We start from the raw sequence: 57,671 nt of genomic DNA, 5'->3' as shown, positions 1-57,671 counted from the left end.
ATGCTTTTTAGCACATGGGGAGTGTAGAAATAACCTCGATTGGCTATGGCGGCGGTCATGTTGGCCAGTTGTAGGGGCGTGGCCGCTACCTCTCCTTGCCCAATGGAATTGGAGATAATATACGAAGAGGACCATCTATTATCGCCATAGGCACGGTCATAATAGGCCTTATTGGGAATTCGACCAGGACTTCCGGTTGGTAGGTCCGTTCCCAAATAGTCTCCCAGGCCAAAGCTTCTCATATGTTTTTCCCAGACATCCATACCCTCGTCAGTGGTGGGGTATTTGCCATAGATCTTTCTAAAGGTTCCGGCAAAGTAGGCATTGCAGGAATGGTAGATTCCCGAGTTCATATTACGTACACCTCCTCCGCAATGACATCCTCTCAAAGTATTGCCCACATAAAAACCATTATAGCATCGGAATTTTGTATCGGTGTCTATGACCCCTTCTTGCAAGGCTACCAGGGCATTAAGAATCTTAAAAGGGGATCCGGGCGAGGGATGTGCCAAAATAGAACGGTCCCATGTGGGTTTGGAAATGGTATCGTAATGTAGTTTTGAATAATTCTTGGAGCGTTCCCTGCCGACCAAAAGGGAGGGGTCGTACGTAGGACCGGAGATCATGGCCAAAATTTCACCTGATTTAGGTTCAATGGCAACGATGCCACCCCGCTTGCCATGCATCAATTTTTCGCCGTACTCTTGCAAGGTCTTGTCCAGAGTAATCAGGATTTCCTTTCCCTGTTCTGGAAGGGTATCCAGCTTTCCACCTTTATAAGGGCCTATATCGCGATTAAAACGGTCCTTTTGAACAAATTGAACCCCTTTTCTACCTCTGAGGACTTCTTCGTATTGTTTTTCAATGCCCGTATGTCCCTTTAATTCACCGGCACGGTAGTAGGGATTTTTTTTCAGTTCCCATTCCCCTACTTCACTAATATAGCCCAGTACATTGGCAGCACTGTTGGTTGCATAATATCTTAACGACCTTTTTTGGATGTAAAAACCATCAAAATGCCTCATTTTTTCCTGAAGACGCGCATAATCTTCTTTGGACAACTGCGGCACCAAAACGGATGGAAGTCTGGGCGAATATCTTCGTGCCTTGGTCATTTTTTCAATAAATGCAATTTTGTCTATGCCCAAAAGCCCACAAAACTCCAAAGTATCCAAGGGATTTACTTCACGAGGAATGACCATGACATCGTATGCAGGTTGATTTCCCACCAAAAGTTTCCCATTCCGGTCATAAATATATCCTCTTTCAGGGTAATCATAAATAGCTTTGATGGCTGGGTCTTCCAAGGTTTGATCAGGAGAGAAGCGAAAAAGCTGCAAGTAGGATAACCTTCCAATGAAGGTGAATCCTATGATAACGATAATGGAGGATAAGAGCAGTTTTTTCATAATGCCTTCCAACTATATTTATTCCAACGAAATAACAACTTTTTTATTCGTTTTTGGGACTAAACAATGAACTAAAAAGTGCGCATAACATCAAAGTTACAATACCTGTGGTAAAAACCTTTTTTAAAATCAACACGAAGTGGGATATGCTTAAAACTTCCAAAGAGAAAAAAATAACTTGGTGTACTAGGATTAAAAGCGCCAAAAAAGTAAGCCTTTGGATTTTGGTGGTGTTTTTAAAACTAAAATTTTGAAATTCATAATTTACCCCAAAACAGAAACGCATCAGTACAGGTCTTACATAAGCAATAGTCAAAGATGCAATGGTATGGATGGCCAATGTATCGGAAAAAACATCAATAATAAAGCCCAATAAAAAGGATGCGATCAGAAACAAAGCTCTATTTCCTTTGATAGGGTACCAGTAGAAGAAGATAACATAAACCAAAGGATTGATGAAACCCAAAAAATTAAGGGTGTTGAAAATCAGCACTTGGGTTAGGACCAACAGCACAAATCGAAGACTATTTAAAAATAGAGCGCTATTCATTTAAGGTTGTTTCTTCCAGAGATTTGATTTCCTCTCTTTGCTTGTTGGTGATTAAATATATGTTTTTGATGTTGGTCATATCATTGAAAAGCTCAACATCAATATTGTAAAAACTCTTTGAAGTATTGAGGTCATATTTTTTGATGACCCCAATGGGAATGTTTTCAGGGAAAATACTTGACATGGCTCCAGTAACTATTGTGTCGCCCACAACCAGAGGAACAAGTCTTGGAATATCTACCAATTGAACCGTGGTGTAGTCCTCTGCATTCCAAACTAATGATCCAAAGAAATTGGTGTTCTTAATTTTGGCATTGATGTTGGATTTTGTGTTGAGCACACTTTGCACGGTGGCAAAATTGTTGGAAACATTTTCAACAATCCCAAGAATACCTTTGGTGGTAATGACTCCCATGTCTTGGGCAACACCATGTTTTTCCCCTTTATTGATGGTCAAGTAGTTTCTGGGGGATGCAAAACTATTTTTAATAAGCGTAGCGCTCATTATTTCGTAGTTTACAGATGAGGTATCAACAACTTGATCGGAAGGCTTTAGGTTAAAAAGCATTTTGCGCAGTTGTCTATTTTCCTTGACAAGCCTTTCATTTTCTTTGCGCAGTCCAAAATATGAGGAAATATTGGATCCTGTATTGTAAATATTTCCAGAAAGCCATTTGGATGAGTTAAAGAATTTGGATTGATGATAGGAATGTGACCTAACCGTCATCACCAAAGAAATAAGCGTAAGAAAGCCGTAAAGGAAAGCATTTCTGTAGCGGAGGATAAAATTGATGATGCGTTGCATGCCATCTGTATGGTTGAAAGTTTGAACGCCCTTAAACTGCTCAGGTACGGTTCACTATCTTATTTAATCAGAATACTCTTGTAGCGTTCTAAATTTTTAAGTGCTATTCCTGTACCGCGTACTACAGCCCTTAAAGGATCTTCTGCAATATAAACAGGTAAATCCGTTTTTTGCGATAATCTTCGATCCAATCCTCTTAGCATAGACCCTCCTCCGGCAAGGTAAATGCCCGTATTGTAAATATCTGCGGCAAGTTCGGGAGGGGTCTGCGATAGGGTCTCCATTACAGCATCTTCAACTCGTAGGATACTTTTGTCCAATGCCTTGGCAATCTCTCTATACGAAACCTGAACCTGTTTCGGTTTACCTGTCAATAAGTCTCTTCCTTGAATGGATTTGTCCTCTGGAGGAGATTTCAAATCCTCCGTGGCAGACCCAATTTCAATTTTTATGGCTTCAGCGGTACTTTCGCCAACGTAAAGGTTGTGTTGGGTACGCATGTAATAAATAATATCGTTGGTGAACACATCCCCTGCAATTTTCACGGACTTGTCGCAAACAATTCCACCCAATGCAATAACGGCAATCTCTGTGGTTCCCCCACCTATGTCAACGATCATGTTCCCTTTGGGCTGCATAATGTCCAGACCAATACCAATGGCAGCGGCCATAGGCTCATGAATAAGGTAGACTTCTTTGCCGTTTACTCTCTCCGCGGATTCTCTTACAGCTCGCATTTCCACTTCGGTAATCCCCGATGGAATACAAATAACCATTCTAAGAGCGGGAGGAAACCATTTTTTCTTTAGTGCCGGAATGTTCTTGATGAACATGTTGATCATTTTTTCCGACGCATCAAAATCCGCTATTACACCATCTTTAAGTGGTCTAATGGTCTTAATGTTCTCATGGGTTTTCCCTTGCATCATATTGGCTTCCCTACCAACAGCAATGATTTTGCCTGTAACACGGTCTCTTGCAACAATGGAAGGACTATCCACCACAACTTTGTCTAAATGAATGATCAAAGTGTTGGCGGTACCGAGGTCAATTGCAATTTCCTCCGTCATAAAATCAAAAAATCCCATAGAATGCTCTTAGTTTTTGGGTTACCGAAAAAATTATCGGCTAATGTACTAAAATTAATGCTTAAAATGCCTAGTGCCAGTCATTACCATGGCCAAACCATTTTCGTTACAATAATCAATGCTCAACTGATCTTTAATAGATCCGCCAGGTTGAATAACACTCTTAATTCCAGCTTTATGTGCTATTTCCACACAATCTGGGAAAGGGAAAAAAGCATCACTGGCCATTACGGCACCTTCCAAATCAAAATTGAAAGATTTGGCTTTGTGAATAGCTTGGTTCAATGCATCTACTCTAGAGGTTTGCCCGGTACCGCTAGCACATAATTGTTTGTTCTTGGCCAAAACAATGGTGTTGCTCTTGGTATGCTTACATAATTTGGATGCAAAGATCAGATCCTCAATTTCTTCAGCTGAAGGTTTATTATCCGTGGCTGGATTTAAGTCATCAGAAGTATCTGTTTTAAGGTCTTTATCTTGAACCAGAACACCATTCAAGCAGGTTCTAACCAATGTTTGTGGTAATTCCACTTCATTTTGTATCAAGATGATCCTGTTCTTTTTTCCTTTTAGGGTTTCTAGGGCATCATCAGTATAGCTTGGTGCAATGACCACTTCACAAAACAGTTTATGGATTTCTTCGGCAGTTTCTTGGTCAATCTCAACATTGGAAATCAAAATTCCCCCAAATGCGGAAACAGGGTCACCTGCCAAGGCATCCACATAAGCTTGCTTTATGGTGTTTCTGGTAGCTAGGCCACAAGCATTGTTATGTTTTAGGATGGCGAAGGTAGGCTCATCTTTTTTAAATTCTTCCATCAAGTTGACGGCCGCATCCACATCCAGCAAGTTGTTGTAGGATAGCTCTTTGCCATGCAGTTTCGTGAACATGGCATCAAAATCTCCAAAGAAAACCCCTTTTTGATGTGGATTTTCCCCATAGCGGAGTACTTGTCCTTTGGTCTCACTGATTTTGAGTGCGGTTTCCCCATTATTTTGGTTGAAATAATTGAAAATGGCCGTATCGTAATGTGATGAAACATTGAAGGCCTTACCGGCAAATCGTTTTCGGTCTTCTAGAGAAGTTGAGCCGTTTCCTTCGGAAATAACATTTAGAAAGTCCTCGTAATCCTCCATTGAGGAAACACAAAGCACATCCTTATAGTTTTTTGCAGCAGCACGGATCAAGGAAATGCCACCGATATCGATTTTTTCAATGATGTCCTGCTCTGAAGCACCACTGGCCACAGTTTTTTCAAAAGGGTAGAGATCTACGATGACAACATCCAACTGTGGAATATCAAATTCTTGCATTTGGGCTACATCACTCTCATTGTCTTGTCTGTTCAATATGCCGCCAAATACTTTGGGGTGTAATGTTTTTACACGTCCGCCCAAAATGGAGGGATAACTGGTAACATCTTCTACGGGAACCACGTTGATGCCGAGGTCACGGATAAACTTTTCGGTTCCCCCAGTGGAATAGAGGGTTACGCCGAGTTCATCCAATTTTTTTACGATGGGCTCCAAACCATCTTTGTGAAATACGGAAATAAGTGCTGCGGAGGCCTTTTTGACAGTGTTCATTTGGTGTCTTAAAATCAAATTCTTAAGCACACAAAAGTAAATTTTTTGTTACTAAAATGTAGGATGGGTTATCAACAAAATAGCATAAGTTTTACAGAATTTTGGCTACTTCAGCATTGATGAATTCCAAAAAGCGCTCGTCCTCTTCCGTAAATGGGTCTGGCGTATTGGAATCAATATCAATTTGGCCAATATTTTCCCCATTGACAAAAAGTGGCACCACAATTTCAGCTTTAACAGTTATGCTGCATGCAATATAGTTATCTTGGGCAGCAACATCGGGGACCACAAAATTTTCATTGCTTACCGCAACTTGTCCGCAAATTCCCTTGCCAAAAGGAATAATGGTGTGGTCGGTAGGTTCTCCGGCATAAGGGCCTAATTTTAATTCCTCTTTGTCACCATTTTTAAAATAGAATCCTACCCAATCGTAATAGGGAATGTTGTTTTGTAATAATTCGCAGATTTCACCAAGACGCGTATCGGTAGTTTTGTCTTCGTCTTGTAAAATGGCCAGTATTTTTGGTCTTAAAGATGCCAGCATAGAATCAATTTTTGCAAATGTATTTCATTTAAGAATAGGTCGGAAATGCCTATAAAACATTATCTCAGTGACCTTAAAGTTTAGTTAAGGAAAATACTTTAAAAACCTCAAAATTGAAATAAATCGTAATTTTGCGCTAGTGAAAAAGTTTTTTCATCATATAACTTCTGTTTTTCTGGCTGCCCTTGTGCTGCTTTCCACAATCTCTTGGACGGTGGACAAGCACCTTTGTATGGGCCGGGTAATGGATATTTCCTTTTTTACGCATGCTGATGATTGTGGAATGGAAGAGGTTGCTGAAGCCATGGGGGAATCGCTGGAAATCCCATGCTGTGACGATGAATCTTTCACAATTGTAGGTCAAGATGACCTGAAACTTTCTTGGGATGATTTGGATTTGAAGCATCAAGTCTTTTTGGTGTCATTCACTAAATCCTATTTGGAATTATATCTTCCTTTGGAAGAACTTCCAGTTCCCAACGAGCAATACCCACCTCCCAATTTAGTCAAGGACATACAGGTCTTGGATCAAGTCTTCTTGATTTGATGTATTGAATTTATACTGTTTACCCGTCTCATTTTTGATTCGGGCTAAGGATTATTAATTTAATACAATATAGTAATGAAACATTTTATAACATTATTTTTTTGGCTTCCAATGCTGATGACCGCCCAAGATAAAATTGATGGGATGGTTATGGAGGCCAATACCGAAAATAAACACATAGGCCTAGCCGGGGCCAACGTATACTGGCAAAATTCTCCCATTGGAACCATCACCAAAGATGACGGGACCTTTAGTATTCCCTATTCAAAGGAGTATGACAAACTTATCATAAGTTTTGTGGGATTTACGACGGATACCCTCACTATTGATGAACCCAAAATGGTACACCATTGGTTGGTGCCTTCAAACCAATTGGATGAAGTGGTGGTGGAACAAGAACGTGAAGCGGTTCAAAAAACTATTTTTTCCTCGCAAAATTTGGTCACTATCAATAGTGCCGAATTATTAAAGGCAGCTTGCTGTAATCTATCGGAAAGCTTTGAAACCAATCCGGCCATAGATGTCAATTTTAACGATGCGCTTACAGGTACAAAGCAAATACAGATGTTGGGACTTACCAGTCCATATTTATTGATTACCCAAGAAAATATTCCCATGGTAAGAGGTGCTTCCCAAGTATATGGACTCACATTTACACCTGGGACTTGGGTAGAAAGTATTCAAATTACCAAAGGTGCCGGAAGTGTTGTGAATGGTTATGAGAGTATTTCGGGGCAAATCAATACCGAATTGCAAAAACCATTGACCGATGTTCCTCTTTTTGTTAACGGTTATGCCAATCTTAATGGACGATTGGAACTGAATACCCATTGGAACACGAAGCTATCCGATAAATGGAGTACGGGACTATATCTACATGGCAATAGAAGGGATATTGAAGTGGATAATAATGATGATGGATTTTTGGATACGCCTTTGGCGAATCAAATTAATATTATGAACCGATGGCAGTACCAGAATCCACAGAAGGGTTGGGTGAGTTTTTTCAATCTAAGGTATTTGAATGATGAAAAACAGGTTGGTGAAGCAGATTTCAATCCAGATACGGACAGATTTACCACCAACGCTTGGGGAAGTGAAATAGATACGGAACGGTTTGATGGGTCTTTGAAATTGGGGTATGTGTTTCCTGAACTGCCCTTTCAAAGTTTTGGATTTCAAGCATCCTATAGTCATCATGGCCAAGATTCGTACTATGGCTTCAACACCTATAACATTGAACATGAAAGTATGTACTCCAACCTAATTTTCAATTCAATATTGGGGAACACCAAACATAAGTTCAAAACGGGTCTTTCATTTGCCTATGATGGTTATGATGAATTGGTCAATGGGGAATCTTTTAGTAGATCAGATAGATCGGCCGGGGTGTTCTTTGAATACAGTTATACCAATTTGGAGAAGTTGAGTTTAACTGCCGGAGCTCGTGTGGATACCCACAATCTCCTGGGGACATTTTTTACACCACGGTTGCATGTGCGGTATACACCGTGGGAAAAAGCAAGCATAAGAGGTTCTTTTGGATTGGGAAGAAGGGCTGCCAATATTTTTGCGGAAAACCAGCGAATGTTTGCTTCATCCAGAACTATTCAACTAGCGGGAAATGGTGGCAATATTTATGGGTTTGACCCCGAGAAAGCAGTAAACTATGGTTTTGGTTTTATTCAAAGATTTAATCTTTTTGAACGTCCTGGAGATTTCTCTGTTGACTTTTATAGAACGGATTTTGACAATCAAATAGTTGTGGATTGGGAAAACCCGCAAGAAGTGAGATTCTCAAATCTGGAAGGTAAGAGCTATGCAAATAGTCTTCAAATAGAATTGAACCATGAGGTGCTACCTGGTTTTGAATTGCGTACCGCATACAAATTTTATGATGTAAAAACGGATTACCAAACGGGGCTGTTGCAAAAACCTTTGCAGGCCCAACATCGGTTTTTTACTAATTTAGGATACAATACGGTCGCTAAGGAGAATGGTTCGCAATGGCGATTTGACTATACCCTAAATCGTATTGGGGAACAGCGATTGCCCGATACATCATCAAATCCTGTAGTGTACCAATTGGGGGACTTTGTCGATGGTTATAGTTTGATGAACGCCCAAGTGACCAAAGTGTTCTCCAAAAAATTTGAAGTATATCTCGGTGGGGAAAACCTGACCAATTTTAAACAGGACAATGCCGTGTTGGGAGCGGATGACCCCTTTGGAACAAATTTTGACACGACCATTGTGTATGCGCCAATTTTTGGTAGAATGCTCTATATGGGTTTTAGATTTAAATCATAACAAATAAATACATATCAATATGAAAATCCGAATAATAATTTTAGCCTGTATGTTGATTTCCTTGACCGGAATCGCTCAGGAGAAGAACAAGAAAATGAGCTTTGAGGTAGATGGTAGGTGCGAAATGTGCAAAATGCGCATAGAAAAGGCCGCACTCAATGTTACTGGAGTAAAGTACGCCCTTTGGGATGTACCCACGCATCAATTGTCCTTGATCGTTGATGAGCGCAAAACCGATGCCATGAAAATAAAGACCGCTATTGCACAGGTGGGACATGATACCAAAGAATTGAAGGCCACCCAGGAAGCTTACGACAACATTCATCCCTGCTGTAAATATCGGGAGGACAATACGGATGATAGCAATAAACACTAAATGAAGCATACATATACGGTAACGGGAATGACATGCCAGGGCTGTGTTGCTTCGGTGACTGAAAAATTATATTCAGTTGGCAATGTGAAAGAGGTTGAGGTTGATTTGGAGAAAAAAGAGGCCACAATTTCAATGGAAAAGCATGTTCCGCTTCAAAAACTCCAGTCGGCGTTATCAGAAAAGTACACGATTTCTGAAAAGGGAAATCATGTGATGGAGATGTCGCCTTCCGAAGAAAAATCGAAATGGGTTCAATTGCGCCCCTTGTTTTTGATTTTTGCCTATTTGTTCGTGGCCGCGTTTCTTTTAAATTTCAAAGACCGGAGTGTTTCAGGGGGCATGTTGGACTTTATGGGGCTTTTTTATATTGTCTTCAGCTTTTTTAAGCTTTTGGATTTAAGGGGTTTCCCTGCAAGTTTTGGAATGTACGATCCATTGGCCAGATTAGTTCCAGCTTATGGTTGGGTATATCCATTTATTGAATTGGGATTGGGACTGCTTTTTCTGATGCGGGTACAGATTCAATTTGCATTGATCGCAACCATAGTGATTTTGGGAATCACCACCTTTGGGGTCACCAAGACCCTCATGGATAAAAAATCGATTCGGTGTGCGTGTTTGGGCACGACCCTTAAATTGCCCATGACGGAAGCAACATTTATAGAAAATGCCATTATGTTGATAATGGCATTATGGATGTTGATGGTTTAAAAGAGATAAAAGCCCCTTCTTCTATTGAAACTGATGTAAAAGGGGCTTTTTGCAACCTATCTCAATTTAACTACAAATGCTTCGGTATTCAATAACTGTGCTTTTCTGCTCTCAGGAAGGGTTATGATAAGTTCATTCCCAACCTTTTTGGTTTTAAGAGTGCTGTTGGTCCCCAATAGTTTTGCTCGCATTTTTTTCTGACCTTCGGCCAATGGAAACTTGATTTCAGGTGGTAAGGTTTCTTGACCTTCTTTAACTAGATAAATTAGATAGATAGAACCGTCATCTTTTGAAGTAAGGCAGATGTTGTCGAACTTATAAGGGGCAATGGCCTTTGTGCCATAAATGGCTTCGCTGTTTACCTTCATCCAGTCTCCAATACTTTCCAATAATTGATAAGCACCTTCATCCCATTCCCCATCAGGGCTAGGAGCAATGTTCAAGAGCAGGTTTCCTCCTTTGGCCACAATGTCCACCAAAGTATGTATGGCCTCATGGCTAGACATATAGTTGGCATTGAAGGAGTAGGACCATCCACCCCCTGAAATAATGCACGATTCCCAAGGGTAGGGCAGTGGTTTTTCAGGAACCCGGTTCTCCGGGGTGAGATAGTTCTGGTTTTTTCCATGGACCGCCCTGTCCACAACAATCAGTCCAGGTTGCTTCTGTCTTGCCTTAACAACCAACTCATCCATTTTAATGTCTTGGTTGATAATTCGATGTTTCAGATACCCATTGTCATTGTCCTTAAGTTGATGGTCGTACCAACTTGTAATGGCAGATTTTGGCTTTTTGGACACCCAGCCACCATCTAACCATAGAATATCCACCTTCCCGTAGTCTGTGAGCAGTTCCAAAATCTGGTTATGGGTGAAATCCACATATTTCTGCCATTTTTTGGGATATGCCTCTGGTTCATAGTTCACGTTTCTGTCTCGTGGCGGGTAGTACGGGTCCCAATAGGAAGGCACGTGCCAGTCTGGTTTGGAAAAATAAGCACCGGCCCAAAAACCTTCATTTCTAAAAGAATCAAAGATTTCTTTGGTAACATTTGCCTTTGGATGTGTTGAGAAAGGTGTTTTGGAATCTGTTATTTTATAATCGGTGTATTTGGAATCGAACATGGAGAACCCATCATGGTGCTTTGTAGTGAAAACCACATATTTCATTCCGGCATATTTGGCGGCCTTTGCCCATTTATCTGGGTCAAACTTTGTTGGGTTGAAGGTTTTTTGTAAATCCTCATATTCCTTTTTATAGGCAAAATAATTATCAGGATTTTCTCCTTTTTTGCGCTCACACCAGCCATATTCCTCTGGACAGAGGGACCAAGATTCTACAATTCCCCATTGACTGTATGCTCCCCAGTGCATCAATAGTCCAAATTTTAAATCTTGCCATTGCTCCAATTTTTCTAATACCAACGGGTCTGTTTCTGGAACATATCGTTCATCTTCATAAATTGCTTGTGCATTCAATGCTCCATAACCTGCTGTCAGAAACAAGAGTAAGGTTATGCCATATTTTTTCGGGAATTTCTTCATTTTAATTTTCTTGTTAGTCTTCATTGTCATTTTCCTTGTGGTTCGGTTACAGTAAAACGTGTGGATAAGGAAGCATCAAAATTGCCGCCTACCCATATTTCAAATTTACCAGGTTCCACGGTTCTTTGCATTTGACGATCCCAAATGGCCAATTCTTCTGGGCCAAGTTCAAATGTAACGGTAGTTTTTTCATCTTTTTCAAGATGTATGCGTTTAAAACCCTTTAGGGTTTTTCGTGGAGTGGTCACGCTGCTGACTAAATCGTTTATATAAAGTTGAACTACTTCCTCTCCAGCTCTATTTCCTGTGTTTTCAACATCTACGGTAATCTTTACTTTTTCATTGGGTGCGATTTGCTCTTGATTTATTTTTAGGTTGGAATAGTTGAATGTGGTATAGCTAAGACCATATCCGAAGGAATAAAGGGGATCCTCGCTTTCTGTTACATACCTATGTATTGCTGAAGGTTTTTGATTGTAATATATGGGTAGCTGTCCAGCTGATTTTGGAAAGGTAATAGGAAGTCTTCCAGCTGGATTATAATCTCCAAAAAGGACCTCTGCAACCGCTTTCCCGCCAAGTTCCCCAGGAAACCAAGCCTCCAAAATTCCATCTACATTGTTATTGGTCCAATTGATGGACAAAGGTCTTCCGTTGAGAAGAACACAGATAACCGGGGTTCCGGTCTCCACGATAGCTTGAATCAGCTCTTTTTGTGCGCCATATAAATCTAAAGTGGCCACATCTCTATTTTCTTCTACCAACTGGGTGGATTCTCCTACCACCACAATGGCCACGTCCGAATTTTTGGCAAGCTCAATGGCCGGTGTCATGTCCAATTTTTTCAAATTCCAACGAAGGTGGGCCCGGGCTCCCCAGCCTCCTTCCCACATTTCAATACGGAGTTTATATTTTTTGTTGGCCTTTAAGTTAACTGGATAAGTAACAATGTTTGTTGATCCCTTGGTCCAATTATCGATTACCAATTGATCGTCCAGCCACATGCGGATACCGTCATCGGAACTTAGGCCCAACCAACCGTCAAAATCAACATCGGGCTGCAAGTAGCCTGTCCAGCGTATGGAAAAATGGTCGTCATTGACCCCGGGCCCCGGAAACCATGGCCAGTCAAATTCCAGCTCGGGATCGATTCGTTCCAAAACGGACTCCCCTTCCAAGTTTCTGTTGTTGAAATATTCCCCTTGCAATCCGTTTTGTTTTCCATCCGGAGTCAACAAATATTTAGATGGGATTATTTGACCAAAATTGATCAATGGAACGCCTTCTTCGTAGTTCACTTCGGATGTATCTCCCACCAAGTTTTGAATGCCTTCTAAAACGGTCATTGCCTTTTTATTTCTAACCGAATAACCTCCTAAACGACTGGCATTGGCATTTGGGCCAATTACTGCAATGCGACCTATATTTTTTTGAAGTGGAAGGACATCGTTATTGTTTTTTAAAAGGCAGATGGATTTTCTGGCGGCTTCCAATGCCCATTGCTGATGTTCTGGAGTGTTTTTACTGGAAGCAATGGAACCTTTTTCAATATAAGGATTTTCGAAAAGCCCTAAAAGGAACTTCAACCGTAGGACCCCTCCGGCGGCACGGTCAATTGCCCTCATGTCCAGTTTGCCCTCTTTGACCAATTTGATGATGGTTTCTTGCCAAAATTCATTTGAAAAATCATAAAACTGCATATCTACACCTGCAGCAACGGCTTGCCTGATGGCTTCTTTAGGGGAATCTGACACAAAATGCACGGTTTGGCCGTATTTAATGGCTCCCAAATCTGAAATGACAATTCCTTTGAATCCCCATTCTTTCCGTAGGACATCTGTGAGCAGCCAACTGTTGACGATGCAGGGAACACCGTCCAGCTCTGAATAAGCACACATGGCACCAAGAGCTCCGCCTTGGATGTATGCCTTTTCAAAAACCGGTAAAAAGTCTTCACGCGCGGTTCTTTCCCCAACAATTACAGGTGACGAATTGCCGCCAGCTTGCGGATAACTATGTACAGCAAAGTGTTTGGGTTCTGAAATAATTGCATCGGGAGCGGAGAGGGTATCTCCCTGCATTCCTTTGACCATTGCCAACCCCAACTCGCTGGCCAAATAAGTATCTTCCCCAAATGTCTCTGCCACTCTTCCCCAACGCGGTTCACGACCTATTCCAAGTACGGGGCCCAGTGCATAATGCACTCCGTGTCCCCGGGCTTCGGTGCCAATGGTTTTTCCAACTTTGTGCATAAGGTCGGTGTCCCAAGTGGCCCCCAAACCTATGTTCATGGGGAAGGCCGTGTTGCCATCGTCCACATAGCCGTGTAAGGCTTCGGCCATAATGAGCGCCGGAATGCCCCATCTGTTGTTTTTGATCACAAATTTTTGCAGATCATTGATCATTTTTTCAGACTTGGGGTAAATATCATGAATAGCACCAACCCCAAGTTCTTCTATAGTGCTTGAAGTTTTTTGTTTGTCGAATTTTTCATCAGTCTTAAAAAGATCACCCTTGTACATGTCCATTTGTCGAACTTTTTCTTCCAAGGACATTCTGGACAATAGGTCGGCAACTCTTTCTTCTACATCCAAAGTACTGTTTTGATAAGGGTAGGTTTGGCCTTGAGCTATTTTGAAAATAAATAATGAACTTAATAGTAAGCCAATTGAAAGAATCCTCTTCATTTTTCTTTTCATTCGTAGTATCAGTTTTTGGAAATTATCTAGTTGTATTATAAGGTGTTAGTCAATAATGATTTCATCAGCAAAAACCCATGAAGGTAATCCGGCATAGTGATGCCAATAGGGGGTTTCGGCAGCTTTCGCCAAAACTTTCACATAACGGACTTCTTTAGTGTCGAAGTTATGGTCAAAATAATGGATTTCATTGATTTTACTGGTTTTGGTCAATGGTTTTGGATTTTTCACCCTACCCAAAGGGAAAAAGTTTTTATTGTCGGCAGAGCCATAATAGGTCACCGAAGTAGGAAGAAAGACCACATGATTTGTAACTTGTAAAAAAGCCATGGAGATGGAACTGATGGTTTGTAGTTCTCCTAAATCCACAACAACATCCATGTCTGTTCCAACATATCCCAACCAATTGGCATAAAAGCTACTTCCTCCGAGTGCACCATCGGTTAGAACCATTGGGTTTTCATCTGCATATTTTGTTGGTTTGGTGAGCGAGGTCACCTTTTTTCCCTTGGCTTTATTCGGTTTTTTGGCCATTTCCAGAGCAGAGACATAGTTGGAACCATACTCATTTATGGTAAAACCCATTTCGTTCATTAGGGTGATATTGTTTTCTTTGGCCGTATTGCTAAAGTTGTCCAAAAGTTGGGCGACTTTAGGATTGATGGATTCCACCCCGTTTTCATCGGTCAAGGTTAAGCTGTAATTCCTGGACAGATTTTTTCTGCTGGCTTCCAATTGGGCATAATCAATCCCCATGCGGGCCGCTTTAACCCTTTTTAGTATTTCAGGGCTATCAGTAACCGCCAGTTCGGCTTGATCAAAAAGATTGGCATATTCATCAAGCAGTTCAATGCTTAAATAAGAATCAAATGCTTCTGAAGGATCTCCATACAAGAAGAGAAAAAACTCTTTGTCTTCTTTTAGTTTGGAGTGAATTAAATCAATATAACTCTTAATAAATGGTCCCGCTTCTTGATAATACCCATTAGTGAATTCTTCCAATAATGTGTCAAAGTCCAAATCAGGATTCCATAATAACTTTGCTGTGATGTAGGAACGTAGCTCAAAAAGTTCACTTGGGTTGTGACTATGCTGTTCAAAAACCCATTTGGCATTGTTGTCACGAAACAACTCAATATTGGGTTTTAACGTCTGGATGTTGGGAAAGGGGGCTAGAAAGTTTGTGAATTGAGTTGTGTAATCCCAAATTCGAATATTGTTTGTCAATTTTCCCCAACCTATAAGGTCATCTGCAAAATCGGCGCATTTTTCTGAAATTGGGCCACTTCTATCGCATTCAATGGAGCAGAGTGTAATCAGGACATTCTTTTCTGGTTTGATTTTTGGAGGCCTTCGGGTATGTTGGTAAGCCAATGTTGAAATGGTCTTTTCTGGAAAAGCTTTGGCGACTTCATTGACAAAGTGAATCATGGTGCCGGCTGGACTACCCTCTTCAGTATCAATCTTGCTACAATTGGGGCACTGGCAATATTGTTGATTGTCATCTTGGCTCACGGAAATAACCGAAGCTTCAGGGTGTTGTTCAAAAAGCGAGCTGACCGAATCTTTTACAATCTCTAAGACGTTTTCATTGGTCAAGCATAATTGTGTAGGTAACCGTTTGCCATCTCGCAAAGCATAATATGCTGGATGGGATTCGTAAAAAACTTCTTCGGGCACGAACTTATGAAATGTATGCACCGCTGCTGAGGGCACGTAAGTAGGAAACGCTTCATAGGTGACCTTAAGTTGGTCTGAAAAATCGGTATTTTCATAAAAAAGTCTGGAGTGTACCGTCCTAGTGGTTATTTCTGGAGTATAGCTAAAATCAATGGGGTCCAGTTTTATTGTTGTAAGCGACGGAATTTTCTCAGTATCGGGAGTATACCATTTACAGTTAAGGTATCTCTCTAAAAATTCAAATACTGCATTGTTGATGGCACTATCTGAACCACCAGTAATGAAAAGATTGCCGTTTTTGGTTTTGATTTTAATCTGATGTGGGTCTATGTTTTCCCCTTTTATGTTGCCGATATAAATTTTGCTTTTTTCAGGGGTGTGAGAGCTTTCGTCAACCAAGTCCAATTTTACGGCACTTATTTTTTCTAAAAAGGATTGTAGTTGTAAAGCAGATTTATATTGACTTTCAGAAGAGTTGTCAGAATAAACAATTTCATAATCGGTATTTCCATTTTTGACCAGTATGATTCGGTCGTTGGAACATGAGACTATTAAGAGTTCCATCAAGAGTAAAAATATAATATTCTTCCTCTTCATTAAAAGTAGTTTTTCTGCTGGGTTGTGGTTGAATTTTAGAAATTAATCAATTTGAGGTTTTTTACAGAAACTTTTAGACCAAGGACAGTTGAAAAAGTACGGACAACAGTATAAATAAAAAGCCCATGGATTTCCATGGGCTTTTTGCAGTTATTTCTTTTAGAAATTACATCATACCGGGCATTCCACCGCCACCCATTGGAGGCATTGGAGGAGTGTCTTCTTTGATGTCGGTCAATGCACATTCCGTGGTTAGAATCATACCTGCAACCGAGGCTGCATTTTCCAAAGCAACGCGGGTTACTTTTTTAGGGTCAATGATTCCAGCTTGAAGCATATCTACATATTTATCGCTTTTGGCATCGTATCCAAAATCCTTTTTGCCTTCAAGTACTTTAGCAATTACTACAGATCCTTCACCGCCAGCGTTTTCAACAATAGTGCGCAAAGGAGCTTCTATGGCTTTGGCTACAATTTGAACTCCTGTAGTTTCATCCAATGACTCTGTTTCCAATTTCTCAAGTACTTTTTTAGCTCTGACCAAGGCAACTCCACCACCGGCAACAATACCTTCTTCAACAGCGGCACGTGTTGCATGCAATGCATCGTCTACACGGTCTTTTTTCTCCTTCATTTCCACTTCGGATGCGGCACCTACGTAAAGAACTGCAACACCTCCGGCCAATTTGGCCAAACGCTCTTGAAGTTTTTCCTTGTCGTAGTCAGAAGTTGTGGTTTCAATTTGCGATTTGATTTGGTTTACTCTGGCTTTAATGTCAGCAGCTTTCCCAGAACCATTCACAATGGTAGTATTGTCTTTGTCGATGGTCACTGTCTCGGCAGTACCCAACATGTCCAAAGAAGCATTTTCCAAGGAGAAACCTCTTTCTTCAGAAATTACAGTACCCCCAGTAAGGATGGCAATATCTTCCAACATTGCTTTTCTTCTATCTCCAAAACCTGGTGCTTTTACAGCGGCAATTTTAAGTCCACCTCTAAGCTTGTTCACTACTAAAGTGGCAAGGGCTTGTCCTTCAACATCTTCGGCGATGATCAAAAGAGGTCTTCCGGATTGAGCAACTGGCTCAAGGATTGGAAGGATTTCCTGAAGATTAGAGATTTTTTTATCGAAAAGAAGAATGTAAGGATTCTCCAAATCGGCAATCATTTTGTCAGTATCAGTTACAAAGTAAGGAGAAAGATATCCTCTATCAAACTGCATTCCTTCAACAACATCCACATAAGTATCTGTTCCTTTTGCTTCCTCTACAGTGATGACCCCTTCTTTGCCAACTTTATCAAAAGCTGTGGCGATAAGGTCGCCAATGGTTTCATCATTGTTTGAAGAAATAGAGGCTACTTGTTTGATTTTGTCAGAATCGCTGCCAACTTTTTTGGCTTGTTTTTCCAAATCAGTCACAAGACCTTCTACTGCTTTGTCAATCCCACGTTTCAAATCCATTGGGTTGGCACCTGCAGCAACATTTTTAAGACCTTCTTTTACAATAGCCTGGGCTAAAACGGTAGCTGTTGTGGTACCGTCACCCGCTTGGTCGTTGGTTTTGGAAGCAACTTCCTTCACCATTTGTGCACCCATATCTTCAAGAGCGTCTTCCAATTCAATTTCTTTGGCTACGGAAACCCCATCTTTGGTCACTTGTGGAGCTCCAAAGGATTTACTGATGATTACGTTTCTACCTTTAGGGCCTAGCGTTACTTTTACTGCTTCGGCCAATTTGTCAACACCTCGTTTTAGGCCGTCACGTGCGTCTATATCAAACTTAATATCTTTTGCCATTTTTTAGTTGATTTTTTCTGAATTAAACAATTGCTAAAATGTCACTTTCTCTCATGATCAAGTAATCTACACCGTCAAGCTTTAGTTCTGTGCCTGCGTATTTACCGTACAGTACCATGTCACCATCCTTGACGGTCATTGGCTCATCTTTGGTTCCTGGTCCAACGGCCACTATTTTTCCTCTTTGTGGTTTTTCTTTTGCGGTATCTGGAATGATGATGCCGGAGGCTGTTTTGGTTTCGGCTTGGGCTGGTTCTACAAGAACCCTGTCCGCCAATGGTTTGATATTAACTTTAGCCATATTTATAATTTTTAGGTATTTGATTTAAAAATTCCCGAAACTTTGGGCAGAAATTATGCCATTACCAAAAAAACTGACATTATGGGAAATGAAAATGCCAGCTTGTCACTTAAGCTGGCATTTTGATATATTATTAGTATGCATTATTAATTGATGGTGTCCAAAGGATTAGATTCATTGGACGGTGGAAGTTGTTCAGGAACTTCCTCTGGAACTGTTTCTGGAATAGTTGCTTCCGTATCATCTCCTTGCAACAATTTAGAATCTGATTGGCTATAGCTTCCCTTAAGTGATATATTGGAAAGCAAAATAAGAACAATCAACAAAGTTGCCAAGGTCCAGGTACTCTTATCCAAAAAGTCCCCTGTTTTCTTGACCCCTCCTACAACTTGGTTTCCACCTCCGCCAAATGAAGAGGACAATCCGCCGCCTTTAGGGTTTTGAACCATAATGACCAAAACCAATAGTAGGCAAACTATGATGATAAGTATCAAAAAAATTGTAAACGTACTCATTGTAATCTCATTCTTTTTCTTTCTGCAGCTTCTTCACCGCCCGAATTTGGTCTGCAAAGAAACCACTTTTTTCTGGATATTTCAAGCTCAATATTTTATAGGCTTGAATAGCCTTTTTGTACTTCTTTTGCTCTAGATATACCTTGGCAAGAGTCTCTGTCATTAACTCATTTTTGTCGATCTTGGTTGACTCTTTAATGTTCACTTTTACTTTGGAGTCTTCTTTGGGGACAATTTTTGGGTTGTTTTCAATGAATTTGTCCAGTAAATCAAACTTTTGCTTTTTGTCCAGAATGACAGAGGTTTCATCCTGTATAGCTTCTTCGGATGGATTAGAGGTCAATTGCAACCACTCTGTAAAGGAATGTTTTTCTTTTTTGGTAAACGAAAGAGGTTTGCCCAATTGCAGGTCAGTTTCCGGAGTTGACTCTTCTGGAGGAAGTTCTTCTTCTGTTTGTTTGGATTTGAAAAGCGCTGGGTCCAATATCTGTTCTGCATCTTCAATGTTTTGAGGCAATGCTTCTTCTGAATCTCCAAGAATAGTTGTCATTTCTGGATTGGGCTCTATTTCTTCTGATACCGCTTTTTGTTCCTCAAGCGTAGCTCCTCTTCCCGCTATGGCATCTGCAATGGGATTCTGCGAAAATTCTTTTGAAGTGATATAGTCAAACAATACATCTCTATCTGCAGTATGTGCCGCCGTGACCTTTAGTGTATTGTTGTATTTGTAACTGTCTAAGTTTTTGAGTCCCTTTAAATGTATGGCTCGAGCTGCTTGAAAGTATGGATATTCTTCAATAATATCCTCCAGTTCCCTTGTCTGTTGGGGAGACAGGATGATATTCGATTTTTGGAGAATATGTAGAAAATCCGATACGTTCATGCAATTACCAATTTCCTAAGGAGGCATTAAAAATATCCTGTGTCAATCGCTCAAAGATTTCTTCATGGGCGGCAGCTTGCACAGATGTTAAGGAAGCAGCGGCATCAAAGTCATAGAAAAATGAAAATCTTCGCTCAAAATCTGAATCCTCCTTTGTGTTGTTGAAAAAACGAACATTCACACTCATGGTAAGCCTGTTTTGTGCCGTCAATTGATCGGCAGTTGCGGTCATTGGCACAACTTTGTATTCCACAATTTCACCTTCGTATAATAAATCACCGTTGCTTCCGGTAAGAGACAGGCTGGTAAGGTTGTTGATCATATCCTGGAGGGCCTGGGTAAAATCCCGATCCAAACCAGGAACAATTGTGGATCCTGGGGTTTGGTCTGCATAGTTCCGGAAAAAGTTCACTTGAAAACTTTCAGCAGTACCCACATCAGCACCTGAAAAATTATAAGCGCCACAGCTGTATAGCCAAAGGGTAAATCCTATAATTCCAATTTTTGCACCAAATCTTTTCATCAATGTTGTTTCTTTTAGTAGGTTCGGCTGATTATAGGTCGTATTGTTTTATTTTTCGATAGAGTGTCCGTTCAGAAATACCAAGTTCTGCAGCTGCCGCTTTTCTTTTACCTCTATTCCGTTCCAACGATTTTTTAATAAGTTCTATTTCCTTTTCCTGTAAAGATAAGGTTTCTTCTTCTTGGATCTCTTCGGCAAAATGGTAACGGTCTTCTTGCGACTGAACAATGGGCACGGCTGTTTCCATAACTGGTTCCGGTAAATGGAGAACCTCGGTCATGGGGCTTTCTTCATGGGTGGCAGCTTCTTCTTTGTTTCCGTAGATTTTCTGGATCAAGGTTTCGTTTTCCTCTTGCACTTTTTCTGAATCATTATTTTTTAGAAGCTCCAGAGTGAGTTTTTTCAAGTCGTTGAGGTCACTCTTCATATCAAACAACACCTTGTAAAGAATCTCTCTTTCATTACTGAAATCACTTTCTTTTTTAGTTTCTCCCACCACGGCTGGCAGATTAGTGTTTCCAGCATTGGGGAGATAGCCGTTTAGGGTGGATGCCGAAATATTTCTGTGTTCTTCAAGTACTGAAATCTGCTCTGCGATATTTCGTAACTGACGAATATTTCCGGGCCAACGGTATTTTAGCAATAGTTGTATGGCATCATCGTCCAACCGGATGGTGGGCATTTTATATTTCTGACCAAAATCCGATGCAAATTTTCTGAACAATAAATGAATATCTGCCTGACGTTCACGTAGCGGAGGAATATTGATTTCAACCGTGCTTAAGCGATAGTACAGATCCTCCCTGAATTTTTCTTTTTTAATGGCCTCAAACATATTGATATTAGTGGCCGCAACTATACGAACATCTGTCTTTTGAACATTGGAAGACCCTACTTTTAGGAATTCGCCGTTCTCTAAAACCCTTAATAACCTAACCTGGGTGGTCAAGGGCAATTCCCCCACTTCATCCAAAAAAATGGTTCCACCATCAGCTACTTCAAAATAACCGTTACGGGTTTGTGTTGCTCCGGTAAAGGCTCCTTTTTCGTGACCAAAAAGCTCACTGTCAATAGTGCCTTCGGGAATGGCTCCACAGTTTACGGCAATATATTTTGCGTGCTTTCGGTGGGATAGGGAATGTATAATTTTAGGAATCGATTCTTTTCCAACTCCGCTTTCCCCAGTAACCAAAACGGAAATGTCGGTTGGTGCCACCTGGATTGCCTTTTCAAGAGCACGGTTGAGCTTGATGTCATTTCCGATAAGCTCGAACCGTTGTTTTATGGATTGAATGTTCTCCATATTAGTTGTTCTTTGAATATTCCACTGCTTCCCCGATAAGGGTGGCTGAGGTACAATCATTGATTTTTACGTCGACAAAATCACCTATTTTGTAATTTTCCTTTGGAAAGACCACAACGGTGTTTTGAGAATTACGACCCATCCAGTGGGCGTCAGATTTTTTTGAAGAGCCTTCAATCAGGACTTCTTCAGTTTTGCCAACATGTTGTTGTGTGCGGAGGAGTCCATGTTGTTGCTGCAGTTCTATAATCTCCCGTAGACGTCTTTTTTTGGTGTCTTCAGGAATGTCATCTTCCAATTTTCTGGCCGCCAATGTGCCCGGTCTTTCGGAATAGGCAAACATGAAACCAAAATCATATTTCACGTATTCCATAAGACTTAAAGTATCTTGATGGTCCTCTTCGGTCTCCGTAGGAAAGCCAGCGATCATATCTTGGCTGATGGCGCAATCTGGAATAATTTTTCGAATGTTATCAATGAGTTCAAAGTATTCCTCGCGTGTATGCAGACGGTTCATGGCCTTCAAGATACGATTGCTTCCACTTTGGACAGGCAAATGAATGTAGTTGCAAATATTCTCATATTGGGCCATGGTCTCAATAACATCCAAGGTCATGTCCTGAGGATTTGAGGTAGAAAAACGAATTCTCATTTTCGGCTGTGCCTGTGCCACCAATTCCAACAGTTTGGCAAAGTTTACCGAAGTGGCTTTTTGCATTTCAGAAGCCTTCTCAAAGTCTTTCTTCAAACCGCCGCCGTACCAGAGATAACTATCCACATTTTGTCCCAATAAGGTAATCTCTTTAAACCCTCTTTCCCATAGGTCATTTACCTCTTTCAATATGGATTGTGGGTCTCTGCTTCGCTCTCTTCCGCGGGTAAAGGGCACCACGCAAAAAGTACACATATTATCACATCCACGGGTGATGGACACGAATGCTGTTACTCCGTTGGAATTGAGTCGAACTGGGGCAACATCACCATAGGTTTCATCCTTGGAAAGGATAACATTTACGGCATTTCTGCCCTCATCAATTTCTTGGATAAGGTTGGGGAGGTCCTTATAGGCATCTGGCCCCACGACCATGTCCACTATTTTTTCTTCTTCTAGGAACTTACTTTTGAGTCGCTCTGCCATACAGCCCAGTACACCCACCTTCATTCCCGGGTTTGTTTTCTTTACGGCGTTGAATTTCTCCAAACGCTTTCTAACGGTCTGCTCAGCCTTTTCGCGAATGGAACAAGTATTGACCAGTACCAAGTCTGCCTCTTCAAGTTCCTGGGTGGTATTGAAACCTTCTTTGGCCAAGATGGAAGCTACGATTTCGCTATCGGAAAAATTCATCTGACAGCCGTAACTTTCTATATAAAGCTTGCGGGTGTTCTTTTCATTTTTCTCTAGCTCTAAGGTGCTTCCCTGTTGACTCTCGTCTATAATTTTCTCTATGCCTTCGTCCTTGATCATTTTGATTTAATGGGCAGCAAAGATAGTGCTTATTCCACTTTAGTGACAATTTGACAGGTAAATTTTAACCAAATTTAAACGCAACTTTGTTTAAGGGTTTTTATCTAAAGGCTGTAATTCCATCAAAAAACTTAAACAACTATGAAAAAGAAAATCTTATTGTTATTGCCGCTTGCTATTTTACTGTTCGTTTCCTGTGATGATGACAACAGTGATGATAAATATGCCGAATATTTGGTGGCAAGACCTTTGGTCATCACTAAGGCGGAATTTGCTGACAGTGTGGACATCGTTGCGCCAAGACCTATTGATGAGTCAGGAAAAGTATACACTTACCAAGATTATATTTTCATTAACGACAAGTATCAAGGAGTGCATGTTATTGATAACAGCAATAACCAACAACCTGTTAAGATTGCTTTTATAAAAATTCCGGGCAATGTGGATATCTCTGTAAAGGATGATTACCTATATGCGGATAGTCTTATGGACTTAGTGGTCATTGATATATCTGACATCAACAATATCAAACAGGTAAACCGTTTGGAGAATGTATTGTACAACAACATTTTTTGGCCATTGGAGGCGGACATTATTGAAAATGAAGGCTACGATTATGAAAATGAAATTTTAGTTGGGTGGGAAACAACTACAGAAAGAAGATTGATATCTGAAGTAGATGGGCGAAACGGAGGAGGAATCTTTTTTGATGATATGGCTCTTGCCGAGTCCGCAGACGGAGGTACCGGAGAAGGAGGTTCTCTGGCTCGCTTCAAAATAGTTGCCGATTATCTCTATGCTGTAGATAGTCACAATATTAATGTGTTCAACATTTCCAATTTGGAAAACCCACAGGATTTAGAAGATGTATATGCAGGTTTTGATATTGAAACAATTTTTAATCGGGGTAATCATTTGTTCTTGGGCAGTATGAGAGGGATGTATATTTATGACATTACCAACCCGGCCACTCCAACTTTTGTCTCAGAATTTGAACACGGTACGGCCTGCGATCCTGTTGTTGTGGACGGAGACCATGCTTATGTGACGCTTAGAGGCGGAAATAACTGTGGCGCTTTGGAAAGTGGTCTTTTCATTGTTGATATATCTGATATTACCAAGCCAGAGTTGGCCATAGATTATCCTATGGACGAACCGTACGGGCTTGGTATTAGGGATGAAAAGCTATTTGTCTGTGACGGAAGTTCTGGACTTAAAGTATACGATAAAACTGATATTGAAAATTTGGTTGAGTTAAACCATTTTAAAGATATTGTTACGTTTGATGTCATTCCGTTGGAAAGCCATTTGATTATGGTTGGGGACGATGTGCTCTACCAATACGAATACTTGGACGACGAAATAAAGCTTATCAGCCAAATTGGGTTGGATTAAAAAAGGTGCAATAATTGAGTGAAATATCCCGTTTTTAGCGGGATATTTTTTTGTGATTGGTTTTGAGAAAAATCCAAAATCGAAAAATTGGTATACTTTTGTTACCTCAAAACCCAGTGCATGCCAAAGAATTTAGTAATTGTTGAGTCCCCGGCAAAGGCAAAGACCATTGAACGATTTTTAGGGAAGGAATACCAAGTTGAATCCAGTTTTGGACATATTGTAGATCTTCCATCCAAAGAGTTAGGTGTGGATGTGGAGAATGACTTTAAACCAAAATATACTGTTGATCGAGAAAAAAAGGCTTTGGTTAAAAAGCTAAGAGAACTCGCCCAAAAAGCCGAGACCATATGGTTGGCCAGTGATGAAGACCGCGAAGGAGAAGCCATTTCATGGCATTTGGCCGAAGAGCTTAAATTGGATAAAAGCAAGACCAAGCGAATAGTTTTCAATTCCATCACTAAATCTGCTATCCAAAAAGCGATTGAGAACCCACGGGAGATCAACTATAATTTGGTGAACGCACAGCAGGCCAGAAGGGTTTTAGACCGATTGGTGGGCTATGAACTTTCACCTGTGCTTTGGAAAAAAATCAAACCTGGACTTTCCGCGGGTAGGGTACAATCTGTTGCAGTGCGATTGATTGTTGAACGAGAAAGGGAAATCGAAGGGTTTACTCCAGAAGCTTCATTCAGGATCAAGGCCGAATTCAAAACAGCCAATGGGAGTGCTTTTTCAGCAAAACTGAACAAGACTTTTCCAACCAAAGAAGCAGCCGAAGCTTTTCTCAAACAAAATATTGGGGCTGATTTTTCAGTCGCCACACTGGACAAAAAACCTGCAAAAAAATCTCCAGCACCTCCTTTTACCACATCAACTTTGCAGCAAGAGGCTTCACGAAAATTATATTTTTCAGTTAGCCGTACCATGCAGGTGGCCCAACGCTTGTACGAAGCCGGTTTAATTACCTACATGAGAACGGATAGCGTCAATCTTTCCAATGAGGCTTTGAATGCTGCTAAAGATGCCATCGTTCAAAATTATGGAGAATCGTATAGTCAAGTTCGAAACTATACCGGAAAATCAAAAGGAGCACAAGAAGCGCACGAAGCTATTCGCCCTACGGATATGAAGTTACAGTCTCCTTCGTTGGAACGAGATCAGGCTAAATTGTACGAACTTATCTGGAAGCGTACTTTGGCTTCACAAATGAGTGATGCCGAGCTGGAACGCACCAATGTAAAAATTAAAGCCAGTTCGCACAAGGAAGAATTTACTGCCAATGGTGAAGTGGTAAAGTTTGATGGATTTCTGAAGGTATATTTGGAAGGCACCGATGAAGAAGATAAGGCTGAAGAACAAGAAGGGATGCTTCCGGCCATGCAGATTGGGGAAGCATTGCACAATATATATATAACTGCCACGGAGCGTTTCACCAGGCCTCCCTATCGTTATACAGAGGCATCACTGGTCAAAAAGTTGGAAGAGCTTGGCATTGGAAGACCATCAACCTATGCGCCTACCATCTCCACAATTCAAAATAGAGGATATGTGGAAAAAGGAACAGTAGAGGGGACGGAACGTAAATATGCTCAATTGGTTCTTGAGAACGGTGAGCTTTTGGAGAAAAAACTTTCTGAGATGATTGGTTCGGACAAAGGAAAGTTGGTGCCTACCGATATCGGAATGATCGTAAACGACTTTTTGGTGAATCACTTTACCAGAATTTTGGATTATAACTTCACTGCTCAGGTAGAAGAGGATTTTGATGAGATAGCTGCGGGTGATGAGGATTGGCAGGAAATGATGAAAACGTTCTACAAAGATTTTCATCCTAATGTCATCGAAGTTGAAGAAAATGCAGAAAGGGCAAGTGGAGAACGTATTTTGGGAGTTGATCCAAAATCAGGTAGACAAGTAGCGGCAAGGTTGGGTCGTTTTGGGCCTATGGTTCAAATTGGAACTGTTGATGAAGAGGAGAAACCATTGTTTGCAAGTTTATTGCCAGACCAATCCATCAATACCATTACGTTTGAAGAAGCCATGGACCTTTTTGAGCTCCCACGAAAATTAGGAGTTTATGAAGGAGAAGAAATTGAGGCCAATGTAGGAAGATACGGTCCTTATGTTCGATTTGGAAAAAAGTTCATTTCCCTGGCCCAAGGTGAAAGCGCTTTTGATGTAGATTTGGATAGGGCTATTGTCTTGATCAAGGAAAAGCAAAAAGCCGATGCTCCAATTGCTACCTATGAAGGAAAAGAGGTAACTAAAGGAAAAGGGAGGTTTGGGCCTTTCATCAAATGGGATGGAATGTTCATTAATGTGAACAAGAAGTATGATTTTGACAATCTTTCCCAATCCGATATTGTAGAACTTATCGAGGCCAAAAAAATCAAGGAAGCTGAAAAATTGGTACAGGAGTGGCCTGAAGAAAAAATTCGGATAGAAAAAGCGAGATGGGGGAGGCATAACATTATTAAGGGTAGAGTCAAAGTTGAACTTTCAAAAGATGTTGACGCCACCAAAGTCTCTTTGGAAGAAGCAAAGGCACTAATCGAAAAGAAATCACCTAAAAAGAAAACCAAAGCCAAGGCAAAAGCTAAAAAATAATATGGCATTCGATTTTTTGGTTCCTGTTAAGGACAAAGTACTGGCGTTTTCAGAATTATTACCACCTCAAGCGCTGGGCAATAATATCCATATGCACACCAAAAAAGACGGACTTCCGGTATTTGCCAATGCCACGGTGGCCATCTTCGGGGTGTTGGAATCCAGAAACGCTTTCGAGAAAAAACCTGAAAAATTAAAGGTTGATGAGATTCGAATTCAATTGTACCGCTTAATGATGGGCAATTGGAATTCAACCATCATTGATTTGGGCAATGTAGAGGAAGGCGATACCGTTGAGGATACCTACTTTGTGGTCAAGGAAATTGCGGCAGGTCTTCTCGAAGAAAATATTATACCTATTATAATAGGTGCAACGCAAGATATTACTTTTCCAACCTATAGGGCTTTCGATAAAATAAAGGAAATGGTCAACTTAGTGTCCATTGACAGTCGTTTTGATTTTGGTGATGATGATGAGTTGATTTCTTCACATTCCTATATGAGTAGGATCATAACCGACAAGCCAAACAATCTTTTCAATTTTTCCAATATAGGTTATCAAAGTTATTTTAATGCCCAAGAGGAAATTGATTTGATGGAGCGTCTCTTTTTTGATGCCTACCGTTTAGGAGAAATTGCTGCAAATATTGAATTGGCAGAACCTATATTGAGAAGCAGCCATATTGTAAGTTTAGATCTTCGTGCCATTAGGGCCGGTGAAATGGGAATGTCTCCAAATTTTTCTCCGAATGGATTTACGGGGAGGGAAATATGTGCCATAGCCCGTTATGCAGGAATAAGTGATAAAGTATCCCTATTCGGTATTTATGAGGGGGAGAATTCGCCTCAAGCCTTTCAGATGGTTGCCCAGATTATCTGGTACTTTATAGAAGGATTGAGTTTTAGGATAAAAGAATACCCCAGTTCCAAGAGTGAGGATTTTACCAAGTTTACCGTTCCCACGGATACAGAAGAATTAGTGTTCTACAAGAGTCATGTTACCGAACGTTGGTGGGTAGAAGTACCATCAATTTTACCGGAACATACTAAAACAAATTCACCTGCGTTATTACCTTGCACCGAAGGGGACTATTTGGATGCATGCAACCAAAACATTCCAGAGAGGTGGTTTAAAGCCTATAGGAAAGGCTTTACCTGAACAAATTAATTTTAGGCATTAACTGTTCTTGCACAATAAATTATTCAAAATGCAGTTTTGAGAGTAATGAATTTGTGTTGTACAGTTTGTAATCTTAAATCGAAAATTTAACCTAAAGTATGAGAAAGCTATTCTATTCATCTATAGCACTTGTTTTTTTGCTTGCTAGTTGCGGGTCAAAATCGCAGTCCAAAGGTGAACTTGTTGGGGCCCCTGGAAAAAAGTGGCATCCAGAAAAACCCTACGGAATGGAATTGATACCCCGAGGCTCATTTGTAATGGGTAAGGCTGAGGAAGATCAGGCAAAAGTATCGAACGCTCCCACAAGAACAGTTACTGTGCGTTCCTTTTATATGGACGATACGGAAATCACCAATAGCGAGTATCGACAGTTCGTGGAGTGGGTAAAGGATTCCATTGCCAGAACAAAATTGGCCATCTTGGCTGATGAATTAGGACTAGGTCCTGAAGATGAAGGTATTGGAGAGTATGGTTTTAAAGACACAGATACCACAAAAATATCCGTTTACGAAAAGTATATGCTGGACAATTATGCTGGTCTTGGAGAGACTGGTTATGAAGGCAGAGCTTTAAATACGGATGTAGATTTGGTTTGGGATACATCGGAATATCCAGATGAGTATTACGCAGAAGTAATGGATTCATTATATCTGCCGGAAGAGGAAAGTTATAATGGATTGCGTTCCATTGATGTTACCCAATTAAAATATAAGTACAGTTGGATGGATATCGAAGCTGCTGCAAGGGCAAGAACCGGTAGTAGAAAAGATTTCATCAAGCATGAAGAGTTGGAAATCTATCCAGATACTACAGTATGGATTCGTGATTTTGAATACTCGTATAACGAACCCATGCATAATGACTATTTCTGGCACGATGCTTACAGTGAATATCCTGTTGTAGGAGTTAACTGGATGCAAGCCAAGGCATTTTGTAATTGGAGAACCAAGTTTAAAAACGATGATCAAAAAAGTCGTGGTAAACAATTTGTGAACCAATTTAGATTGCCTACAGAGGCAGAATGGGAATATGCAGCTAGAGGTGGTATTGAAGGAGGAACATACCCATGGGGTGGTCCTTACGTAATTAGCGATACAGGTTGTTTTATGGCCAATTTTAAGCCACAGAGAGGTGATTATGCTGCAGATGCTGCGTTGTACACTGTTGAGGCTAAGTCCTTTGAGCCAAATGATTACAATCTTTATAACATGGCTGGTAACGTATCTGAATGGACAAGCTCCAGTTTTGATCAAGGAGCCTATGAATACCTATCAACTATGAACCCAAATGTTGGCTCAGGGCAAAACAAGAGAAAAGTAATTCGTGGAGGTTCATGGAAAGATGTGGCTTACTTCCTTCAAGTAAGTACACGTGATTACGAGTACCAAGATTCTGCCAGAAGTTACATCGGCTTCAGAACGGTACAGGATTATATGGGTGAAGAAGATTCCACAAACGGTAGTGGATTATAAAAACAATATATAAACAGAGAGCATTATATAAATTCACAAGAGTAGTAACCAAATACTTATTTTATATAACTTAATTAAAACTAGAATTATGGCACAGTCAAAATCAACAAAAAAACTGTTTAACATGGCCTACGGGCTTGGAGCATCGGTAGTAATTATTGGTGCATTGTTCAAGATCCTTCACTGGGAGTTTGGACCACTTACAGGTGGGCTTCTTCTTGCAGTTGGACTAATTACTGAAGCATTGATTTTTGCTATCTCTGCATTTGAACCAGTAGATGATGAGTACGATTGGTCTTTGGTTTACCCAGAATTGGCCGGTGGTCAAAAAGATTCCAAGAAAAAGCAAGAAGCTAAAGATGCTCAAGAAGCTGAAGGAATCCTTTCTAGAAAATTGGATGACCTTCTTAAAGAAGCTAACATCGATTCAGAGCTTTTTTCAAGTTTGGGTGACAGCATCAAAAATTTTGAAGGAGCTGCTAAGAGCATTGCCCCTACTACAGATGCTATCCAACACACTAAGAAATACTCTGAAGAATTGTCTCACGCTGCTGCTCAAATGGAGTCTTTGAACAGCTTGTACAAAGTACAATTGGAAAGCGCTAGCCGTCAAGCTTCTATCAACGAAGAAGTTGTACAAAATGCTGGTGCATTGAAAGAGCAAATGGAATCTTTGGCAACTAACCTTTCTTCTTTGAACGGGGTTTACGGAGGTATGCTATCTGCAATGAGCAAGAACTAATTAGGGATTTGATTGATATACCAAACCCAAATCAAATTAATTATTAATTCTAATTAGATAAAACATGGCAGGAGGAAAACAAACACCACGTCAGAAGATGATCAATCTAATGTATTTGATCTTCATCGCGATGTTGGCTCTTAATATGAGTAAAGAGGTTTTGGCTGCATTCGGTTTAATGAATGAAAAGCTAGAGACTTCAAACGAAAAAATGACCGCTAGTAACGAAGGGTTTCTTGAAGGATTGGCTACTAAAGCTTCTGAAAACACAGAAGAGTATGGTGAGCTATATCAAAACGCCCAAAAGGTCAAAGAACTTTCAGATAGTTACTATAATTATTTGAACGAATTGAAAAAAGGAATGACCGAAGGCTTGGAAGATCCAAAAGATTATGTGGTCATGGATAAGTCCGACTTTTTGGATAACCTATTTTTCCAAGGGGATAACTTGAAGCCAGAAGGACAGAATTTTGTAAAGCAAATTGAATCTTATAGAGATGGCGTTGTAAATGCATTGCCTAAAGATAAGTTCAAGGAAATCAAAGAAGCTGTAAAGACTAGATTCTCTACAGGTGATGAAAACGGTAAAGTTGAGAAACGTGACGGAACCCGTCAAGATTGGATCAACTACCACTACGAAGGATTTCCTTTAGTAGCTTCCTTGACTAAAATCACGCAGTTACAGGCAGATATCAAAACAACCGAGCAAGAGATTCTAAAAAGTCTTTTGGAAGGTAACTTGACTGCTGCTGTTAGCTTGACAAATTTCCAAAGTTCTTTGGCTGCTCCAAAGACTGCATACTACACAGGTGAGAAGTACGATGGTAAAGTCATTGTTAGTAAAACTGATAAAACCTCCACTCCTGTAAAAGCAGAATTGACTTTGGATGGCAGAAAATTGGCAGAAGGTACAGACTATGTTCTTGAAGCTGGTGGTATCAAAATGTTGATTGGTGCCGGTGCTGCCGGTGACCATACCATTGCCGGAACAATGTTCTTTATGCAGGACGGAAAAGAAGTGCCTGTTGAAGTAAACAATGTTTTTGCTACAATCACCAAGCCTAATGCTGCTGTTATTTCTGCTGATAAAATGAATGTGGTTTATCGTGGTGTTGCTAACCCAATGACCATTTCCATTCCTGGTATTCCAGATAACAAAGTACGTGCAACTGCAACTGGTTTAACCAAGAGAAGTGGAAGCAACTACGTTATGAACCCAGGTAAAGGAAGAACAGTTACCATTACCGCTTCAGGTACATTGCCTGATGGAAAACCAATCTCTACAAAATCTGAGTTTAGAATCAAAGATATTCCAAGACCAGGTGGTACTGTAAGAGGTGAGGCAGGTAGCGTTAAAATGCCAAGAAGAAACCTAGAGATTTCTACTGTTGGCGCTATGTTGGAAGACTTTGATTTTGACTTGAACCTTGCTGTTAACGGATTTAAGTTCAAAGTTCCTGGTCAACCTACTGTAGTTGTAAATGGTAACAAATTGAACGCTCAAGCCAAGTCTGCTTTGAAAAGAGCAAAAAGAGGAGATGCTGTTCAGATTTTTGACATAAACGCTTACATTACCAACAACAGAACATACAAGTTGAAGAAAGTTTCTCCTGTTGTGGTTGAGCTTACAAACTAATAAAGTATAGAAGTAATTATCATGAATTGGAAAAATGCATTAGTAATTGGAGCTTTAAGTTTGCTGCCCGTATCAATGATGGCCCAGGCAAATATTTTGAATGCCAAGTTGCCAGATGATATAGGTAAGAAGACCGAAGCTCAAATAGAACAGGACAATGACGCTCCTTTAGAGTATGGTTATGTGGATGATAGGGACATCCTATGGTCCAAGACCATCTGGGAGACCATTGACTTGGATGAGCGTGTAAACTTTCCATTGTATTACCCAACTGATACCATAGGTATTGGAGGGGACAGAAGGTCTTTGTACCACGTTTTGATGAAGAACATCAGAAATGGTAAATTGACAGAAGTGTATACAGATTCGTACTTTACTGAAAAACGTACTTTGGAAGATTTAGGAGCTACCTTGAGCAAAGTGGATACCACAGATTTGGGATACGAACAATTGAATGCTGGTGAGCAAATTTCCCCGGAGTTTATCAACCAAAGGGATTTGACTGCCGCTGATATTGAAGAATATCGTATCAAAGGAATCTGGTATTTTGACAAGAGACAAGGTGAACTTAAATATCGTTTGTTGGGAATAGCACCTGTTGCCCCTGACGTAAACTTTATAGATGATGAGTCTGTAGACCCGGGAGAGAACAAAGTTGAATTGTTCTGGGTTTGGTATCCAGCAGCTAGACAAATACTGCATGAAGCCAAAGTTTATAACCAGCGTAACTCCGCAAGACCTATATCTTTTGACATGTTGTTGAACGCAAGACGTTTCAACGGTGTGATATACAAAGAGGATAATGTTCACGGAGATCGTGAGATAGACGATTACGTTTTTGATAATGCACTGTTCCAATTATTGGAGGCCAAGAGAATAAAAGAGGTCATTCGAGATAGAGAACAGGATATGTGGGCCTATTAGGCATAACCCCAATTTTCCAATTCTATACAGACAAACGCCGCACTTTAGTGCGGTGTTTTTTTGTGCCGTCATTTTAAGCTTTCCCTAAAAATCCGAACCAAGATGATTACCTTAGCTCCATGTTGGATTATATAGTGGTTGGCCTTGGTTTGGCTGGAATTTCATTTTGTGAAGTGCTTGAAAAAGAAGGCAAATCCTTCAGGGTGATTTCTGACGATTCCCAACAATCTTCCCTAGTGGCTGGAGGTTTGTACAACCCTGTGATCTTAAAAAGGTTCACCATGGCATGGAAAGCCAAACAACAATTGGATCTGGCCATTCCTTTTTATGCTGATTTAGAACAGAAACTTGGAGTAAAATTGGATTTCAAGTTAAAGGTATTACGGAAGTTTGCTTCTGTTGAAGAACAAAATATGTGGTTTGAAGCTACGGACAAACCAGGATTGGATCGATTTCTATCCACTCAAATAGTGGAGAATAAAAATCAAGCAGTGGATGCCCCTTATGGTTTTGGCCGAGTAAGGCATACAGGTAGAGTGGATACCCGAACTTTGCTGACTGCTTATCGAAACTATTTATCAAAAAAGGAGGTTTTGGATAGAGAATCTTTTGATTTTGATCAATTTAAAGTCCTCTCTGGCCATATTTCTTATAAAACCATCCAAGCCAAGCAAATTGTTTTTTGTGAAGGCTACGGACTTAAAAAAAACCCTTATTTCGGTTACCTTCCACTAAACGGAACCAAGGGAGAGTTGCTTATCATTAAAGCACCCAAATACAAAGAGGGGAGCGTAATCAAGTCTTCTGTTTTTACCATTCCGATGAAGGATGATCTCTATTTGGTGGGAGCCACATACAAATGGAAAGACAAGACCAATACACCTACCGATGAAGCCAAAACAGAACTTTTGGAAAAGCTGAAAACCTTTTTTGTATGTGATTTTGAAGTGATGGATCATGTAGCTGGAATTCGACCTACGGTCGTGGATAGAAGACCTTTGGTAGGACAACATCCAGAACACCCAAATATGTATGTACTCAACGGTTTTGGTTCAAGAGGTGTGATGATTGCCCCTTATGCTTCCCGGCAATTGTTTGATTCAATTGAAATGGAAGAGGAGCTTGATGACGAAATCAATATTGCCAGATTTACCCAGAAATATTATTCTAACTGACTTTTAACCACTGGCGGGTCATATTTGATAAAGAAATTGATCCAGATATTTCGGGATAATCTTATGATTACCGGCATAAAGACAACCAATGTGCCCACAATAGCAATGAAAGTATTTACCAAGGATGTTCCAATAAACAAAAAGGAAATAATAAAAGCAGCAGCAGCAAAGGCAATTCCAACTGCATAGCTCACATACATGGATCCGTAAAAGAACGAAGGTTCAATTTTGTACTTGGTATCACAATGGGAGCATCGTTCATGCATTTTAAAAATCTGGCTGAGCGCATACGGATTTTGGTTAACATACATACTCTCCTCATGGCACTTAGGGCAACTTCCTGTTAAAATACTGTACAGTTTGGTTCCTTTTTTTAACATTTGCAGCGATTTTGTACAAAAATACGGATTCACCCAATTTTGTTTTGTAATTCAGGTCACATAAAATGTTAAACATTCACAACCTTTCTGTTGCCTTCGGAGGCGAATATTTGTTTGAAGAGATTTCGTTTCGTTTGAATGGAGGTGACCGTGTTGGCCTAATTGGAAAGAACGGAGCTGGAAAGTCCACCATGCTGAAATTGCTTTCTAAAGAAATGGAGCCCGATACAGGGACCATAGCCATGGAAAAGGATATCAAAATTGGTTTTTTGAAACAGGACATCGACTTTGAACTGGGAAGAACGGTTTTAGATGAATCCTATCAAGCTTTTGCTGAAATAAAATCATTGGAGCTTAAACTTGATGAAATCAACAAAGCCTTGGCGGAACGTACAGATTATGAAAGTGAGGGCTACCATCAACTCATGGTCGATCTAACCGATGTGACCCATCGTTATGAGATATTGGGCGGATATAACTACCAAGGAGATACCGAAAAAGTCCTGTTGGGATTGGGTTTTAAAAGAGAAGATTTCAATAAACTTACAGATACTTTTTCTGGAGGATGGCGCATGCGAATTGAACTGGCAAAACTGCTGCTTCAAAATAACGATGTCCTGCTTTTGGATGAACCCACCAACCACTTGGATATTGAATCCATTATATGGTTGGAGCAGTTCCTGAAAAATTATTCAGGCGCAGTCGTGATTGTATCCCACGATAAAATGTTCTTGGACAATGTCACCAATAGAACCATAGAAATTTCTTTGGGACGTATTTACGATTACAACAAACCATATTCAAAATTTCTAGAGCAGCGCAAAGAAATTCGGGAACTACAGATGAATGCTCAGAAGAACCAGGAAAAGCAGATTCAACAGACCGAAAAGTTGATTGAGAAGTTCAGAGCAAAAGCCTCCAAGGCATCCATGGCGCAATCCTTGATCAAAAAGCTGGACAAAATTGAGCGGATTGAAGTAGATGAAGAGGACAGTAGTGTGATGAATGTAAGATTTCCGGTATCGGTAACTCCGGGAAAAGTAGTGGCAGAATTAGAAAGTCTTTCTAAAAGTTATGGTTCGAAGGAAGTGTTGAAAGACATTAATCTTCTGGTGGAACGTGGCAGTAAGACGGCTTTTGTGGGGCAAAATGGACAAGGAAAAACCACTCTGGCAAAGATTATGGTTGGTGAATTGGAGCATACAGGCAGTCTAAAAATTGGTCACAATGTACAAATTGGGTATTTCGCGCAGAACCAGGCAGAATACCTAGATGGCAAGAAAACGATTTTGGATACCATGATTGATGCGGCGAATGAAGGCAATAGAAGTAAAGTAAGGGATATTCTTGGTTCGTTTTTGTTTCGAGGTGATGAAGTGGAAAAGCATGTAAAAGTACTATCTGGAGGGGAACGAAATCGTTTGGCCTTGGCAAAAATGCTCTTACAGCCCTTTAATGTGCTGATAATGGATGAGCCCACCAACCACTTGGATATAAAGTCCAAGAATGTGCTTAAAAAGGCATTGCAAAGTTTTGAAGGGACTTTGGTTTTAGTTTCGCACGATAGAGATTTTCTACAAGGACTTACAGATAGGGTTTACGAGTTTAAACAAGGAGGTATCAAAGAGTACCTCGGTGATATTGATTTTTACCTAGAACAACGCAAAGCTGAAGATTTCAGAAAAATTGAAAAGGGTGAAAAAAAGATTTCTGAGGAGAAAAAATCACCTAAGAAGAATGACTATGAAACCCAAAAAAGGATAAAATCCCTTAAAAATAAATTGAGCGGTGTTGAGAAAAAGATTTCCCAACTAGAAAAAGACATCGCCGATGCAGACCATGATTTATTGATGGACTACGATAATACCATAGCCAAAAATGGCTTTTTTGATGAATATCAAGGTAAAAAGAAACTCTTGGAATCCTTGATGGAGGACTGGGAAAAGCTGTCCAATGAGCTGGAATTGCTGAATTAGTCCAGTCAATAAAATCTGCAAACCACAGGATTTTAGGCTTTCACAACATTTCAACTACACTTTACCGATCAATTTTGCGGTTGACCTTATTCTTTTATTAGATTTGTAAGTAAATTCTTTATTATTAAATCAGTAATTGATGCAAAAAATAGTGTTTTTCTTATTGTTATTGATTTTTACCAATGTGCAAACATGGGCTATGGATGAAGTTTCCCAAAAGGAAAAAGATGTCTTGATGGACCTTTATCATAGCACAAAAGGGGAGCAATGGAATATTGGTTGGAATCTGGAATCTCCTGTGAGTACATGGAATGGAATAGAATTAAAAGAAGGTCATATTGTAGGAATTAATTTGTTCCATAACAATTTGAATGGAATACTTCCAGAGAGCATAGGTAAACTAAAATACTTGACTCATCTTAATTTGGCATTCAATGGAATAACCGGAGTATTGCCAAAAGATATCGTAAAGCTCAAGAAATTAAAGGTTTTGCGTCTGGAAATGAATAGGATAAAAGGTTCGTTGCCCGATACTATTGGACAACTTCAAGAACTCGAGATATTTTCTATGTTCAATAATTTTTTGAGCGGCCCCATACCAGCAACTTTTGGAGAACTAAAAAACTTGAAAGAATTAAATCTTTCCAGCAATAATTTAAAAGGGATTATTCCTGGATCTATAGGAAATTTGACCAAGTTGGAAGCTCTGGGACTATTTGAGAACAATTTAGTAGGATCCATTCCTGAAGAGATGGGGAATTTAGCTCAATTAAAGGAATTGGTATTGGCCAATAACCAATTGGGTGGAGAAATTCCAGTGGAATTTAGCCAGTTGGCCAGTTTAAAGATCTTACAATTACAGAATAACAAATTCAATTCATACACAGGTTTAAAAGCCATGGATGCTAATCAATTCTTGGTTTTTGACAGTGATCAAAAAACAGAACAGCCCAAATTCAATGATATCCAGCTAAAACGCTCTAGGATGGCGGATACAAAATTTGAGGATGAAGATTACGATGATAATGAGTAGTTAGTTATACTTTAGTTTGTTTGGTTTGGGGATGCAGGCGTGTATCCCCTTTTTTTTGGATGATGTTTTACCCTACAATTTATGAAATATTTAACCTTTGAAAAGAAAGTAGCGAATAGCTTTGCATAGACTAATTTCCCCAGCACATGCGAAAGCTTATAATTTCGGCCGTTGTGGGCGGCATCATCATTTTTGGGTCTTTATATTTTGCAGGACTTATTGCAGGTAGCAAAAGCAACAAAAGACCTCCATCCCAGAAAGTTATAAAAACAGTATTTGTGGATACCGTACAAAATGGTATCGTTCCAATTGTGGTTCCAGCTAATGGAAACCTAAGGGCCAAAAAAAGACTGGAACTTTTTGCTGAGGTGCAAGGAGTTTTTAGGCAAGGGAGTAAATTGTTCCGAACAGGTCAAGAATACAATGCAGGCCAAACTTTGATTAGAATTGATGCCAATGAATACTATGCCAGTGTTCAGTCTGCCAAAAGTAGTCTATACAACTTATTGACTTCCATTATGCCCGATTTAAGGCTGGATTATCCTGAAATTTATCCTAAATGGCAGGAATATTTGAACAAGTTTGACCTTGACAAAACCACTCCAGAATTACCGAAAATGTCATCAGAAAAGGAAAAATTCTTCATTACAGGTAGAGGAGTTATTTCAAACTACTACAATGTTAAAAATCTAGAGCAACGATTGTCCAAATATACCATTGCCGCTCCCTTCAAAGGTGTTCTCACAGATGCCTTAGTGACTGAGGGTACTTTGATTCGTTCTGGACAAAAATTGGGAGAGTTCATCAATACAGGGGTATATGAACTGGAAGTGTCCGTGAGTAAAACGTATAGTGATTTTCTCAAGGTTGGTAAAAAAGTGGAGTTGTCAAATCTAGAAAAAACAGAGACCTATCCAGGTGAAGTAACTCGAGTAAATGCAAGTGTAGATCAAAATTCCCAAACGGTTACGGTTTATATTGAGGTAAAAAATGAAGCACTTAAAGAAGGGCAGTATTTAGAGGCCAACCTACAAGCTAAACAAGAACAGGAAGCTGTCGAGATGGATCGATCACTGTTGTTGGAAAACAATCAGATTTTTGTGGTCAGGGATTCCATTTTGGACCGTATTGATGTTACACCAGTTTATTTTACCGATAAAAAAATGGTGCTTAAAAATGTTCCCGATGGTGAAGTAGTGGTTTCAAAGGCACTTACAGGGGCTTATGCTGGAATGTTGGTCAAAGTATTTGATGGTAGTAAACCAAAAAATACCAATCCGTGAAAAAGGTAATCTCATATTTTATAAAATATCACGTAGCTGTGAATGTAATCATCGTTGCGTTCATTGTTTTTGGTATTGTTGGCGCACTTTCTTTAAAGTCTTCCTTTTTTCCGCTAGCAGATTCCAAGAACGTCCTTATCAATATTACTTATCCTGGAGCATCTCCCCAAGAGATTGAAGAAGGAATTGTACTTAAAATAGAGGATAACCTTAAGGGGCTTGAGGGAGTGGAACGAGTTACATCTACTTCAAGGGAAAACAGCGGTTCTATCAATGTTGAAATTGAAAAAGGCAGAGATATTGACTTTATGCTTTTGGAAGTTAAGAATGCGGTGGATCGTGTTCCTACTTTCCCGGCAGATATGGAGCCGTTGATTGTTTCAAAACTGGAGGCAGTTAGGCCTACCATAAGCTTCTCGATAAGTGGAGAAGAGGTGCCTTTGGTTACGTTGAAACAGATTGGACGTCAAATAGAGAATGATTTAAGGGCCATAGATGGGATTTCACAAATTGAAATTGCCGGTTATCCAGACGAAGAAATTGAGATTGCGGTAGATGAAAATAGTCTTTTGGCATATAATCTTTCTTTCAATGAGGTTGCACAGGCAGTTTCCAATGCCAATCTATTGGTCACGGGAGGTAATATCAAGACAAACTCCGAAGAATATTTGATCAGGGCCAACAATCGTTCCTATTATGGGGATGAGCTATCCAATGTGGTGGTTAGGGCAGATGAATCTGGCCGTACTATTCGGTTAAAGGATGTGGCAAAAATTCGTGACCGTTTTTCTGAAACACCCAATGCTTCATATTTTAATGATAATCTATCCGTAAATCTCACCGTTACCAGTACCAACACAGAAGATTTGATTGGTTCGGCAGAGAACATCAAGGAATATATTGAGGATTTCAATCAAAAATACACCAACGTACAACTGGAAGTCATTGAAGATCGCTCCAAAACTTTGACACAGCGTACAGAACTGCTTACAGAAAACGCTATAGTGGGAATGATTCTGGTATTGGTGTTTCTGTCTCTGTTCCTCAATACACGATTGGCTTTTTGGGTGGCATTTGGTCTGCCTATTGCTTTTTTGGGAATGTTTGTTTTTGCTCCAATGCTCAATGTTACCATCAATGTGTTGTCCCTTTTTGGGATGATCATAGTCATCGGTATTTTGGTGGATGATGGTATTGTGATAGCGGAAAACATCTATCAGCATTATGAAAAAGGCAAGTCGCCCGTACAAGCTGCCATAGATGGTACTTTAGAAGTAATTCCGCCTATTGTTTCGGCCATCATCACAACGATACTGGCATTCTCCATTTTCTTGTTTTTGGATGGTCGTATCGGAGAATTTTTTAGTGAAGTATCTGTTATAGTGATGCTCACATTGGTAGTTTCCTTAGTAGAGGCCTTAATTATTTTACCAGCGCATTTGGCGCATTCAAAAGCACTTCAACCCCAGCAAAAAGGACCCAAAAAAGGGTTGGCCAAAATTTTTTCCGAATTACGTGTCATCAACAAGATAGGTGACAAGATTATGGTCTACATGCGGGATAAATGGTATGGCCCCGCCCTTCGTTTTGCACTGGATTATAAAATATTGACCTTCGCCATATTCTTTATGACACTGGTGTTGACTCTTGGAACCATTGGAGGTGGAGTTATCCGAACATCTTTTTTTCCCAGAATAGCCAGTGACCAGATTCAGGTAGAGTTGCAAATGCCCAATGGTACCAATGAAAAAGTCACCGATTCCATCATTAGTTTGATTCAGGAAAAGGCATATATAGTAAACCAACAGCTTACCGAAGAGTTTTTACAAGGGTATGATAAGATGCTTTTTGAGAACATGATCAAAAATGTGGGGCCAGGTTCATCAACAGCAACTTTGGTCATTAATCTATTGCCAGGAGAAGAACGTCCAGATGAGATTAGATCAGATATGGTGACCGGAAGGCTTCGGAAATTGGTTGGTCCGGTGGTTGGAGTGGAAAGCTTGATTTATGGAGCAGGGGGTAATTTCGGAGGTGATCCAGTTTCTGTTTCCCTATTGGGAAGTGATATTGTTGAACTGAAAGCAGCCAAAGAGGAATTGAAAACAGCAATGCTGAATAATGTCACTTTAAAGGATGTTACCGATAATGACCCAGCTGGAATTAAGGAAATAAGGCTGCAATTAAAGGAAAATGCTTATTTATTGGGATTGGACCTTCGTACAGTGATGAGTCAAGTAAGGTCGGGCTTTTTTGGTGCCCAAGCACAACGCTTTCAAAGAGGTCAAGATGAAATTCGGGTATGGGTGCGTTATGACAGAACAAATAGATCGTCCATCAACGATTTGGATGAAATGCGGATTTTGGCACCCAATGGAGAACGAATTCCACTCAAAGAAATTGCCACGTATTCCATTGAACGGGGAGATGTGGCCATAAATCACTTGGACGGTCAACGTGAAATACAGGTGTCGTCTGATTTAACAGACCCAGAGACTACAAGTGGAACGGATGCAATGGCTTGGATTCGTAATGATGTAATGCCAGATATTCTATCAAAATATCCCTCAATAACACCTTCTTTTGAAGGTCAGAACAGAGAGGCCAATAAGCTTATAGGCTCTCTTCGTTTTGTAGGACTTACGTCACTTTTTCTCATATTCATAACCATAGCGTTCACCTTTAGAAGTTTTAGCCAACCCCTGCTATTATTGCTTCTAGTGCCATTTAGTTTGACCGCTGTGGCCTGGGGCCACTGGATTCATGGGTTTCCTATTAATATATTGTCCATGTTGGGGATTATTGCGCTTATTGGGATCATGGTTAATGATGGTTTGGTATTGATTGGCAAGTTCAATATCAATCTGAGAAATGGGATGAAATTTGATGATGCCATCTATGAGGCTGGAAAATCTCGTTTTAGAGCTATTTTCTTAACCTCGGTAACAACAATTGCTGGATTGGCACCATTACTTCTTGAAAAAAGTAGACAAGCCCAATTTTTAAAGCCTATGGCCATATCCATTGCATATGGTATTGGTTTTGCGACCATTCTTACACTTTTAATGCTGCCTTTGTTCCTGTCATTTGGAAATAATGTTAAAGTATGGGCAAAAATGTTATGGACCGGCGAAAAAGTCACCAAAGAAGAAGTGGAAAGAGCTATTAAAGAACAACACGAAGAGGAAGATATGCATGAAGTCACCCAACACCAACTGAATGGAGCACATGACCAAGGTGAATCCGGAGAAGAAACTTCAAAAGTTCTAGAAGAGACAACATAATGAGAAGTATTTTTTATACGTTATCCTTTTTTTTACTGATTTATGGATACCAAGCAAAGGCCCAAGAACCTATGCTTTCCAAGCAAGAGGCTGTTGAGCTCGTTTTGAATAACAATTTGGGCATAAAGGTAGCTCGTAATCTCAAAGAGATTGATGAGAATAATGCAGGAATCCTCAATTCTGGATATTTGCCAACAGTTTCGGCTCTTGCAGGCGGGAGTATAGATCGTCAAAATACCGAAGGAGTTTTGGCCAATGGGGAAACCAGAAATGCCGACGGGGCTGAAACCCGTCGTTATAATGCATCTTTAAATGTCAATTACACATTGTTTGATGGTTTAGGCCGATATTATAACTACAAAAGTTTTCAAGAACGCAACGAACAATCTGAATTGGAGGTAAGGCAGACCATTGAAAATACCATTTTACAACTGTTCTCTGTGTACTACGAAGTGGCTCGATTAACGGAAAACACCAAAAATTTGGAAGAAGCCCTTCAAATTTCTAAGGATAGATTAAAACGTGCACAGTATCAGTTCGAATATGGTCAAAACACAGGACTTGATGTACTGAATGCTGAGGTGGACATCAATACGGATAGCATCAATTTATTGAATTCCAGACAACAGCTTCGTAACACAATGAGAGATTTAAACCTAATTCTGAATAGGGAGCTCTCTACTCAATTTGCTGCAGATACAACAGTGACTTTTGTGCCCAATCTTCAAATGGAGAATATGCACAACGAGGCAAAGCTGAATAACATTCAATTGCAGATTGCTGAAAAGGATATCAATATCAATAATTATAACATTAAAGTGGCCAGAAGCGCCTTTTTACCTACCATTGGCCTTACGGGAAGTTATGGCTGGAATGAGTCCAGTAATAACAGTCCTTTGGCATTTACGATACAAAATACTTCCACAGGAGTCTCGGGAGGGGTAAATTTAACATGGAACCTTTTTGATGGAGGTAGTTCCATTACAGGTATTCAAAATGCAAAGATTGGATATGAGAACCAGGAGTTGCTCAAAAAGCAGATAGAACTGGAAGTAGAGCGAGATATTCAAAATGCATGGGACAGCTATACCAATGCCTTATATGTTCTGCAAGTGCAGGAGAAAAATCTACAAACCAATCAGAATAATTTCAATCGTACAGATGAGCGTTATAAATTGGGACAGATTACTTCAATTGAGTTTAGACAAGCTCAGTTGAACCTGTTAAATGCTGAATTGGCGCAAAGTCAAGCCAAGTACAATGCAAAATTGGCCGAGTTACAAATGCTTCAAATCAGTGGAGAGCTGCTCAATATTGATTTTTAAAGTGATGTAAAATGCTGGAGCATTTCTTTCAATGTCCTTATTGTTGGGAAGAGATCTCATTTCTTTTGGATACTTCAGTTCATCAACAAACTTATGTTGAGGATTGCGAAATTTGCTGTAACCCTATTGAAGTTTCCCCAAAATTTGAACATCAAGAGCTGATAGCCTTTGAAGTTCAGGTCTTGGGACAATAAATGACTGAATTTGTCACTTCGAGCACGGTCGAGAAGTCTTTCAAACAAGATTTCATTTAGGTCTCGACTGCGCTAGATTTGACCATAGTATAAATTTATTGGGCCATCAGTCGTAATTCTGCATAAACAGGCAAGTGATCCGAGGGATACCTACAATCAAATGAATCGCTCAAAATTGCACTTTTTATAATTTTAATATTTTCTGGGGATGTGAAAATATAATCTATCCTGTTCTTCACGGGTTTGGTAAAATCGAAACCATTGAACGTCCCTTTAGGGCCATGGGCATCACTTCCAGCAGCAATTTGGGTGTCCAGCATTTGTTCCGTGATCAGTTGAATGCCTTTGGAATCGCTTTCCAAGTTAAAATCCCCCATCAAGATTACAGGTAGATTCTTAGGGTTGAATTGTTTTATTTTCTCAAGGATTAATTGGGCACTTTTTTCTCTGGCAATCTTGCCTCTATGGTCAAAATGGGTATTGAAAAGTAAGAATTCAGATGGATTGCTCTTGGACTTAAAATGTCCGTATGTGCAAATTCTGGGAAGGGCAGCGTCCCAATCTTTAGAGGGTTTATCTGGAGTTGTGGATAACCAAAATGTACTTTCTTCCACAACTTCAAATTTATTGTGATTGTAAAAAATAGCTGTAAACTCGCCACGGTCATCACCATGATCCCGACCAATACCAAAGTAGCTGTATTCTTGAAGACCAGTATCTAAATCCTTTAATTGATTGATCAAGCCTTCTTGTGTTCCAAAAACATCTGGACCAAAGAATTTAAGCTGAGAAATGAGAAATTCTTTTCTGTATTTCCAGTTGTTCTCACCGTCTTCGGGATTGTCATAACGGATGTTGTAAGACAATACACTGATGGATTGTGCTTGTCCATACATGCCTATTAAAAGTAGTATTGCCCAAAATGTTTGTTTCATGATTGGTTCTTTTTAAGTAGTCCTTCAAAAAATTGATGTGCTTTTTCAACTTCCTCCTTCGGAGCATTTTCAAATTCTTTATCGGTTACTTTGTAAAGCTCTTGAAGGCTGTCCAGTTTTTTGTGCATTATGGGAATGATATCCGCATACGCTTCATCCTTGATGGCATTGTACATTTCTTGAGGGTCTTTTTCCAAATCATAAAATTCCCACTGGTCAATATCATCATAAAAATGGATGAGCTTATAGCGCTTGGTGCGCACTCCGTACTGTTTTTTTACCATATGGAAGGCAGGAAAATCGTAATAGTGGTAATAAATAGCTTCTTTAAAATCATCCGTGGATCCATCCAAGAGGGCTTTAAAAGATTTTCCCTGCATTTGGGAAGCATAGTCCAAACCTCCAGCCAAGTCCAAAAAAGTCGGGGCAAAATCCAGATTTTGGGTAAGGGCATCAATTTCAGTACCTGGAGCAATAACCCCAGGGAGTTGCATAAGTAATGGCATTCTTAGGGATTGTTCGTACATAAAACGCTTGTCGAACCATCCTTTTTCACCCAAATAGAACCCTTGATCTGAGGTATACACCACTAAAGTGTTTTCATCTAAACCGGTTTCCTCTAAATAATCAAGAATCTTTCCAACGCTTTCATCAACAGAAGCAACGGTTGCCAGATAATCCTGTAAATAACGCTGTCCTTTCCAGATGGCCAATTCCTTTCCGGTTAAATTCGCTTCATGAAAGGCGTTGTTTTTAGGGAGATAGGCCTTGTTCCAGGCATCCCATTGTTCGGGGGTCATGCGCTCAAAATCACTGGGCCAAGGATTATGGTCCAATTCAGGACTCCCATAAGCTTTGGTCATTTTTAAGTCGTGGCCCTCGTACATATCCACATAAATGGTTTGTTCTTGTTCCACAGAAGCTTGTTGATCTAAAAATTCAGGGAAATAGTTTTCGGGTAAGGGAAATGTAATGGAATCGTATTTGTTGGCATGTCGCAAAGCGGGCATCCAATTTCTATGGGGAGCTTTATGATGGACCATCAATAAAAAAGGCTGTTCAACACTATCTCTTTGTTTGAGCCAATTCAGCCCTTTTTCTGTGATGAGGTCTGTTGCGTAGCCCTCTGTCCAAACCGTATCATTTCCTTTGATGAATTCTGGGTTATAGTATTTTCCCTGTCCATCCAAAATTTCCCAATAATCAAAACCAGTGGGAACGCCATGCAAGTGCCATTTACCTACAATGGCGGTCTCATATCCAAGTTTTTTTAGATGTTTGGGCAAGGTGGCCTGATTACCATCAAATCGCTCCCCATTCATTCTAAAACCGTTGATGTGACTATGTTTTCCTGTTAAAATAACAGCTCTGCTGGGACCGCAGATGGAGTTGGTGCAGAAGTTATTTTTAAAAATCGCACCATTTTTAGCCAAACGATCTATGTTAGGAGTGGGTGCCAATTTGCTGATTTCATGGCCGTATGCGCTAATAGCTTGTGATGCATGGTCATCCGACATGATAAAAACAATATTGAGGGGCTTTTGCTCAACTTCTGGTATGGTCTTCTCCTGTTTGCAGGAAACAGAAAGAACGAGCAATAGGATTACGTAAAGATTTTTGCTCATTATTGGTTGATTTTGGTTGGTATTTCTAATTTTTCAAATCTCTAGACCATACTGGCCATAAAAATAAAAATAAGACAAGTTATGGTCGTATCTACATATATTATGGATATGTAAAGTTATTTTAGGATAAAGGATGTTTTAAGATCGCAAGTGGAATCTGTTCCAACAAACACCTCAAATTCACCCGGTTCAGCAACAAACTGTAAAGTACTGTTGTAAAATTTCAAGTCTTCTGGTTTTAAGGTAAGTGTAATTTTTTGACTTTCACCTTTTTTTAAAAAAACCTTTTGAAAACCTTTCAATTGACGTGTAGGGGGAGTAATACTTCGGACAACATCTCTGAGGTACAATTGCACCACTTCTTCTCCATCGTAGTTGCCAGTATTGGTTACGGTAACCATTACTTGAACAGATTCACCTTCACTTATTTCTGATTTGTTCACATTTAGGTTGGAATATTCAAAATTGGTATAGCTCAACCCATATCCAAAAGGAAGCAAAGGACTATTGGATACATCCAAATAGTTGGACTTGAATTTTTCAAAAGTGTTTTCTGGGGCCGGTCTTCCTGTATTTTTTACACTGTGATAGATGGGGATTTGCCCAACATTTCTTGGCCAAGTGGCCGTAAGCTTTCCTGAAGGGGCATAATCGCCAAAAACTACGTCAGCTATGGCATTACCGGCCTCTATACCTGGGTGCCATACTTGTAACATGGCTACAGGCATTTCAAACTCTTCTGGGATTGTCAGCGGTCTGCCACTCATCAAAACCAAAGCCACAGGTTTTCTGGTTTCCACTAAAGCTTTTATCAATTTCTTTTGGCTTTCCGGAATGGATAAATCAGTTCTGCTGGCAGCTTCACCACTCATTTCAGTAGCTTCACCCACAACAGCTACAACTATATCAGCTTTTTCCGCTATGGCTATGGCTTCATGGAGCAAGGTTTCGGGGGAACGCTTATCTTTTAATATTCTAGGCCCGAAAACGTTCACTTTTTTTGCAAATTCTTTATCATTTGAAATGTTGGAGCCCTTCGCATAGCTGATTTGGGCATCAGGGGCCACATTTTTGAATCCTTCCAATACGGTAACTGCCAATTTAGTATCTCCGGTGGGAGCCCAAGTGCCCAGCATATTGTTTCTGCTATGGGCCAATGGTCCTACTAAGGCTATTTTTTGTTTTTTATTGATGGGAAGAATTTCATCATGGTTTTTAAGCAATACAAATGAACGAGTGGCCAATTCTCTTGCAAGAGCTCTATTTTCTTCTGTTAAAATATCTTTTTTAGGTCTATCGGCATTAAGATAACGATATGGGTCTTCAAAAAGGCCGGCCTTATATTTGGCTTCCAAGATTCTTCTACAGGCTTGGGTAATTTCTTTCTCAGTAACCTTACCTTCTTCCACGGATTTTTTAAGTGTGGTCAGAAAGCCTTCACCCACCATGTCCATATCTAATCCAGCTTTTAGGGCCAATGTTGAAACCTGTTGCAAATTGCCAAGGCCATGGGCCATCATTTCGTTGAGAGAAGTATAATCGGAAACAACAAAACCGTTGAATTTCCATTCATCACGAAGTAAATTGGTCAATAGCCATCGATTTCCAGTTGCCGGAATACCATCAATATCGTTGAAGGAGGTCATTATACTTGCTACACCGGCATCAACAGCGGCTTTATAAGGCGGTAAGTACTGGTTATACATTTTGATTTTACTCATGTCCACACTATGGTAATCCCTACCTGCTTCACTAGCTCCGTAGAGTGCAAAATGTTTTACACAGGCCAGCATGGTATGGGGAGCGGTCAAATCATCACCTTGATACCCTTTGACCATAGCTTCGGCAATTTTAGCTCCCAAATAAGGGTCTTCTCCAGCACCTTCGGCAATGCGCCCCCATCGGGGGTCACGAGCAATGTCGACCATCGGTGAAAAATTCCACATGATGCCATCGGCGGTGGCCTCTTTGGCAGCCATCTGAGCTGCTTTTTGAATCAAATTCATATCCCAAGATGAGGAGAGGCCCAACGGAATGGGATAAGTTGTTTTATACCCATGGATTACATCGGAACCAATCAACAACGGAATTTTTAGGCGGGAATGTTTTAGGGCAATGTCTTGTGCTTGTCTCACCCTTTCTGGGCCAGCTACGCCAAACAATCCACCTACTTGCCCTGCTTTAATTTTAGCTTCCACATTTTCGCTAACTACGGAACCTGTTGCCACACCGCCACCAGGAGTGAGTAGATTCAATTGCCCAATTTTTTCTTCAAGAGTCATTTGTTGAAGCAAAGCCTCTACTTCTGGAATGGCAAATTTGTTTTGTCCCCAAGCCAAATTCACCACGAGTAGTTGGATGACAAATAGGGCTAAAAGTCGGGATGAATTCATGTTTAAGTAATTTGGGTTTATATATTGATTCAATTACCTAGTTGTTGTACTGAAAGCCGAGTTTGTCCAAGCCGACTTGAACATCTTCATTTTGCATGAACAAATTCCACAAAAGACCAGTTCTATGGTTTTCTATCATAATAATTTGAGGACCTTGGTCAATGGCCAAATAAGCTTCGGCCACCCAAAAGTTGTGCTCTGGACTAAAAGCATCGTAAAATCCTGCTGGACCCAAAAGTTTGTCTTTGTTCTTATAGTAATAGTGCATGGCACTTAGTGACTCATTAGGGGTGTATGGAATCGAGCTGATGGCGGCTGTAGGAGATATAACCCCTGTGTCGTTGGCGGGATGGTGTGCATTGTAACCTATTGTACCACCAGCATTTCGAGAATAGCTAGCGGTTAGCCCCCAACAATCTTCACCGTAATCTTCAAAGCCATTAGGATTCTCCACACAGTAGTTGTAGTTTATTTTGGAATGGTTGACGTTTACGTTCCAATAGTTTACATATTCATCGGAAAGGCCATTTGGATTGAGCCCGAGATACGAATAATGAGCCCAAAAAAGAGGACCACCATATTCCAGGGCACCGGCATGCCTTACCAATAATGGGAACCCGTACTTATTGTTGGGGTAGGTAATTCCGCCATTAGATGCCCAGCCATTGGTATACACTTCTTTTTCAATACTGTAATCAGGAGAAGCTGCTGCCAAAACATAGGCAATCAATACCTCATTGTAACCTTTAAGCTCAAGATTGATTTGAAACCCAAAATTTGGGCTCCAATGCCAGTACAACGCATTTTTATTTTGGGTATACCAATCCCATTCTACTCCTTTCCAAAGTTCGTCAGCTTGTTGGGCCAATACCTTTTCAGGGGCACTTCCATTTTTAAAATATTCTTTGACGCAAATCAGACCTTGTGTTAAAAAAGCGGTTTCCACCAAATCACCTCCGTTGTCCAATGAGCTAAAGGGTATTGCGGAGCCGTTGGAACCATTGATCCAATGCGACCAAGCTCCATGAAAACGATCTGCATTTTCCAAAAAATCCAAAAGGGTACTTAATCGTTCCACCCCCTGTTCCCTAGAGATGAAACCTCGTTCAATACCAACCAAAATAGCCATTAGACCGAATCCAGTTCCTCCAGAAGTTACGACATGGGCATCCCTATTAGGGTCATCGGGATGATATCTTTCTTTTGCTCCACCTGAGTTTGCCTCAGCAAAATCCCAGAAATATTTGAAGGTTTCCGCTTGTGTTAGATTTAAAAGATCTTCATCACTTATAGTGGGTTCTTCATCTGGAGGCGTAGCGGTATCGTCATCTGGGAATTCAATAGGTGTATATGTATAGTCGTCATTACCACCACAAGAAGATAAAAGAGTGGTAGCAATCAAAAAAATATATATAATTCTAACCATTGTTTTTTAAATGTGGACTTTGAAAGCCCAGTTTTTGCAGTCCTTGTTGTACATCTTTATTGGACATGAACAATTTCCAGAAAAGCCCACTTCTGTAATTTTCAATCATCACAGGAATAGGGCCTTGATCTATGGCAAGGTATCTAGGGAGGTACCAATCCTTTTCAAAACTGAATGCATCAAAAGGTCCATATTTGCCAATAAGACTATCATGATCTTGATATAAGAACCGAAGGAATTGCATGCTCTCTTTTGGAGTATATGGAAATGATGACAATGCTGCGGTTGGTGAAATCACACCAATATCGTCATCTGGTCTATGACCGGCATACCCTTTTAGAGAATAGCTGGAGGTCAACCCCCAACAATTTTGCCCATAACCCTCGAAACCTCCTGGGTTTTTCATGGCATGTTTGTAATGAATCAGTGCATGGTTTTTATTGAGGTCCCAATAATTTCCATATTGATCGACCAAATCATTGGGGTCCAATCCTAAATAAGAATAATGTGCCCAAAAAAGTGGGCCTACTGGCGAGTTACTGTGCTCATAATGATTCAATTCCGTTTGCAAACCATAGTATATTGTGTCATTTTCAATAAGTCCATCCCTGGCCCAACCTTTTTCGTAAACTTCCTTTTCAATAGGATAAGTGGGAGAAGAAGCTGCCAAAATGTACATGATTAAAGCTTCGTTATACCCTCCAACCGGAAAATCCATTTCCCACTTATAATTAGGGCTCCAGTGCCAGTACAAGACGTTTTCTCCTTTTGTGTACCAATTCCATTCCACTCCTTCCCAAAGCGTTTGAATTTTTTGGGCAAGCTTTTGTTCGCGGTCATTATCATGGTTGAAATATGCTTTTGCAGTTAAAAGACCTTGAATCAAAAAAGCAGTTTCCACTAAATCACCGCCATTATCTTTGGTGCTAAATGGTGCAACGGTTCCATCTGGATTTAACCAATGGGGCCAAGCACCGTGAAAACGCTCAGCTTTTTCTAAAAAAGTGGTTATTTTTTCGAATCTTTTTAAAGCTTCATCTCGGGTGATGAAATCACGTTCTACTCCCACTAAAATGGCCATTATCCCAAAACCTGATCCACCAATGGTAACAATATCTTTATCGTGTGCAGGGTAAATACTATCTAAATGGATACGTTCACGGGCTAGACCAGAATTAGGTTCAGCACCTTCCCAAAAATAATTGAAGGTCTGCCGTTGAATAAGATCCATAAGTTCTTCGTCAGAAGAGTTGGGGCCCAAAGTATTTTGGGCCACCAACTTTTTCTTGGAAGTTCCTGTGCCATTGCATCCCGCTACTAAAGACACCATGGCACATATAAAAATTACTAGAACTATCCTCATTGAAACTAAACTAACTAACTCAAATAACTAAATTGATCTATCACTATTTCTTAATTGTCCATTACTTCTTGGATTTCCTCTTGCGTGAGTGCCTTATCAAAAAAGTAGAGCTCATCTATATAACTGAGGTCGGATAAATGGTTCCATCCAATGAAGTTTGGCGCGCCAGAACCTATGGAAAGAATGGAACAGTTTTCCCAACTGATCGTTGCCCCGGTCATATCTCCTGTATTTTCAACGGGTTCTCCATTGAAATAAATTCTGGTGGTAGTGTCATCAACTACAAATGCGATGTGTACCCATTCATTGGCAGTTGCATCCAATACATCTCCATCATTCCAAACACTGCCCGTATCTGCGCCTACATGAAGTTTGATGCGTTGTTCGTCGGCATTCCCTTCTCTAAACAACCTGAAGCCGGCAGAAAGGTCATTATCCGTGCCATTCATAGGAGGACTAACTGTTAATATACCCGCCCTGTCCGGATCAGAATTCACTTTGTACCAAAATGCTCCGGTGAACTGTGCGCTAAAAAGACCATCTATTGGGAAAGTCAAATATGAATCAGCAGCCCCTGCATAGGCATCTGTGCCACCACTACTTTCGCCTGCAAACCCTGTTGTTCCTACTACAGTTGGGTCAGTATTTGAGTTAGCTTCGGTGTTGGAGCCATCAAAAGGCATGTATAGGGTTGAACCGAAATTTTTAGGGGTAAAGGTTCCCCCGGCAATCTCGGCAACTTCTTCTGGCGTAAGGGCTTTATTGAAGAAGCGAAGCTCGTCAATAGCACTGTAATCTGATAAGTGATTCCAATAATCAAATGTTGGCCCACCAGATCCAATGTTAAAGGTGTTACAGCCTGTCCAATCAATAGGTGCAGACATATCTGAAGAGCTTACTTCACTTCCATTAAGGTAGATGGTGTTTTTATCAGTTGCGATAGTGAATGCAACATGTACCCATTCACCTGCGGTTACATCAATTACGTCACCATCATTCCAACTTTCTCCAGTGCCAGTACCCACATTAAGTTTAATGCGTTGCTCATCAGCACTACCTTCTCTAAATAGTCTGAAACCTTGGAAGCGATCTGCAGCGTCATCTCCTATTACTATGATTCCGGCTCTATCTGGGTCTGCATTTACTTTGTACCAGAATGCACCACTAAACTCGTTGGATAGTAATCCATCAGCAGGATAATTGATGTAGGAATCCAAAGCACCTAGGTAGGATTGACCTTCTTGACTATCGTCTGTGAATCCGGGAGAGCCCACTGAGATTGCAGCTTTGCTGCCAACAAGGTCAATGTAATCCCCATCAAAAGGCATGTAAAAGGATTCACCAGGGTATACAGGAGTATAAGGATTAAGTGCATTCAACATGATTTGGATATCATTCTGGTCCAGTGCTTTATTGAATATGCGCAACTCATCTATACCACTACTATCAGATTTATGGTTCCAATAATCAAAAGTTGGCCCGCCTGCACCAATGGTCAGAACTTCGCAATCCGTCCAATCGATAGGAGCGGCCATATCAGCTGAAAGCATTTCAACCCCATTGAAATAGATAGTACTCTTTGTTTGGGAGATGGACATGGTAATGTGTACCCACTCGCCAGCAGTTACATCTATGACTCCACCATCGTTCCAACTTTCTCCTGCTCCGGTTCCCACATTAAGTTTGATACGTTGTTCTTCAGCACTTCCTTCACGGAATAATCTAAAGCCTTGGAACCGGTCATCAGCATTATCACCAACAACCAAAATACCTGCCCTATCTGGGTCTGCACTTACCTTGTACCAAAATGCAGCACTAAATTCTGCATTGTCCAGACCATCCAAAGGAAAATTCAAATACGAGTCGGTGGTTCCTTTGTATGCATTGGCACCTACAAATCCACCACCAGCGAAACCTGGGGTTCCAACTTCCTCGGCCTGCTGAAACCCAATCAGGTCCATATAATCACTATCAAAAGGCATATAGAAAAGTTCTCCTTCAAATTGCGCTTCATAAGGAGGGGACTTAATGAAATTTACTTCTTCGGTTGAGGTTTTTCCTTCTAAATCTGAGGCTATAACGGTTAATTTATGGTCCCCATCCTTCAACCCTTGATAGGTGAATTCTTCTAAAATAATTCTATAATCCTTGAAAGAATTGAAAAGGGCTATTTGGGTGCCATCCAAAAGAACCTTTACCTCCTTTACTTCGATATCGTCAGTGACCTTTACATCAACATCCAATGAAGTTTCTTCTTCAAATACTTTGATTTCAGCTCCTTCAACTGGCGAATTGATGGTGATCTGTGGGGCAGTTTCGTCCACTCCCGCAGCTACTTCTGTAATTGAGTCAATGCCTTGTTCGCAGGCCGCAAGCAATACAATTGCTATGGTGCTCAACGCTATTTTATATATGCTTTTCATCGTTCTGTTTTTTTGGTTATGCCCCTGTGTTTAGTTATCAAGGATTGGGAATTGGTCAACTTGTGCCTGTGGATAGGGTAAATAAGCCTTATCCTCAGTAAAGGTTCTGCCATCGTAACTTAACTCGTTTGTTCTTCCCAATCGAATCATGTCGAAGTATCGTTTGCCCCATTCCATGCTTAATTCGGCGAATTTTTCATCAAGCACTTGGTCCAAGGTCACTCCAGACAATGGGGTCATTCCTGCGCGCTCTCGTACAAGATTTACAGCTTGATCAGTTGTCATTTCTGAACCTGAAGCGCCTTGGGCAAGGGCCTCTGCATAGGTCAGCAAAATTTCGGCGTAACGGATGATGTTGAAGTTTTTGTTACTGCCGTATGAAGTTCTTCCTGGGATTAGTTGGGTGGAAGGCAAATAGTGTTTGCCGCTGGCAAAAAACGCCCTTGCATAATCATTGATTAAATCTCCATCTCTGGTTGTGTTTGAAACAAAAGCTGGGAGTGAGGCATAATTGGGGTCGGTCTGCAACTCTGCAATGCCACGATCCGTGAAAAGCACGCTGGTTTCCAAGCGTACGGTTTCTCCCCTGTCCAGCATAAATTTGATAAACTTCATACTGGGTTCGAAGAAGCCCCAACCACTTGAAGCCCCTTCTACTGCTGGAGTCCAGTTCTGTGGGCCATAAGGCGCGTACAAATGGGCTTCGCGATCTCCTTCGCCTTGTCCAAAATCGGAATATTGCATGTCAAGAATGCTTTCATCACTCAACTTACCGGGGGTTTTGAACAGTTCATAATAGTCTGGAAACAAGCTGAACTCACCTGAGTTGATAATCTCTGCACAAGCATCTGCCACTACTTGGTAATTGCCCAATTCTTGATTGGCCAATGCTTTTATGGACAAAGCGGTATAAACGGTGGCTCCGCCAGGTAAATCTGTTCTTTTATTTGGATGCATGTCCAATAAGTATGGGATAGCTTCATCCATCTGGTCAGAAATGTGTTGCATCACCTCTGTTTGGGTCGGTAATGTTTCTACTTGTTTGAGCTCCCCTGTATCTGATGAAGTTGGAATGAACACATCTCCCCAAACTTGGGAAATATGGAAAAGCATAATGGCCCGAATAACTTTAGCCTCTGCTATATATTGATTTCCAAGCGCCACACCAGCATCATCTGCCAGTTCTTGGTATCTGGCAATCTGTTCCATTGCTGTATGGGCAGAAATCACATCCACATAAACATTTTCCCATAGGGAATTATACATCCAATAATCTTTGTTATAGTTGAAAAGGTCTGTTTCTGCAAAATCGGGTTGATCTCCCAATCCACCAGCATTTACATCATCACCTCGAACAGCAATAAGCAATGGTTGTTCCCATCCCCTGGATTGGAATGCTTCGTATACACCAATAAGTGAGAGAACCATATCTTCTGTCTTGGTAAAGTCAGTACCGCCGGCAAAGTTGTTGTTCAATTCCGGTTCATCGAGTTTGTCCGTGCACCCTACTATGGCCAGTGAAAAAAAGACCAATAGTGCTTTCATTTTAATGTTAGTTGTAAACAGTTTCATAGTGATTTTTTTAAATTTTAATGTTTACTCCAACTGTGTAAACCGCTGGAATAGGGTAGGTCTGGTTATCAACTCCATTGGAAACTTCAGGGTTAAAGCCATTATAATCAAATAAGGTGAGTGGCTTTTCTGCGGTAGCGTATACCCTAACCTGAGGCATTCCCTTTAGGCTACCATCTTTATTGACAGTATATCCCAGGGTTATATTCTGGATCCTAAAGAAGTCACCATCTTCAATAAACCAAGTATTCAATCGTTGGTTCCAAGATTTACGGATTCCTGCGGATGAGGGGTAACTATTTGAGGTGCCTTCACCGTGCCAACGGTTTACTGCGAAATCTCTGTCCCAGTTGGTATCGTTGGTGAAAATCACCTCACCTCGCTTACGATTAAGAATAGAATTCCCTCCTTGACCGGTTGCACTGGCTGAAAAATCCCAAGCTTTATAATTAAAACCAATGTTGAAACCATAAGTGTATGTAGGAAGGAAAGAGCCCAAAACTGTTCGGTCATCATCATTGATTTCGCCGTCACCATTAATGTCCCGATAAATGAAATCTCCAGGAACCAAATCATTGGCAACAGCTACTGGGTCTGCTTGGATTTGTGCATCGTTTTGATACACACCTATGACTTCTCTTCCGTAGAAAGCAAAAATGGATTCACCGACAATAGAACGCTGTCTAAATTCTGCAGTACCGGCATCCAAGAAAGGTTGCCCTCCCAAGTCCAATACTTCATTGCTCAAGGTGCCTAGGTTTCCTCCAATGCTATAACTAAAATTATCAGAAACCCTTTTATTCCAGTTTAAGGCAATTTCAAAACCAGTGTTTCGTATTTCGCCAATATTTTGTCTTGTCGCACCTGGAATCAAAGGGCGTTCTACCGGAATTACCGCATCTTTAGTGTCTCTTACGTAGTAATCTGCCTCTAAGGAAAGGTTGTTGTTGAACAATCTGGCAGAAATACCTGCATTGATTTCTTCTGTTACTTCCCATTTTAGTGCTGTAAAATCGCTACTGGTATTTAAACCACTGAACAATACGTCGCCAAGAGCTGTAGTAACTACGGTTGATGTGATAGAGCCTTCACTGGAGGGGACCCTATCGTTGCCTAATTCTCCCCAGCTACCGCGAAGTTTCAAAAAGTTTACCGCATTGCTGTTTGGAAAGAAAGATTCTTCAGATATTACCCAGCCAGCTCCAACGGTAGGGAAATAGCCCCATTTTTCTTGGTATTTATTGGTGCCATCCGCTCTAAATGTTCCATATAGCAGATAGCGATTATCAAAGTTATAAGACACCCTTCCAAAATAGGATAGTCCATATTCTCGTGCACCATCATCAAAAGTTTGTTCTTCAACTATAGTTTGTGCTTGATCTATAAAATAAGCTTCTTCACCGGAAAGTGGAAAGTTTAAACCTTGAGCTTGCAAGAGGTCGAAAGCTTCATCTCTAAAGGAAATCCCTCCTAAGACTGTGATATTGTGTTTGCCAAAAATATCAGTATAAGTTAAGGTGTTATCCCATATTTGATTAGATATAGTGGTTTCTCTCTTTAATAGGGATGCATCTTCCCGCTGAAAGTTATTCCCAACAAAGTATGGTAACCTTACCTCGCGTCTATTGGTGTTTTGAAAGTTGTGGTTATAAGCTGTTTTAAATTTTAGTTTTCCAGGAACCAAATCCACCTCTGCGTAGAAATTTGCCAATACATTTCTTGATTTCTCGCGGTTCTCACTAAAATCCATAGTAGGAAAAGGGTTTTGGCCTCCTCTGTACCCTAAATCTTGTGCATTGGCATAGTTGGTAGGAAAAACATCAGGTTTTTTCAACAATAATGGGTCAAACACAGGTAATATGGGCACTGCATAATAAGCCAAACGCCAGGCAGAGTTTTCCGCATCATATCTGGTGGAATTACTTAAAACCATGCTTCCACCTACTTTTAGCCAATCATTGACTTGAAAATCTATTTTACTCCTAAGATTGAATCGTTCATATTCGTTTTTCATTTTGAGAATACCTTCTTGAGAGAAGAAATTGGCACCTATAGCATAGGTGGCTTGTTCGCTACCTCCAGTCATATTT

General features: G+C 40.4%; 43 protein-coding genes (2 of these 43 cut by a window edge). 18 read left to right on the top strand and 25 right to left on the bottom strand.

Annotated elements, in window-relative coordinates:
* The 6 genes from HJC33_RS01120 to HJC33_RS01095 all read right to left on the bottom strand — a co-directional run.
* On the bottom strand, positions 1 to 1,409 hold the 5' portion of the coding sequence (locus HJC33_RS01120) for a peptidoglycan D,D-transpeptidase FtsI family protein (protein WP_171656944.1). Its footprint begins 460 nt before the window's first position; only the first 1,409 of its 1,869 coding nucleotides appear in the window; it begins with the start codon at positions 1,407 to 1,409; its stop codon lies off the left edge, out of view.
* A 43-nt stretch (positions 1,410 to 1,452) separates the two neighbouring features.
* Positions 1,453 to 1,959: a rod shape-determining protein MreD gene (locus HJC33_RS01115; RefSeq protein ID WP_171656943.1), complete on the bottom strand. Its 507-nt coding sequence runs from the start codon at positions 1,957 to 1,959 to the stop codon at positions 1,453 to 1,455.
* Positions 1,952 to 2,764 carry a rod shape-determining protein MreC gene (gene mreC / locus HJC33_RS01110; protein WP_171656942.1) on the bottom strand — a complete coding sequence of 271 codons (813 nt, stop codon included), beginning with the start codon at positions 2,762 to 2,764 and terminating at the stop codon, positions 1,952 to 1,954. The genes HJC33_RS01115 and mreC overlap by 8 nt, the downstream gene beginning before the upstream one ends.
* Before the next feature lie 59 nt (positions 2,765 to 2,823).
* Positions 2,824 to 3,852, bottom strand: a complete 1,029-nt coding sequence (locus HJC33_RS01105) for a rod shape-determining protein (protein WP_171656941.1) — start codon at positions 3,850 to 3,852, stop codon at positions 2,824 to 2,826.
* A gap of 54 nt (positions 3,853 to 3,906) precedes the next feature.
* Positions 3,907 to 5,439 carry a bifunctional phosphoribosylaminoimidazolecarboxamide formyltransferase/IMP cyclohydrolase gene (purH, locus tag HJC33_RS01100; protein WP_171656940.1) on the bottom strand — a complete coding sequence of 511 codons (1,533 nt, stop codon included), beginning with the start codon at positions 5,437 to 5,439 and terminating at the stop codon, positions 3,907 to 3,909.
* Between the two features lie 91 nt (positions 5,440 to 5,530).
* Positions 5,531 to 5,983 carry a GAF domain-containing protein gene (locus HJC33_RS01095; RefSeq protein ID WP_171656939.1) on the bottom strand — a complete coding sequence of 151 codons (453 nt, stop codon included), beginning with the start codon at positions 5,981 to 5,983 and terminating at the stop codon, positions 5,531 to 5,533.
* 139 nt (positions 5,984 to 6,122) lie between these two features.
* Between HJC33_RS01095 and HJC33_RS01090 the strand changes: the two genes are divergently transcribed.
* The 4 genes from HJC33_RS01090 (at position 6,123) to HJC33_RS01075 (ending at position 9,927) form a co-directional block, all read left to right on the top strand.
* Positions 6,123 to 6,530: an HYC_CC_PP family protein gene (locus HJC33_RS01090; RefSeq protein WP_272620852.1), complete on the top strand. Its 408-nt coding sequence runs from the start codon at positions 6,123 to 6,125 to the stop codon at positions 6,528 to 6,530.
* A gap of 75 nt (positions 6,531 to 6,605) precedes the next feature.
* Complete coding sequence (locus HJC33_RS01085) at positions 6,606 to 8,840, top strand: TonB-dependent receptor (protein WP_171656938.1); 2,235 nt, start codon at positions 6,606 to 6,608, stop codon at positions 8,838 to 8,840.
* A gap of 19 nt (positions 8,841 to 8,859) precedes the next feature.
* The gene (locus tag HJC33_RS01080; protein WP_171656937.1) at positions 8,860 to 9,216 is read left to right on the top strand and encodes a heavy-metal-associated domain-containing protein; all 357 of its coding nucleotides are present in this window, start codon (positions 8,860 to 8,862) and stop codon (positions 9,214 to 9,216) included.
* Entirely contained in the window at positions 9,217 to 9,927 is a 711-nt protein-coding gene (locus tag HJC33_RS01075; RefSeq protein WP_171656936.1) for a heavy metal translocating P-type ATPase, read from the top strand.
* A gap of 56 nt (positions 9,928 to 9,983) precedes the next feature.
* On the opposite strand, the gene HJC33_RS01070 is transcribed toward HJC33_RS01075, so the two are convergent.
* The 10 genes from HJC33_RS01070 to miaB all read right to left on the bottom strand — a co-directional run bounded on the left by HJC33_RS01070 (position 9,984) and on the right by miaB (position 23,217).
* Positions 9,984 to 11,501, bottom strand: coding sequence for an alpha-L-fucosidase (locus HJC33_RS01070; RefSeq protein ID WP_246245450.1), 1,518 nt, complete (start codon positions 11,499 to 11,501; stop codon positions 9,984 to 9,986).
* Entirely contained in the window at positions 11,498 to 14,170 is a 2,673-nt protein-coding gene (locus HJC33_RS01065) for a glycoside hydrolase family 3 protein (protein WP_171656935.1), read from the bottom strand. The genes HJC33_RS01070 and HJC33_RS01065 overlap by 4 nt, the downstream gene beginning before the upstream one ends.
* A gap of 45 nt (positions 14,171 to 14,215) precedes the next feature.
* A complete protein-coding gene (locus tag HJC33_RS01060; protein ID WP_171656934.1) occupies positions 14,216 to 16,447 on the bottom strand; it encodes a DUF4838 domain-containing protein in 2,232 nt (743 codons plus the stop codon).
* A gap of 166 nt (positions 16,448 to 16,613) precedes the next feature.
* Entirely contained in the window at positions 16,614 to 18,245 is a 1,632-nt protein-coding gene (groL, locus tag HJC33_RS01055) for a chaperonin GroEL (protein WP_171656933.1), read from the bottom strand.
* A 22-nt stretch (positions 18,246 to 18,267) separates the two neighbouring features.
* Positions 18,268 to 18,546 (bottom strand): co-chaperone GroES, encoded by a 279-nt coding sequence (locus HJC33_RS01050; protein WP_171656932.1) that lies wholly within the window; start codon positions 18,544 to 18,546, stop codon positions 18,268 to 18,270.
* 146 nt (positions 18,547 to 18,692) lie between these two features.
* Positions 18,693 to 19,061 (bottom strand): preprotein translocase subunit SecG, encoded by a 369-nt coding sequence (gene secG / locus HJC33_RS01045; RefSeq protein ID WP_171656931.1) that lies wholly within the window; start codon positions 19,059 to 19,061, stop codon positions 18,693 to 18,695.
* A gap of 7 nt (positions 19,062 to 19,068) precedes the next feature.
* The gene (locus tag HJC33_RS01040) at positions 19,069 to 19,944 is read right to left on the bottom strand and encodes a hypothetical protein (RefSeq protein ID WP_171656930.1); all 876 of its coding nucleotides are present in this window, start codon (positions 19,942 to 19,944) and stop codon (positions 19,069 to 19,071) included.
* A 4-nt stretch (positions 19,945 to 19,948) separates the two neighbouring features.
* Positions 19,949 to 20,467, bottom strand: coding sequence for an LptE family protein (locus HJC33_RS01035; RefSeq protein WP_171656929.1), 519 nt, complete (start codon positions 20,465 to 20,467; stop codon positions 19,949 to 19,951).
* Positions 20,468 to 20,498: 31 nt separating this feature from the next.
* The gene (locus HJC33_RS01030; RefSeq protein ID WP_171656928.1) at positions 20,499 to 21,770 is read right to left on the bottom strand and encodes a sigma 54-interacting transcriptional regulator; all 1,272 of its coding nucleotides are present in this window, start codon (positions 21,768 to 21,770) and stop codon (positions 20,499 to 20,501) included.
* A 1-nt stretch (position 21,771) separates the two neighbouring features.
* Positions 21,772 to 23,217, bottom strand: coding sequence for a tRNA (N6-isopentenyl adenosine(37)-C2)-methylthiotransferase MiaB (gene miaB, locus HJC33_RS01025; protein ID WP_171656973.1), 1,446 nt, complete (start codon positions 23,215 to 23,217; stop codon positions 21,772 to 21,774).
* Between the two features lie 159 nt (positions 23,218 to 23,376).
* On the opposite strand from miaB, the gene HJC33_RS01020 reads away from it, so the two are divergent.
* From HJC33_RS01020 to HJC33_RS00985, 8 genes are all read left to right on the top strand, one after another.
* On the top strand, positions 23,377 to 24,630 hold the full coding sequence (locus HJC33_RS01020) for an LVIVD repeat-containing protein (RefSeq protein WP_171656927.1): 1,254 nt from the start codon (positions 23,377 to 23,379) through the stop codon (positions 24,628 to 24,630).
* A gap of 120 nt (positions 24,631 to 24,750) precedes the next feature.
* Positions 24,751 to 27,240, top strand: a complete 2,490-nt coding sequence (topA, locus tag HJC33_RS01015; RefSeq protein WP_171656926.1) for a type I DNA topoisomerase — start codon at positions 24,751 to 24,753, stop codon at positions 27,238 to 27,240.
* A 1-nt stretch (position 27,241) separates the two neighbouring features.
* Positions 27,242 to 28,399 (top strand): formimidoylglutamase, encoded by a 1,158-nt coding sequence (locus HJC33_RS01010; RefSeq protein ID WP_171656925.1) that lies wholly within the window; start codon positions 27,242 to 27,244, stop codon positions 28,397 to 28,399.
* 119 nt (positions 28,400 to 28,518) lie between these two features.
* Positions 28,519 to 29,892, top strand: a complete 1,374-nt coding sequence (gene porK, locus HJC33_RS01005) for a T9SS ring complex lipoprotein PorK/GldK (protein WP_171656924.1) — start codon at positions 28,519 to 28,521, stop codon at positions 29,890 to 29,892.
* Between the two features lie 88 nt (positions 29,893 to 29,980).
* Entirely contained in the window at positions 29,981 to 30,634 is a 654-nt protein-coding gene (porL, locus tag HJC33_RS01000) for a type IX secretion system motor protein PorL/GldL (protein ID WP_171656923.1), read from the top strand.
* Positions 30,635 to 30,698: 64 nt separating this feature from the next.
* On the top strand, positions 30,699 to 32,270 hold the full coding sequence (gene porM / locus HJC33_RS00995) for a type IX secretion system motor protein PorM/GldM (protein ID WP_171656922.1): 1,572 nt from the start codon (positions 30,699 to 30,701) through the stop codon (positions 32,268 to 32,270).
* 21 nt (positions 32,271 to 32,291) lie between these two features.
* The gene (gene porN, locus HJC33_RS00990) at positions 32,292 to 33,194 is read left to right on the top strand and encodes a type IX secretion system ring subunit PorN/GldN (RefSeq protein WP_171656921.1); all 903 of its coding nucleotides are present in this window, start codon (positions 32,292 to 32,294) and stop codon (positions 33,192 to 33,194) included.
* Positions 33,195 to 33,313: 119 nt separating this feature from the next.
* Positions 33,314 to 34,369 (top strand): NAD(P)/FAD-dependent oxidoreductase, encoded by a 1,056-nt coding sequence (locus HJC33_RS00985; RefSeq protein WP_171656920.1) that lies wholly within the window; start codon positions 33,314 to 33,316, stop codon positions 34,367 to 34,369.
* Here the strand turns inward: HJC33_RS00985 and HJC33_RS00980 are convergent.
* Positions 34,357 to 34,749, bottom strand: a complete 393-nt coding sequence (locus tag HJC33_RS00980; RefSeq protein ID WP_171656919.1) for a DUF983 domain-containing protein — start codon at positions 34,747 to 34,749, stop codon at positions 34,357 to 34,359. The two genes, HJC33_RS00985 and HJC33_RS00980, sit on opposite strands and share 13 nt — an antisense overlap.
* A 65-nt stretch (positions 34,750 to 34,814) precedes the next feature.
* Between HJC33_RS00980 and HJC33_RS00975 the strand changes: the two genes are divergently transcribed.
* The 6 genes from HJC33_RS00975 to HJC33_RS00950 all read left to right on the top strand — a co-directional run bounded on the left by HJC33_RS00975 (position 34,815) and on the right by HJC33_RS00950 (position 43,844).
* Positions 34,815 to 36,725 (top strand): ABC-F family ATP-binding cassette domain-containing protein, encoded by a 1,911-nt coding sequence (locus HJC33_RS00975; protein ID WP_171656918.1) that lies wholly within the window; start codon positions 34,815 to 34,817, stop codon positions 36,723 to 36,725.
* Between the two features lie 139 nt (positions 36,726 to 36,864).
* Entirely contained in the window at positions 36,865 to 37,758 is an 894-nt protein-coding gene (locus HJC33_RS00970; protein WP_171656917.1) for a leucine-rich repeat domain-containing protein, read from the top strand.
* Positions 37,759 to 37,904: 146 nt separating this feature from the next.
* A complete protein-coding gene (locus tag HJC33_RS00965) occupies positions 37,905 to 39,041 on the top strand; it encodes an efflux RND transporter periplasmic adaptor subunit (protein ID WP_171656916.1) in 1,137 nt (378 codons plus the stop codon).
* A complete protein-coding gene (locus tag HJC33_RS00960) occupies positions 39,038 to 42,325 on the top strand; it encodes an efflux RND transporter permease subunit (protein ID WP_171656915.1) in 3,288 nt (1,095 codons plus the stop codon). The genes HJC33_RS00965 and HJC33_RS00960 overlap by 4 nt, the downstream gene beginning before the upstream one ends.
* Positions 42,325 to 43,650, top strand: a complete 1,326-nt coding sequence (locus HJC33_RS00955) for a TolC family protein (RefSeq protein WP_171656914.1) — start codon at positions 42,325 to 42,327, stop codon at positions 43,648 to 43,650. The genes HJC33_RS00960 and HJC33_RS00955 overlap by 1 nt, the downstream gene beginning before the upstream one ends.
* An 11-nt stretch (positions 43,651 to 43,661) precedes the next feature.
* Positions 43,662 to 43,844 (top strand): zinc ribbon domain-containing protein, encoded by a 183-nt coding sequence (locus tag HJC33_RS00950; RefSeq protein ID WP_171656913.1) that lies wholly within the window; start codon positions 43,662 to 43,664, stop codon positions 43,842 to 43,844.
* Positions 43,845 to 43,939: 95 nt separating this feature from the next.
* Here HJC33_RS00950 and HJC33_RS00945 read toward each other — a convergent pair whose 3' ends face one another.
* The 8 genes from HJC33_RS00945 to HJC33_RS00910 form a co-directional block, all read right to left on the bottom strand.
* The gene (locus HJC33_RS00945) at positions 43,940 to 44,779 is read right to left on the bottom strand and encodes an endonuclease/exonuclease/phosphatase family protein (protein ID WP_171656912.1); all 840 of its coding nucleotides are present in this window, start codon (positions 44,777 to 44,779) and stop codon (positions 43,940 to 43,942) included.
* Entirely contained in the window at positions 44,776 to 46,404 is a 1,629-nt protein-coding gene (locus tag HJC33_RS00940) for a sulfatase family protein (RefSeq protein WP_171656911.1), read from the bottom strand. The genes HJC33_RS00945 and HJC33_RS00940 overlap by 4 nt, the downstream gene beginning before the upstream one ends.
* Positions 46,405 to 46,520: 116 nt before the next feature.
* The gene (bglX, locus tag HJC33_RS00935; RefSeq protein WP_171656910.1) at positions 46,521 to 48,797 is read right to left on the bottom strand and encodes a beta-glucosidase BglX; all 2,277 of its coding nucleotides are present in this window, start codon (positions 48,795 to 48,797) and stop codon (positions 46,521 to 46,523) included.
* A gap of 37 nt (positions 48,798 to 48,834) precedes the next feature.
* Positions 48,835 to 50,223: a glucoamylase family protein gene (locus HJC33_RS00930; protein WP_171656909.1), complete on the bottom strand. Its 1,389-nt coding sequence runs from the start codon at positions 50,221 to 50,223 to the stop codon at positions 48,835 to 48,837.
* A complete protein-coding gene (locus HJC33_RS00925; RefSeq protein WP_171656908.1) occupies positions 50,216 to 51,586 on the bottom strand; it encodes a glucoamylase family protein in 1,371 nt (456 codons plus the stop codon). Before HJC33_RS00925 ends, HJC33_RS00930 begins: the two co-directional genes overlap by 8 nt.
* Before the next feature lie 50 nt (positions 51,587 to 51,636).
* Positions 51,637 to 54,009, bottom strand: a complete 2,373-nt coding sequence (locus HJC33_RS00920; protein WP_171656907.1) for a LamG-like jellyroll fold domain-containing protein — start codon at positions 54,007 to 54,009, stop codon at positions 51,637 to 51,639.
* Between the two features lie 30 nt (positions 54,010 to 54,039).
* On the bottom strand, positions 54,040 to 55,581 hold the full coding sequence (locus tag HJC33_RS00915; protein ID WP_171656906.1) for a RagB/SusD family nutrient uptake outer membrane protein: 1,542 nt from the start codon (positions 55,579 to 55,581) through the stop codon (positions 54,040 to 54,042).
* A gap of 10 nt (positions 55,582 to 55,591) precedes the next feature.
* Positions 55,592 to 57,671, bottom strand: partial view of a SusC/RagA family TonB-linked outer membrane protein gene (locus HJC33_RS00910; protein ID WP_313777721.1) — the 3' portion only. The gene runs 941 nt beyond the window's last position; 2,080 of the gene's 3,021 nt are visible here — the last part of the coding sequence; its start codon lies off the right edge, out of view; it ends in the stop codon at positions 55,592 to 55,594.

The organism is Flagellimonas amphidinii (assembly GCF_013090115.1).
Lineage (GTDB): Bacteria > Bacteroidota > Bacteroidia > Flavobacteriales > Flavobacteriaceae > Flagellimonas > Flagellimonas amphidinii.
The sequence above is the reverse complement of the archived record's forward strand: the minus strand, read 5'-3'. Positions and strand labels throughout refer to the sequence as shown.

What these genes read in the sequence shown, in the direction of transcription:
- HJC33_RS01115 (WP_171656943.1), bottom strand. Translation starts at nt 1,959, where the DNA reads ATGAATAGCGCTCTATTTTTAAATAGTCTTCGATTTGTGCTGTTGGTC.
- mreC (WP_171656942.1), bottom strand. Translation starts at nt 2,764, where the DNA reads ATGCAACGCATCATCAATTTTATCCTCCGCTACAGAAATGCTTTCCTT.
- HJC33_RS01105 (WP_171656941.1), bottom strand. Translation starts at nt 3,852, where the DNA reads ATGGGATTTTTTGATTTTATGACGGAGGAAATTGCAATTGACCTCGGT.
- purH (WP_171656940.1), bottom strand. Translation starts at nt 5,439, where the DNA reads ATGAACACTGTCAAAAAGGCCTCCGCAGCACTTATTTCCGTATTTCAC.
- HJC33_RS01095 (WP_171656939.1), bottom strand. Translation starts at nt 5,983, where the DNA reads ATGCTGGCATCTTTAAGACCAAAAATACTGGCCATTTTACAAGACGAA.
- HJC33_RS01085 (WP_171656938.1), top strand. Translation starts at nt 6,606, where the DNA reads ATGAAACATTTTATAACATTATTTTTTTGGCTTCCAATGCTGATGACC.
- HJC33_RS01080 (WP_171656937.1), top strand. Translation starts at nt 8,860, where the DNA reads ATGAAAATCCGAATAATAATTTTAGCCTGTATGTTGATTTCCTTGACC.
- HJC33_RS01075 (WP_171656936.1), top strand. Translation starts at nt 9,217, where the DNA reads ATGAAGCATACATATACGGTAACGGGAATGACATGCCAGGGCTGTGTT.
- HJC33_RS01070 (WP_246245450.1), bottom strand. Translation starts at nt 11,501, where the DNA reads ATGACAATGAAGACTAACAAGAAAATTAAAATGAAGAAATTCCCGAAA.
- HJC33_RS01065 (WP_171656935.1), bottom strand. Translation starts at nt 14,170, where the DNA reads ATGAAAAGAAAAATGAAGAGGATTCTTTCAATTGGCTTACTATTAAGT.
- HJC33_RS01060 (WP_171656934.1), bottom strand. Translation starts at nt 16,447, where the DNA reads ATGAAGAGGAAGAATATTATATTTTTACTCTTGATGGAACTCTTAATA.
- groL (WP_171656933.1), bottom strand. Translation starts at nt 18,245, where the DNA reads ATGGCAAAAGATATTAAGTTTGATATAGACGCACGTGACGGCCTAAAA.
- HJC33_RS01050 (WP_171656932.1), bottom strand. Translation starts at nt 18,546, where the DNA reads ATGGCTAAAGTTAATATCAAACCATTGGCGGACAGGGTTCTTGTAGAA.
- secG (WP_171656931.1), bottom strand. Translation starts at nt 19,061, where the DNA reads ATGAGTACGTTTACAATTTTTTTGATACTTATCATCATAGTTTGCCTA.
- HJC33_RS01040 (WP_171656930.1), bottom strand. Translation starts at nt 19,944, where the DNA reads ATGAACGTATCGGATTTTCTACATATTCTCCAAAAATCGAATATCATC.
- HJC33_RS01035 (WP_171656929.1), bottom strand. Translation starts at nt 20,467, where the DNA reads ATGAAAAGATTTGGTGCAAAAATTGGAATTATAGGATTTACCCTTTGG.
- HJC33_RS01030 (WP_171656928.1), bottom strand. Translation starts at nt 21,770, where the DNA reads ATGGAGAACATTCAATCCATAAAACAACGGTTCGAGCTTATCGGAAAT.
- HJC33_RS01020 (WP_171656927.1), top strand. Translation starts at nt 23,377, where the DNA reads ATGAAAAAGAAAATCTTATTGTTATTGCCGCTTGCTATTTTACTGTTC.
- topA (WP_171656926.1), top strand. Translation starts at nt 24,751, where the DNA reads ATGCCAAAGAATTTAGTAATTGTTGAGTCCCCGGCAAAGGCAAAGACC.
- HJC33_RS01010 (WP_171656925.1), top strand. Translation starts at nt 27,242, where the DNA reads ATGGCATTCGATTTTTTGGTTCCTGTTAAGGACAAAGTACTGGCGTTT.
- porK (WP_171656924.1), top strand. Translation starts at nt 28,519, where the DNA reads ATGAGAAAGCTATTCTATTCATCTATAGCACTTGTTTTTTTGCTTGCT.
- porL (WP_171656923.1), top strand. Translation starts at nt 29,981, where the DNA reads ATGGCACAGTCAAAATCAACAAAAAAACTGTTTAACATGGCCTACGGG.
- porM (WP_171656922.1), top strand. Translation starts at nt 30,699, where the DNA reads ATGGCAGGAGGAAAACAAACACCACGTCAGAAGATGATCAATCTAATG.
- porN (WP_171656921.1), top strand. Translation starts at nt 32,292, where the DNA reads ATGAATTGGAAAAATGCATTAGTAATTGGAGCTTTAAGTTTGCTGCCC.
- HJC33_RS00985 (WP_171656920.1), top strand. Translation starts at nt 33,314, where the DNA reads ATGTTGGATTATATAGTGGTTGGCCTTGGTTTGGCTGGAATTTCATTT.
- HJC33_RS00980 (WP_171656919.1), bottom strand. Translation starts at nt 34,749, where the DNA reads ATGTTAAAAAAAGGAACCAAACTGTACAGTATTTTAACAGGAAGTTGC.
- HJC33_RS00975 (WP_171656918.1), top strand. Translation starts at nt 34,815, where the DNA reads ATGTTAAACATTCACAACCTTTCTGTTGCCTTCGGAGGCGAATATTTG.
- HJC33_RS00970 (WP_171656917.1), top strand. Translation starts at nt 36,865, where the DNA reads ATGCAAAAAATAGTGTTTTTCTTATTGTTATTGATTTTTACCAATGTG.
- HJC33_RS00965 (WP_171656916.1), top strand. Translation starts at nt 37,905, where the DNA reads ATGCGAAAGCTTATAATTTCGGCCGTTGTGGGCGGCATCATCATTTTT.
- HJC33_RS00955 (WP_171656914.1), top strand. Translation starts at nt 42,325, where the DNA reads ATGAGAAGTATTTTTTATACGTTATCCTTTTTTTTACTGATTTATGGA.
- HJC33_RS00950 (WP_171656913.1), top strand. Translation starts at nt 43,662, where the DNA reads ATGCTGGAGCATTTCTTTCAATGTCCTTATTGTTGGGAAGAGATCTCA.
- HJC33_RS00945 (WP_171656912.1), bottom strand. Translation starts at nt 44,779, where the DNA reads ATGAAACAAACATTTTGGGCAATACTACTTTTAATAGGCATGTATGGA.
- HJC33_RS00940 (WP_171656911.1), bottom strand. Translation starts at nt 46,404, where the DNA reads ATGAGCAAAAATCTTTACGTAATCCTATTGCTCGTTCTTTCTGTTTCC.
- bglX (WP_171656910.1), bottom strand. Translation starts at nt 48,797, where the DNA reads ATGAATTCATCCCGACTTTTAGCCCTATTTGTCATCCAACTACTCGTG.
- HJC33_RS00930 (WP_171656909.1), bottom strand. Translation starts at nt 50,223, where the DNA reads ATGGTTAGAATTATATATATTTTTTTGATTGCTACCACTCTTTTATCT.
- HJC33_RS00925 (WP_171656908.1), bottom strand. Translation starts at nt 51,586, where the DNA reads ATGAGGATAGTTCTAGTAATTTTTATATGTGCCATGGTGTCTTTAGTA.
- HJC33_RS00920 (WP_171656907.1), bottom strand. Translation starts at nt 54,009, where the DNA reads ATGAAAAGCATATATAAAATAGCGTTGAGCACCATAGCAATTGTATTG.
- HJC33_RS00915 (WP_171656906.1), bottom strand. Translation starts at nt 55,581, where the DNA reads ATGAAACTGTTTACAACTAACATTAAAATGAAAGCACTATTGGTCTTT.